This is a genomic window from Sporomusaceae bacterium (assembly GCA_031460455.1).
Classification (GTDB): domain Bacteria; phylum Bacillota; class Negativicutes; order Sporomusales; family UBA7701; genus Anaeroselena.
Genome location: JAVKTQ010000003.1, coordinates 57,672 through 115,342, shown reverse-complemented (window position 1 = coordinate 115,342; position 57,671 = coordinate 57,672). Strand labels below are relative to the sequence as shown.

Annotated in this window: 53 protein-coding genes (2 of these 53 cut by a window edge); 11 read left to right on the top strand and 42 right to left on the bottom strand. The window is 60.0% G+C overall.

Annotated elements, in window-relative coordinates; all coding sequences use genetic code 11:
* Positions 1-948, top strand: partial view of a DUF362 domain-containing protein gene (locus RIN56_07295; protein ID MDR7866612.1) — the 3' portion only. 129 nt of this gene lie to the left of the window's left edge; only the last 948 of its 1,077 coding nucleotides appear in the window; its start codon lies off the left edge, out of view; the stop codon is at positions 946-948.
* Between the two features lie 134 nt (positions 949-1,082).
* Positions 1,083-1,898, top strand: coding sequence for a methyl-accepting chemotaxis protein (locus RIN56_07290; protein ID MDR7866611.1), 816 nt, complete (start codon positions 1,083-1,085; stop codon positions 1,896-1,898).
* 98 nt (positions 1,899-1,996) lie between these two features.
* On the opposite strand, the gene RIN56_07285 is transcribed toward RIN56_07290, so the two are convergent.
* The 21 genes from RIN56_07285 to RIN56_07185 form a co-directional block, all read right to left on the bottom strand.
* Positions 1,997-2,812: a hypothetical protein gene (locus RIN56_07285; GenBank protein MDR7866610.1), complete on the bottom strand. Its 816-nt coding sequence runs from the start codon at positions 2,810-2,812 to the stop codon at positions 1,997-1,999.
* An 89-nt stretch (positions 2,813-2,901) separates the two neighbouring features.
* Positions 2,902-3,336: an MOSC domain-containing protein gene (locus RIN56_07280; protein MDR7866609.1), complete on the bottom strand. Its 435-nt coding sequence runs from the start codon at positions 3,334-3,336 to the stop codon at positions 2,902-2,904.
* 23 nt (positions 3,337-3,359) lie between these two features.
* Positions 3,360-3,839, bottom strand: coding sequence for a cyclic pyranopterin monophosphate synthase MoaC (gene moaC / locus RIN56_07275; protein MDR7866608.1), 480 nt, complete (start codon positions 3,837-3,839; stop codon positions 3,360-3,362).
* Positions 3,840-3,878: 39 nt separating this feature from the next.
* Positions 3,879-4,859 (bottom strand): GTP 3',8-cyclase MoaA, encoded by a 981-nt coding sequence (gene moaA / locus RIN56_07270; GenBank protein MDR7866607.1) that lies wholly within the window; start codon positions 4,857-4,859, stop codon positions 3,879-3,881.
* 58 nt (positions 4,860-4,917) lie between these two features.
* Complete coding sequence (locus tag RIN56_07265; GenBank protein ID MDR7866606.1) at positions 4,918-5,706, bottom strand: MBL fold metallo-hydrolase; 789 nt, start codon at positions 5,704-5,706, stop codon at positions 4,918-4,920.
* Positions 5,707-5,733: 27 nt separating this feature from the next.
* Entirely contained in the window at positions 5,734-6,204 is a 471-nt protein-coding gene (locus RIN56_07260) for a GNAT family N-acetyltransferase (protein MDR7866605.1), read from the bottom strand.
* 194 nt (positions 6,205-6,398) lie between these two features.
* Positions 6,399-7,358, bottom strand: a complete 960-nt coding sequence (locus RIN56_07255) for a DUF169 domain-containing protein (GenBank protein MDR7866604.1) — start codon at positions 7,356-7,358, stop codon at positions 6,399-6,401.
* A 21-nt stretch (positions 7,359-7,379) separates the two neighbouring features.
* Positions 7,380-8,477, bottom strand: coding sequence for a (Fe-S)-binding protein (locus RIN56_07250; GenBank protein MDR7866603.1), 1,098 nt, complete (start codon positions 8,475-8,477; stop codon positions 7,380-7,382).
* A 42-nt stretch (positions 8,478-8,519) separates the two neighbouring features.
* Positions 8,520-9,344, bottom strand: a complete 825-nt coding sequence (locus RIN56_07245; GenBank protein MDR7866602.1) for a DUF2064 domain-containing protein — start codon at positions 9,342-9,344, stop codon at positions 8,520-8,522.
* A 21-nt stretch (positions 9,345-9,365) separates the two neighbouring features.
* Entirely contained in the window at positions 9,366-10,004 is a 639-nt protein-coding gene (locus RIN56_07240) for a molybdenum cofactor guanylyltransferase (protein ID MDR7866601.1), read from the bottom strand.
* A 24-nt stretch (positions 10,005-10,028) separates the two neighbouring features.
* Complete coding sequence (locus RIN56_07235) at positions 10,029-11,264, bottom strand: molybdopterin molybdotransferase MoeA (GenBank protein MDR7866600.1); 1,236 nt, start codon at positions 11,262-11,264, stop codon at positions 10,029-10,031.
* A gap of 13 nt (positions 11,265-11,277) precedes the next feature.
* Positions 11,278-12,300 (bottom strand): molybdopterin-binding protein, encoded by a 1,023-nt coding sequence (locus RIN56_07230; GenBank protein ID MDR7866599.1) that lies wholly within the window; start codon positions 12,298-12,300, stop codon positions 11,278-11,280.
* A gap of 313 nt (positions 12,301-12,613) precedes the next feature.
* Entirely contained in the window at positions 12,614-13,192 is a 579-nt protein-coding gene (locus tag RIN56_07225; GenBank protein MDR7866598.1) for a flavin reductase family protein, read from the bottom strand.
* Positions 13,193-13,210: 18 nt separating this feature from the next.
* Positions 13,211-13,699 (bottom strand): N-acetyltransferase, encoded by a 489-nt coding sequence (locus RIN56_07220; protein MDR7866597.1) that lies wholly within the window; start codon positions 13,697-13,699, stop codon positions 13,211-13,213.
* 29 nt (positions 13,700-13,728) lie between these two features.
* Entirely contained in the window at positions 13,729-14,505 is a 777-nt protein-coding gene (locus RIN56_07215) for an ABC transporter ATP-binding protein (GenBank protein ID MDR7866596.1), read from the bottom strand.
* Positions 14,478-15,287 carry an ABC transporter permease gene (locus RIN56_07210; protein ID MDR7866595.1) on the bottom strand — a complete coding sequence of 270 codons (810 nt, stop codon included), beginning with the start codon at positions 15,285-15,287 and terminating at the stop codon, positions 14,478-14,480. Before RIN56_07210 ends, RIN56_07215 begins: the two co-directional genes overlap by 28 nt.
* A 19-nt stretch (positions 15,288-15,306) precedes the next feature.
* Positions 15,307-16,275, bottom strand: coding sequence for an aliphatic sulfonate ABC transporter substrate-binding protein (locus tag RIN56_07205; protein MDR7866594.1), 969 nt, complete (start codon positions 16,273-16,275; stop codon positions 15,307-15,309).
* Positions 16,266-17,219, bottom strand: coding sequence for an arsenosugar biosynthesis radical SAM protein ArsS (arsS, locus tag RIN56_07200; protein MDR7866593.1), 954 nt, complete (start codon positions 17,217-17,219; stop codon positions 16,266-16,268). Before arsS ends, RIN56_07205 begins: the two co-directional genes overlap by 10 nt.
* Positions 17,220-17,267: 48 nt before the next feature.
* A complete protein-coding gene (locus RIN56_07195; GenBank protein MDR7866592.1) occupies positions 17,268-18,266 on the bottom strand; it encodes a hypothetical protein in 999 nt (332 codons plus the stop codon).
* A gap of 21 nt (positions 18,267-18,287) precedes the next feature.
* Positions 18,288-19,121 carry a replication initiation protein gene (locus RIN56_07190; GenBank protein ID MDR7866591.1) on the bottom strand — a complete coding sequence of 278 codons (834 nt, stop codon included), beginning with the start codon at positions 19,119-19,121 and terminating at the stop codon, positions 18,288-18,290.
* Between the two features lie 114 nt (positions 19,122-19,235).
* Positions 19,236-19,943, bottom strand: coding sequence for a DUF1847 domain-containing protein (locus tag RIN56_07185; protein MDR7866590.1), 708 nt, complete (start codon positions 19,941-19,943; stop codon positions 19,236-19,238).
* Positions 19,944-20,143: 200 nt separating this feature from the next.
* Between RIN56_07185 and RIN56_07180 the strand changes: the two genes are divergently transcribed.
* The gene (locus tag RIN56_07180) at positions 20,144-21,097 is read left to right on the top strand and encodes a 1,4-dihydroxy-2-naphthoate polyprenyltransferase (protein ID MDR7866589.1); all 954 of its coding nucleotides are present in this window, start codon (positions 20,144-20,146) and stop codon (positions 21,095-21,097) included.
* Here RIN56_07180 and RIN56_07175 read toward each other — a convergent pair.
* Together RIN56_07175 and codA are read right to left on the bottom strand one after the other, a co-directional pair.
* Positions 21,068-22,498, bottom strand: a complete 1,431-nt coding sequence (locus RIN56_07175) for a cytosine permease (protein MDR7866588.1) — start codon at positions 22,496-22,498, stop codon at positions 21,068-21,070. The genes RIN56_07180 and RIN56_07175 overlap by 30 nt on opposite strands.
* Complete coding sequence (gene codA, locus RIN56_07170; GenBank protein MDR7866587.1) at positions 22,495-23,733, bottom strand: cytosine deaminase; 1,239 nt, start codon at positions 23,731-23,733, stop codon at positions 22,495-22,497. Before codA ends, RIN56_07175 begins: the two co-directional genes overlap by 4 nt.
* 289 nt (positions 23,734-24,022) lie before the next feature.
* Between codA and RIN56_07165 the strand changes: the two genes are divergently transcribed.
* Entirely contained in the window at positions 24,023-25,249 is a 1,227-nt protein-coding gene (locus tag RIN56_07165) for an OFA family MFS transporter (protein MDR7866586.1), read from the top strand.
* 130 nt (positions 25,250-25,379) lie between these two features.
* Complete coding sequence (locus RIN56_07160) at positions 25,380-26,282, top strand: GGDEF domain-containing protein (GenBank protein MDR7866585.1); 903 nt, start codon at positions 25,380-25,382, stop codon at positions 26,280-26,282.
* An 83-nt stretch (positions 26,283-26,365) separates the two neighbouring features.
* Here the strand turns inward: RIN56_07160 and RIN56_07155 are convergent, their stop codons facing one another.
* The 5 genes from RIN56_07155 to RIN56_07135 all read right to left on the bottom strand — a co-directional run bounded on the left by RIN56_07155 (position 26,366) and on the right by RIN56_07135 (position 35,272).
* Complete coding sequence (locus RIN56_07155; GenBank protein MDR7866584.1) at positions 26,366-28,897, bottom strand: PAS domain S-box protein; 2,532 nt, start codon at positions 28,895-28,897, stop codon at positions 26,366-26,368.
* 274 nt (positions 28,898-29,171) lie between these two features.
* Positions 29,172-31,034 carry a VWA domain-containing protein gene (locus RIN56_07150; protein ID MDR7866583.1) on the bottom strand — a complete coding sequence of 621 codons (1,863 nt, stop codon included), beginning with the start codon at positions 31,032-31,034 and terminating at the stop codon, positions 29,172-29,174.
* 178 nt (positions 31,035-31,212) lie between these two features.
* Complete coding sequence (locus RIN56_07145; protein MDR7866582.1) at positions 31,213-32,532, bottom strand: amino acid permease; 1,320 nt, start codon at positions 32,530-32,532, stop codon at positions 31,213-31,215.
* 166 nt (positions 32,533-32,698) lie between these two features.
* Positions 32,699-34,057: a pyridoxal-phosphate dependent enzyme gene (locus RIN56_07140; GenBank protein MDR7866581.1), complete on the bottom strand. Its 1,359-nt coding sequence runs from the start codon at positions 34,055-34,057 to the stop codon at positions 32,699-32,701.
* 42 nt (positions 34,058-34,099) lie between these two features.
* On the bottom strand, positions 34,100-35,272 hold the full coding sequence (locus RIN56_07135) for a YgeY family selenium metabolism-linked hydrolase (GenBank protein MDR7866580.1): 1,173 nt from the start codon (positions 35,270-35,272) through the stop codon (positions 34,100-34,102).
* 165 nt (positions 35,273-35,437) lie between these two features.
* Here RIN56_07135 and RIN56_07130 point away from each other — a divergent pair, with 165 nt between their 5' ends.
* From RIN56_07130 to RIN56_07110, 5 genes are all read left to right on the top strand, one after another.
* Positions 35,438-36,355: an AraC family transcriptional regulator gene (locus RIN56_07130; GenBank protein ID MDR7866579.1), complete on the top strand. Its 918-nt coding sequence runs from the start codon at positions 35,438-35,440 to the stop codon at positions 36,353-36,355.
* A 483-nt stretch (positions 36,356-36,838) separates the two neighbouring features.
* The gene (locus RIN56_07125) at positions 36,839-38,170 is read left to right on the top strand and encodes a cytochrome c biogenesis protein ResB (GenBank protein ID MDR7866578.1); all 1,332 of its coding nucleotides are present in this window, start codon (positions 36,839-36,841) and stop codon (positions 38,168-38,170) included.
* Positions 38,170-38,997: a c-type cytochrome biogenesis protein CcsB gene (ccsB, locus tag RIN56_07120; protein MDR7866577.1), complete on the top strand. Its 828-nt coding sequence runs from the start codon at positions 38,170-38,172 to the stop codon at positions 38,995-38,997. The genes RIN56_07125 and ccsB overlap by 1 nt, the downstream gene beginning before the upstream one ends.
* A 40-nt stretch (positions 38,998-39,037) precedes the next feature.
* Entirely contained in the window at positions 39,038-39,526 is a 489-nt protein-coding gene (locus RIN56_07115) for a NapC/NirT family cytochrome c (GenBank protein ID MDR7866576.1), read from the top strand.
* Entirely contained in the window at positions 39,519-40,805 is a 1,287-nt protein-coding gene (locus RIN56_07110; protein ID MDR7866575.1) for an ammonia-forming cytochrome c nitrite reductase subunit c552, read from the top strand. The genes RIN56_07115 and RIN56_07110 overlap by 8 nt, the downstream gene beginning before the upstream one ends.
* Before the next feature lie 24 nt (positions 40,806-40,829).
* Here RIN56_07110 and RIN56_07105 read toward each other — a convergent pair whose 3' ends face one another.
* A complete protein-coding gene (locus tag RIN56_07105; protein ID MDR7866574.1) occupies positions 40,830-40,958 on the bottom strand; it encodes a hypothetical protein in 129 nt (42 codons plus the stop codon).
* 109 nt (positions 40,959-41,067) lie between these two features.
* On the opposite strand from RIN56_07105, the gene RIN56_07100 reads away from it, so the two are divergent.
* Positions 41,068-41,424 carry a DUF5664 domain-containing protein gene (locus RIN56_07100; protein MDR7866573.1) on the top strand — a complete coding sequence of 119 codons (357 nt, stop codon included), beginning with the start codon at positions 41,068-41,070 and terminating at the stop codon, positions 41,422-41,424.
* Between the two features lie 118 nt (positions 41,425-41,542).
* On the opposite strand, the gene RIN56_07095 is transcribed toward RIN56_07100, so the two are convergent.
* The 13 genes from RIN56_07095 to recQ form a co-directional block, all read right to left on the bottom strand.
* Positions 41,543-42,211: a hypothetical protein gene (locus RIN56_07095; protein ID MDR7866572.1), complete on the bottom strand. Its 669-nt coding sequence runs from the start codon at positions 42,209-42,211 to the stop codon at positions 41,543-41,545.
* An 11-nt stretch (positions 42,212-42,222) separates the two neighbouring features.
* On the bottom strand, positions 42,223-43,476 hold the full coding sequence (gene arsM, locus RIN56_07090) for an arsenite methyltransferase (GenBank protein ID MDR7866571.1): 1,254 nt from the start codon (positions 43,474-43,476) through the stop codon (positions 42,223-42,225).
* A 51-nt stretch (positions 43,477-43,527) separates the two neighbouring features.
* Positions 43,528-44,475, bottom strand: coding sequence for a permease (locus RIN56_07085; protein MDR7866570.1), 948 nt, complete (start codon positions 44,473-44,475; stop codon positions 43,528-43,530).
* A gap of 5 nt (positions 44,476-44,480) precedes the next feature.
* The gene (locus RIN56_07080; GenBank protein ID MDR7866569.1) at positions 44,481-44,966 is read right to left on the bottom strand and encodes a MarR family transcriptional regulator; all 486 of its coding nucleotides are present in this window, start codon (positions 44,964-44,966) and stop codon (positions 44,481-44,483) included.
* A gap of 169 nt (positions 44,967-45,135) precedes the next feature.
* Complete coding sequence (locus RIN56_07075) at positions 45,136-46,596, bottom strand: 4-hydroxyphenylacetate 3-hydroxylase family protein (protein MDR7866568.1); 1,461 nt, start codon at positions 46,594-46,596, stop codon at positions 45,136-45,138.
* Positions 46,597-46,652: 56 nt separating this feature from the next.
* On the bottom strand, positions 46,653-50,150 hold the full coding sequence (nifJ, locus tag RIN56_07070; GenBank protein ID MDR7866567.1) for a pyruvate:ferredoxin (flavodoxin) oxidoreductase: 3,498 nt from the start codon (positions 50,148-50,150) through the stop codon (positions 46,653-46,655).
* 278 nt (positions 50,151-50,428) lie between these two features.
* Positions 50,429-51,706, bottom strand: a complete 1,278-nt coding sequence (locus RIN56_07065) for a TRAP transporter large permease subunit (protein MDR7866566.1) — start codon at positions 51,704-51,706, stop codon at positions 50,429-50,431.
* 16 nt (positions 51,707-51,722) lie between these two features.
* Positions 51,723-52,244: a TRAP transporter small permease gene (locus RIN56_07060; GenBank protein MDR7866565.1), complete on the bottom strand. Its 522-nt coding sequence runs from the start codon at positions 52,242-52,244 to the stop codon at positions 51,723-51,725.
* Positions 52,245-52,343: 99 nt separating this feature from the next.
* On the bottom strand, positions 52,344-53,372 hold the full coding sequence (locus RIN56_07055; GenBank protein MDR7866564.1) for a DctP family TRAP transporter solute-binding subunit: 1,029 nt from the start codon (positions 53,370-53,372) through the stop codon (positions 52,344-52,346).
* Positions 53,373-53,828: 456 nt separating this feature from the next.
* On the bottom strand, positions 53,829-54,605 hold the full coding sequence (locus RIN56_07050; GenBank protein MDR7866563.1) for an IclR family transcriptional regulator: 777 nt from the start codon (positions 54,603-54,605) through the stop codon (positions 53,829-53,831).
* A gap of 255 nt (positions 54,606-54,860) precedes the next feature.
* A complete protein-coding gene (locus tag RIN56_07045; GenBank protein MDR7866562.1) occupies positions 54,861-55,154 on the bottom strand; it encodes a hypothetical protein in 294 nt (97 codons plus the stop codon).
* 80 nt (positions 55,155-55,234) lie between these two features.
* Positions 55,235-55,645: a molybdenum cofactor biosynthesis protein MoaE gene (locus tag RIN56_07040; protein ID MDR7866561.1), complete on the bottom strand. Its 411-nt coding sequence runs from the start codon at positions 55,643-55,645 to the stop codon at positions 55,235-55,237.
* Positions 55,646-55,736: 91 nt separating this feature from the next.
* Positions 55,737-57,671: the 3' portion of a DNA helicase RecQ gene (gene recQ / locus RIN56_07035; GenBank protein ID MDR7866560.1), read on the bottom strand. 189 nt of this gene lie beyond the right edge of the window; only the last 1,935 of its 2,124 coding nucleotides appear in the window; its start codon lies beyond the right edge, outside the window — the gene reads right to left on this strand; the stop codon is at positions 55,737-55,739.

Genomic DNA, 57,671 nt, shown 5'->3' with positions numbered 1-57,671 from the left:
AAGCTGCACGTCGGCGAAGGCACCAACATCACCCGCATCAAGCCGGAACTAGTCCGCGAACTGGTAACCAAGGTAAAAGGGCAGGACGCCCAGCCCTTCCTCACCGAAACCTCCACCCTCTACAAAGGAGAACGGCACAACGCCGTCAGTCACCTCATGCAGGCCCACCGCCAGGGCTTCGGCATCGACAACGTCGGAGCGCCCTTCATCATGGCGGATGGGCTGGCCGGCAACACCGAATATGAGGTCGCCATACCGGGGGAAATCAATAAAACAGTCAAAGTCGCCAGGGAGATCATCGGCGCCGACGCGCTGCTCGTCGTCTCCCACGCCACCGGCTGCATCACCACCGGCCTGGCCGCCTGCATCAAAAACCTCGGCATGGGCCTCGCCAGCCGCATGGGGAAAATGCGGCAACACTCGGCCGTACTGCCGCAAGTCGACAGCGAAAAATGCACCAACTGCCACAAGTGCATGAAATGGTGCCCGGCAGACGCCATCAGCGAACAGAGCGGCAAAGCATTCATCGCTGCCGATAAATGCGTCGGCTGTGGCGAATGTCTCGCCGTCTGCCGCTTCGACGCCGTAAAATACGACTTCGGCGCCGACAAGGGTTTCCTTCAAAAAGCCATGGCCGAATATGCCTACGGGGCGGTAATCGGCAAACCCGGCAAATGCTTCTACTTCAACGTCCTCACCAACATGACCAAAGACTGCGACTGCCTCGTTAAAAGCCCGACGACCAAAATGGTAGCCGACGTCGGCATCCTGGCGTCCAGCGATCCGGTAGCAATCGATCAGGCCACCCAGGACCTCACCGCCGCGGCGTACGGCCATCCTCTGGGCCACCTTGCCTTCCCGGAACGCGACAGCACCATCCAGATCGAACACGCCGCCAAAATCGGCATGGGATCTACGCGGTACAAGCTGATCGAACTCAAAGCATGAGCACCGAATAAAACAAACCGCCCTGCCGTTAATCAATGGCAGGGCGGTACCATTGTCAGGAAAATTCTACATTAATTTACAAATATGATAAAATTTTCATGCATTCTAATATCCAAGGAGGTCATAAGGTCATAATGACGAAACTTGAAGCCGCCATCAAATCCGCGGAGATGTTCCGCGACCTCAACGCCTTCGACTGCTCCGCCATCGTGACCGACGCCCAGGGCATCATCCTCTACCACACTCAAGCCAAAACCTTCAAGGAAAACGTCGTCATTGGCCAGCCTGCGCCTGGCGGAGCCGCCAAAAAAGTCATCGAAACCCGCCAACCGGTTCGGGTTGATGTTCCCGAATCAGCCTATGGGGTGAAACTCAGGGCGATAATGCGGCCGATCTTCGAGGACGACGGCACATTCTCCGGCGTTATCGGCAACGCCATCAACATGCAGACCGTGTCAACCCTGCACGAAGCAGCCCAAAACATCGCCTCGATCTCAGAAGAAATGACCGCCACTTCGCAGGAACTGGCCGTCACAGCCACCCAACTGGCGGAAAGTCTCGTCAGCGTAAGAAGCGTCAGTGAGAACGTCCTCGGAGAAATCGAAAAAACCGGCAGCATCCTGCAATTCGTCAGCGACGTCGCCCAGAACTCCAATCTACTCGGGCTAAACGCCGCCATCGAAGCGGCGCGGGCGGGAGAACTGGGGCGGGGCTTCGCGGTCGTCGCCGACGAAATGCGCAAGATGGCCAGCAACAGTGGCGAATCGGTCAGGAACATCAAAACAATCCTCGACAGCATCCAGCGTCAGACCGAAACCGTAGTGGCGAATATCGCCGACGCCGCGCAGTTAGGCGAACGCCAGGCAGCGGCCACCGAGGAAATCTCCGCGACCATGCAGCAGCTGTCATCGACGGCCTCCGAAGTCGAACGTTTCGCGGCATCCATTTAAGGCCCCGCGCCGGACCGGCGCACCGCCTGTAGACCGAAAAGACCCGAATCCCTCCCGGGATTCGGGTCTTTCTCATGCGGACGATACACCGCCCCATCCTACGAGCAGCACACCTCGCTCTGCGCTTCGAGCCGTTCGAGTTCACAGCGCAGCCAGGCCACCCGGTCCTTGACCGTCTTCGTTTGGTCGACCAGAGCATATAAACTCGGCTGGCAGCCTTTCTTGGCCGGCGAAACCATCCTGATCGACGGACGGAACTGACATACACGGCTGATCCGGTCTTTCAGATACTGCCTTGCTTCGCCCTCCGAAGCGAACAGCGGCATGATCAGATCGCCGCTCGTCCAGCCTGTCCAGCGCCCCCGCTTGTATTTGGCCACGAAAAATTCCCGGTCGGCATCGGAAGCATACCCGTCCAGCTCGTAAACATTGCGGTCATCCCAGTACCCCAGAAACTGCATCATATCGCTGTAACTCACCTTAGGACGTTTAGAAGTCATGAACCCGTGATAATCGGCCAGCGCCCGCTGCGCTGGCGAGGCGTACATCAGCAGCGGCATGTCCTCCACAGCCTCATTGATCTGCTCCACCACCATACCCACCAAGCTGCCCGCATCCGGCTTGTTCTGGAAAGTGAAGGCCCACTGCTTCGAACGTTTAGCCTCGGCCTCGTCCTTGACGAAGCCCTTCTTGTTCAGTATCCCCTCGATAGTCTCCACTCTGTTATACACATCGCAGTCGATCACAATCGCGTTCCTGAGAGTTCCGCCGCCCTTCTCGACGCGCAGCGAAATCGTGTCCGGCTTATGAAGGCGCCCCTGATCGACAAAATTGCCGCGGGAGAAATAGATACTTTCGATTGTCAGCATATCTACCATGGCCGCTGTCGTATATTGGCGATAGTTAATAAGCATTATTACGCCTCCCATTGCCGTTCAGCTCCATCAATGGAGCATTTGCCTGTCATGCTCTGCCGGCTCTGCCTTTAATGCCCCCGCCGGAGCTAATTCAATACCTCGATAACGTCGCCCACATTAACCGTATCGCCGGACACCACCGTCGCGAAGATACCCTCCTTGGGCATCACGCAGTCGCCGGCCTGGTAATAAATCGCACAGCGCTGATGGCATTCCTTGCCTATCTGGCTCACTTCGAGGATAGAGTCGCCGATCTTCAGGCGCGTACCCACCGGCAGCTTTGGCAGTTCCAGCCCTTCTGTGGTAATATTCTCGGCAAAATCGCCCGGATTGACATCCAGCCCCACCTGCCGCATCTTATCGATACTTTCCAGTGCCAGCAGACTGACCTGCCGATGGGCAAACCCGGCGTGGGCATCCCCTTCAAGCCCCAGATCGACTAACAGGCGGGCACTGCCGACGTTCTTTTTGCGCATCCCCTTGTTGGGGCTGGTGCATACTGCGATAATCTTCCCCTGCATCTCGCTTATCTCCTTTGTTGCTATTACTCAGCCTTCCGACGGTACGTGCCGCTCTTGCCGCCCGACTTGACAGCCAGCCGCACATACTCGATAACCATCCCTTTATCCACTGCCTTGCACATGTCGTAAATCGTCAGGGCGGCGACGCTAACCGCCGTCAGCGCCTCCATCTCCACGCCGGTCTTGCCGGTCGTCTTGACGGTGGCGGCGATCCCGACCGAACTGCTCTCCTCATCCACGTTAAACTCTATGTTGATCCCGGTCAGCAGCAGCGGGTGGCACATCGGGATAAGCTGCCAGGTGGCCTTTGCGCCCATGATACCCGCTACCTGAGCTACGCCAAGAACATCACCCTTGCTCAGAAGACCTTGCTTAACCAACTGCAGCGTAGCAGGCAGCATCCTGATCCTGCCCTCGGCAATCGCCTCGCGTGCGCTGTCGTCCTTGCCCGAGACGTCCACCATCCGGGCCCTGCCAGCATCATTGAAATGAGTCAACTCCACGACAAGTCCACCTTTGCGTTCCAGATTCGCCTGAAAAACTCAGCCGCCGATCTGCGACATCGTCCGCTCGAAATCCGGGAAGCCGCTTGTCCTGCAGAGCGAATGGCCCTGCGGCTTCGCCGCCACGGCGGCGTGGAAAAGCTCTGCCAGTTCGCGATCATCGGCCCCGTTCCTGAGCGGGGTTTTTATATCAATCTCGTCGTTCGACAACAGGCACGGCCGCAGCTTGCCGTCGGCGGTCAACCGCAGGCGGTTGCAGGCGCTGCAAAAATGGTCCGATATCGGCGTTATGAACCCGAAGGCCCCCTGAGCCAGCGGAAACTGGTAGTACTTCGCCGGCCCGTTGCCCCGGACGGTGCCCGTCGGCTTTAGCCGCGCCCGTCCGGCCTCGTTAAGCATCTTCTTCACCGTGGCGATATCCGGCCCGCCCCCGAAACCCCGGCCCCCGATAGGCATATACTCTATAAACCGAACCGCGATCGGGTGGTTGTAAACAAGCTCGACAAAATAGGCCAAATCCTTTTCAGTCAAAGCTTCGGTCAGAACAACATTAAGCTTGACCGGCGACAGGCCGGCCGCCATTGCGCTCTCGATCCCCTTCATGGTGTCCTCCAGCCGTCCGCACGTTGTCAACCGTGCGAAGTTGGCCGGATTAATCGTATCGAGACTGATATTAACCCTGTTAAGGCCGGCGGCTTTCAGGTCCTGAGCCAGAGGCGGCAGCAAGCTGCCGTTGGTTGTCATCGATATATCCTTAATCCGCCCCATTGCCGTGATCGCGGCGATAAACTCCACGATCCCCTTTCTCACCAGCGGCTCGCCGCCGGTCAGGCGAATCTTATTCACGCCTTCCTGGTTGAACACCTTAATAAGCCTGAGCAGTTCCTCGTAGCTGAGGATATCATCGTGCTCCAGCCATTTTTTCCCCTGGGGCGGCATACAGTAGACACAACGGAAATTGCAGCGGTCGGTCACCGATATCCGCAGATAATTGATGTTGCGCTCATACCCGTCCAGCATGTCAAATCCCCCAAAACCCGGTTTTCCGGGCCATATTCCCCGCGATCGGCAATCCTGGTTACAGCTTGATCTCCATGCCGTCGTAAGCCACCGACACATCCTTGTGCGCGGCCACGGCCGCCTCCAGCTCCCTGCTGGTCACAGGCTGGCTGTAATGGACGGACAGGTGAGTAAGCACCGTGTGCCGGGCCTTCACCTCCCGGCCGAGATCGATCGCCTCTGCCACCGACATGTGGGTGTCAGGATACCAGTTCTCCCCATAGAAGGTCGCGTCGCAGACCAGCCACTCCACGCCTTCTACCGCAATAGCCGTAGTCTTCGGCAAACCGGCCGTATCCGGGAAATAGGCCACGCTTGACGAAAAAGAATTCACCAGGAAACCGGCGGTCTCCACTCCGTGGGCGGCGGGCAGCGGCGTGATAGCCAACTCCCCGAAACGATATTCCATCATAAAAGCCCAGGGAATAACGCGAAATACCTCCCGCAGATTCGGAAAAGCGGCGAGAAACTGCTCTCTGGCGCTGGGCGGCAGAAAAAGCGGTATCGGCTCCTTGCGGTTCAGCTTGACATAATACTCGAGTTCTCCCAGGCCGCCGAAGTGATCGTAATGCCAGTGGGTAAGCATCACATTATCGATACTGGTTACCCGTTCCCTGACGAGCTGAGCCCTGAGATCCGGGGGAGCGTCGATTAGCAGGTTGCTTCTCCCGGTGGTTATGAGCGCCCCGCTGCGCGTTCTCGATAGGGCCGGATTTTCCCGCGCCTCCCGGCACCCCGGGCAATCGCAGAAAAACGACGGCGCTCCGGGTCCCGCTCCACTTCCCATTATCTTAAAAGACGATGCCATCTGTTCATGCCTCCTCGATTGCTGCGGCTACGGTATATGCGCAAAAACCATTGCCACCGGAGCACACTGCTCACGATCGGGACAATCCTCGCACTGCCTGTCAAAAGGCGACGGCAGCTGCGAAACCTCGCACATCCGGTAATCGCACTGTTTATAAAAAGCTGCGGCCTCCCCTTTGGCCACCGTAGTGACCCGGAACGACCCGCCCGGAGGCTCGACCGCATCGCGGCAATACTCCCACGGGCGCTCGCACAGTTCCCGCAGCAGCCTGCGGCCCGTTCCCCGGCCGCGTTCCCTCTCAGCCACCGCAAACACCAGCAGGTGAAACAAATCCTCATCCGCCTGGTACAGCCGGCCGCCCGCCAAAATCTCGGCGCCTTCCCTGAGCACTACGTGCTCCTCGATCTCGCCGGCGAGATCCATGCCGGTCGCGGTCAGCATGCCGCGCAGTCCCTCCTCGTCGGCAGGCCCGGCGAAAGAAATTGTTCTATCCAGCATCAGCATCCCCCTCGCCGGCATCTTCGTCTGACATATATCGAAAGCAAGATTCATACCAACCCGCAGAAAAAACCTAACTTCCCGTAAATCGGGCAAATCAGCGCATCCGCGGCCGCCAGTCCGGCTTCCGCCCATCCAAAAGCGCGGCCCTTTTTCTCAAGATGGTTCATATTTTTGCATTTTGCGTCCGCCCGTCATCCTCGGCTGGCAGGCCTCAACTGGATAGCCTGTTGCGGACATTGCCCGACGCAGGTATAACAGGCGCAGCACTTCTCACCGGCAATCACCAAAGCTTTTTCGCCGTCGCCGGTTTTTTCAAGTCCGAGCACGTACTCCGGGCAAAAAGCCTCGCATATCCCGCAGCCGTTGCAGCGGTCCGCGTCGATGGCCACCTCTACCCGTTGCACATCTTCCCGGCCCGCATGGGCCGTGCTGTCGATCACCGGCGGCATATAAAGGCGACGCCGCGCTTCGGGGATGCTCTTGGCCGCCAGCTTCTCCAGCGAAGCGACGATCGTGGGCAACTGCCCGTAGGGAATCGAAAGATACACCTCAAAATCCTCGACATCGGATGAAGCCCTGGCCCCGTAACAGCCGAAAGAAATATTCATCTGCTGGCTCTTCATCACCTGAACGGTCAGATCGGCGCACGTCGAATTGTAGCCAGAAGTATGGAACACCTGCCGTTCGCCGCTGCCGTAGGTGGACGAGCAGCACAGCCACATCGCCTGCTCCGGCCACAGGGTCAGGATCACCACATCAGGCTCGAACGTCGCCTTCTCCAGCGGCGCGACCAGTGTCGCCGTATAGCTTCCCGGCTCGAACTCCGGCCGCGAGGCGATCATCTTCTGAGCGCATTCGATCGTGGGCAACTTCTTGAACAACAGGTACAGGTCGCCCGACCGCAGCTTGGGCGACATGGTTATAAGCCCCATAATGCCGGCCCCGTCGGGGCAGGCATGCTTCCGGGGCGGGAGATACAGGCAATTCCCCCGCCGGGCGGCGGTTATCGTCTGGCAGTGCCTGATCCGTTCCGCCGGCTCGGCTACCCCCTCCGGTATCTCCTCGCCAGGCCGCATCAGCCTCACGGCCACCGGAGACCACCTGAGGGTAAGCGCCTTACGCATAGCATCGGCAAGCATCTTATTCTGCACTGATTAAAACTCCTCTCCTGGTCAATCCGCCATGATTCGCGCCCAAAGCTCGGCCCCACCGGGGCCTTCCAGCATCGCGGCCATCCGTCTCTTGGTGGCGGTAAAATCGTCGCGCCGCCCCAGCAGCAGGCTCAGCGCATGGTCCGCCCGCAGCCCTCCGGCGGCGGCGAACTTTGCCGTGCAACTTGCGCAGTAGCTGACAAGAATATCGGCTCCTGTTGCCCGCACCTCCGCCACACGCCGTTTTATCAACTCATCCGTGAATTCGGGACGGAATGTCGAGATCATGCCCCCGCTGCCGCAGCAGATGGTATTCTCCTTGCCGTGGACCATCTCCACGGTCGAAAAGCCGCCTTTCACCAGCGCCTCGCGCACCTGACGGCCGAAAATGCCCTCGAACCTGTCGGGGCAAGAATCGTGAACAGTGCAAATCTTGCCGGCCTCCGCGGCGGGCTGGGGCAGTTCGAGCGCCTCGTAAACCGTCCTGATGGCAATCCCGGTCTCCGATAGCATGGACCGCAGCGCGTAATAACAGCCCGAGCAAGCGACGATCAGCTCCCGTACCTTATGCTCCCTGAACTTCGCCACCAGCTTGCCGGCCGCGTCGTCCGCCCTTTGCCTCAGGCCCAGGTCAGCCAACGGTCTGCCGCAGCATTCGGTGAACATCCCGCCGCAGCCGCAGCCGTCCCTCAGCCGGGAGAACACCTCCCTCGTTAGCTCGGGAGCGTAAGTCATCAGCGTGCACCCCGGAAAAAAGCAGCTCGCAGCCTCGCCCCTCACCGCGATATCGTCGAAATCGACGCCGGCGAATTCGCGGTAAACGTTCATGAGATTATTCGGGCGATCGGGGAAAAGGTAGCGGTACTCGTCCACCGCGAACTCGCCCGTCGCCACCGCCGCGCGCCGCCCCGCGGCGAACAGCTCCTTGGGACTAAGCTCCTCCGGGCAGACAGCCTCGCAGCAGCCGCACAGCGCGCAGCTGAAAGCCTCGTACGCCGTCGCCCCCCGCGCCGCCGCCTTCCCGGGCGACTCTTCCAGCTCGGCGAGCAGCGGGCAACATCCGCTGCACAAACCGCACTCGATGCACCTCTCCGCCAACTCTTTGACCTTGTTCTCCATCCTGTTTCCGCCCTTCCCGGCTGCCGCGCGCGGCCGCCCTTATCAGTGTTGGGGCGACGGCGGCGAAGTGGCCTCCAGGCCTATCTCGTTCAGTACCCTGATCGTGTTCACGGGCAGCATGACCGTTTCGTCGTACCGGGCCGCCAGTTCGAGGCTCCGCACCACCGGAATCATGCCCGCCAGGTCGACCGGGATGTCGACATCAGGCACCATCTCCACATAGCCGAACGGGATTCCCCTGTCGCGGGCCTTGCCGAGCGCCACATCCAGCGCCGTTATCCCGTCCAGGTTGTAAAACACCTTGTCAAACTCGAACGGGGTATTGTAGGTATAACCGATGATCGAAAAACCGCCTTCCTGACAAGCGCCCTCGACAAGCGAAGCGCCCACCTGCTCGCCCTTGAACCTGGCCGCCGCCATTCCGGCCTCGCTCAGCGCCAGCCGCGTCATCTTCGCGACCGCATCGCGGACGATGACGGGCTGCAGGGTTGGGAGATCGCCGCCGATGATCAGCATACCGTCGGCCAGCCGGTCATTGTTGCCGTTTTTCAGCACATAATCGGCGGCATACTGCATGCACTCGTCAAAAGAGCCGCCCTTATCGCAGAACACCTCCACGATCTTTTTACGATCGGAAACGCCGGCCAGGAAGCGCTCGAGATACTCCCGGTCGCCGCCCTGGTTGTAGCAAATCCGCACGTCGCCGCAGTCGGCGGCGATGCAGGCGTTGATAGCATCGAGCACACAGCCTTCGTAAAGGTCTTTCGCTTCCTCAGGCGTAAGAATCCCGCCCCGGTCGGTCGTGAGCCGCGTTTTGGTCACGCCGGCCTTCGGCACCTTGGTGAAAAGAATAATCGTGTTTCTCATTACTGTTACCTCCTGGTCAAGTTAATTCTGCGACAAAATCTGCGTAAACGCCCCGGATACTTCCGGGGCGCCCCCCGGATCCTTCTCTCCCCGCAGCAGGACAAGGTCCTGCGGGGCGTTGAGATTGAAAAACATATTGGCAGGCAATCCCGCAGCGTCGAGTTCCTCCCCGGTCACCGCGAGCACCTTTACCGCCGGATAAAAGCGGAACACCTTCCTTACACCGTCCCGCAAGCACTGCTCGATCGGTCCGGCGCAGGCCCGGGAATACACCGCGCACAGCGGCTCCCAATCCTCGCCCGTCCGCGGCACCACCGCGTCGTGGCCATCCTTGCGGCTCAGCAGGTAGGCCGCCAGCCTTGCCGTGAAATACGGCATATCGGCGGCAACCGCGAACACATCATCGTACCGTGCCGCCAGCAGGCCGGCATACAGGCCGCCGAGCGGCCCCATGTCGGGAAAAATATCGGGCACCTCCCGGACGTCCGGCAGACCGTACTTGGCCGTGGCGTTACTGGCGATGATAATATCGTCCGTCACTTCGCGGAGCTCTTTCACCGTCCGCTCGATAAGCGTCTCATTCTCGACCACCAGCAGCGTCTTGTCCCGACCCATCCGCGAACTCCGTCCGCCGGCGAGGATTATGCCGCTAACCGCCATCGCAATCACCTCCCCAGCCGGTGCCTACAGCCCAAAGACATCGCCGACAATCAGCACCGAAACATCCTGTCCGGCATGCATCCGGCCGCTGCCGGCCGGCACATCGATATACGCGTTGCAGTTGACCAGCGACTTCAATACGCCGTTCGACTGCTCGCCGGTCAGTGCCACATAGTTCGTCCCCTCCGTCACGTGGAAACGGCCGCGCAGAAAGCGCCGTTGGGGACTCGGCTTGGTGAAGTCTTCGTCCAGCACCGCCCCCAGCCTGGCGGGCAGATGGCTGGTCAGCCCCATCTTCTTCTTGATCAGCGGCACGACTATCAGCTCGAACGTTATCAGCGCCGCGGCCGGGTTGCCGGACAGGCAGATAATGAACTTGTTGTTGTACTCGGCGGCTACTGCCGGCGAGCCGGGCTTCATGTCCACCCCGCGGTAAATCATGTTGACGCCTAGCCGGGCGAGCGCGTCGGGCACCACATCATAGTCGCCCACCGAGACCCCGCCGGTCGTAAGCACAATATCGGCATCCGCCAGCCCCAGTGAGATAATATCGGCAATCGAATCCAGTTCGTCGGGCACGTTGCCGAGAGCGGTGATCTGCGCCCCCAGTTTCAGACAGGCCGCCACCAGACTTGGCAGGTTGCTGTTGTAAATCTTTCCCGGCCGCAGCGGCTGGGAAGAATCCACCAGCTCGTCGCCCGTGCTGATGACCGCGATTTTTACCTTGTTATACACCGTCACCTCGGCGAATCCGAGGGCGGCGATCAGACCCACCAGAGCGGGCGAAACCTGTGTGCCGGGCGTGGCGATCACCTCGCCCGCCTTAACGTCCTCCCCGGCCCGGACGATGTTGCTGCCCGGCTTGAGCGGGTAGAAAAGCTTGCAAATATTCGCCGCCCGCGTAACATCTTCAAATTTTATCACCGCGTCGGCCCCCGCCGGGATCGGCGTCCCCGTCATCACCTTGATGGCCGTTTTCGCCGTCACCTTCCGCCTGGCCGTGTGGCCGGCCGCCACTTCCTCGATCACCTCGAGAACGACCGGTTCGGCTTCAGAAGCCTTGGCGATATCCTGCGCCCTCACCGCGTAACCGTCGAGCGGCGACCTATCGAACGGCGGCAAATTGATCGGCGCCTTGATTTCGCGGCTCAAAACCCGGCCGACGGCATCGAACAACGGGATCTGGCACTCCTTCACCGGACACGCCATCGTCAGCAGCAAACCCTGAGCTTCTTCCAGTGCCACGTTCCTTTTCATCATATCTACGTCCCCTCTATGCGCCTGTGCCAAACGAACATTGCGGGTAGCGGCAGACCTCGCACTCCAGGCACAGCCCGCCCATCCCCAGCTTGGCGATCATCGCCCGGGTGACTGTCTCGCCGGCAAGAACCTGCGTCAGCACCAGATCGAAAACCGTCGTCTTGTGATACATCACGCAGCCCGGCAATCCCAAAATCGGCACCTGGCCCATATAGGCGACCATCAACATCGCTCCCGGCAGCACGGGGGCCCCATATGTCACGATATCCGCGCCCGCCGCCCTGATGGCGGTCGGCGTCACATCGTCGGGGTCGACCGACATCCCCCCGGTCGTCAGGATCATCTCGGCGCCGCCCGCCAGCAGCTTCTTTATCGCCGCGGAAATCCGCTCCACATCGTCAGGCACGATGATATGCTCGATCACCCGGCAGCCGAACGCTTCGACCTTCTCCCTGACCACCGGCCCGAACTTATCCTCGATCCGCCCGTGGTAAACCTCGCTGCCGGTGGTGATAACCCCCACCTTATAAGAGTGGAACGGCTTTATCGCGATAACGCCGCCAGCCGGCGCTATCGCCTCCGCCTGCGCCAGCTTCTCCTCCGCAATAACCAGCGGGATAACCCTTACCCCGGCCACAGCCATGCCCTTCTTCACCGGCCTGGCGTTGCTGATCGTCGCTGCCGCGATCTCCTCCAGCATATTGATCTGCAGCAGGCGGTTCTCGTCAATGACACACAGCCCGTCGGTTTCGGCGACAAGCTTCACCTTGCCCTCGCTAGGCTCGGTAAGGGAAAGCCCCTGCCCCTGCAGCGTCCTGGCTATCCTCAGCCCAGCGTCGTTCTCGTGTACGAACCCCTTCCTGAGCTCCCAGACATACAAGTGCTCCTTGCCCAGCTTCAGCAGCTCGGGAACATCCTGCGCAGAAACGATATGGCCTTTCTTGAACGCCGGCCCCTTGGCCTCGCCGGGCACGATCCTGGTTATATCGTGGCAAAGAACGCTACCTACCGCATCTTCAACTTTAATCATCTGCATCTGCACCATCTCCTTCAAAGGCTCGTTATCATGCGGTTTCCTGCCGGTTGCCGGGCGGCGGCAAAATGACCCGCGCCCCGCCATCCGGGTTATACATATATAAGCACTTGCAATAACCGTGCCATCGCCGGCAACCTTGCCAAAGGTGCGCCGCCCCAATAGCGTCCGCACCAAAAAAACGGAGGAAACCGCGCGTTTTTTCATTTTGACACACGCTTTCCCAAAAAAGAACTCCAATCCCTTCCAGCGACCGATATGCCGCGAACAAGCAAAAAGGCCGCCCCGGTCAATCGGGCCAGCCTCACATCCTCGTCTATGTCTTCGCGGCAATACCGCGCCCCAGCGAATACGTCCCCCCCAGCACGTTGCCGACGCCGTAGTAATTCCTGTCAGTCGGGCTGCACACCAGCGGTTTTACCTTCGCCAGGTCCGGCAGACCGTTCTCGCCGAGTACCGCCGCATCGGCCTTCGCATCGGCGATCCTGCCGACGAAAAGGGTGTGGCTGCCCAGCTCGACAGCCTCCACCACCGTGCACTCCAGCACCAGGGGAAACTCCGCGACATAAGGAGCGTCCACCAGCTCACTGCCGACCGCCGTCAGCCCCGTCACCGCAAACTTATCCACGTCCCGCCCGGAAACCAGACCGCAGTAATCCGCCTCCGCCGCGTAACGCTCCGACGGGATGTTGACCGTGAAAGCGCCGCGCGCGGCGATACTGACATGCGTCAACCGCGACTTGCGCACCGCCACCGCCACGCAGGGCGGCTCAGAGCAACACACCCCGCACCAGGCCGCGGTCATCAGACAGGGCGAGCCGTCCTCGCCATAACTGCCGATCACCCACACCGGCAACGGCATCGCCGGCGCCAGCGCCCCCAGAGACTTCTTCATCGCCTCACCGCCTTCCCCTTAGCCCAGCCACTGGTACATCACAAAAACGTCCACGAATCCCTGCTCCTGATGCGCAAAAGCCTTGGGCAGCCTGCCGGCGACCGTGAAACCGCACTTTCGCCACAGCTCCACCGCCACCGTGTTCGTGGATACGACGAAATTAAACTGCATCGCTTTGAACCCCAGCGCCCGAGCCTCCTTCAGCGAGTGTTCGCACATCGCTCGGCCGATTCCCCGGCCGCGGGCCGCCGAACTGACGGCGTAGCCCGCATTGCCGACATGCGCGCCAAGACCGGGCTGATTGGGTTTTAGAAAATATGTCCCCGCCACCAGCCCGTCCGCCACAGCGACATATGTAGCGAGCGGCAGCTCCATCCAGATGCGGAAGCCTTCCTGCTCAGAGGTATCGGGCGAAAAAGAATACGTATCCCCCCGCGCAAAAACCTCCTTGAGGATCGGCCAGATTTCGCCGAAGTCCGCGGCCTCCGCCCGTCTTATCGCCATCATAAAAACCAGCCCCTTTCCTGCGCCGCGCTCTACCCCAACTCTTCGTGAAATTCCCGGCCGATCGCCTGCCGGAGTTGCTGGAAAGCGGCGTCGGAGCGGCTCCGCGGCCGCGGCAGGTCGACGGCAAACTCTTTCCTCACCGTTCCCGGCCGTTCCGACATCACCACCACCCGGTCGCCGAGGTACACGGCCTCCTCAATATCATGAGTCACCATAATCATCGTCGTCCTGTTGTCGCGCCAGATCTCCAGCAACTCGTGCTGCATCCTCAGGCGCGTCAGCGCGTCCAGCGCACCGAACGGCTCGTCCAGCAGCAGGATTTCCGGCCGGTTGACCAGCGCCCTGGCGATCGCCGCCCGCTGCGCCATCCCGCCCGACAGCTCCCCGGGGTAAGCCTGCGCAAACCCGACCAGCCCCACCTTCTCGAGGTGGGCGGTGACAATTGCCGCTTTCTCCTCCCGGCTGCCCTTCTGCAGCGCGAAAGCCACATTCTCCGCCACCGTCAGCCACGGCAGCAGCCGCGGTTCCTGGAACACGATCCCCCGGTCGAGGCCGGCGCCGGCGACCCGCCGCCCGCGTACCGCGACCGTTCCCCCGTAATCTGCGTCAAGTCCGGCGATTATCCGCAGCAGCGTACTCTTCCCGCAGCCGCTCGCGCCGACGATGCTGACGAACTCGTGGCCGCCCACGCGGAGGTCGATGCCCTCAAGCGCGGCCACGTCGCCGCCGCGTGTCTTATATATCTTCCCCAGGCCGGCGACGACCAGCAGGTCGTCATCTATTCCCCGGTAAAGGAGGTTCTCCATCTGACAATCCTCTCTTCCAGCGCGCGCAGCACGCCGTCCATCGCCTTGCCCACCACGCCGATCGCCAGCATCCCCACCAGCACCCGGTCGGTCTGCGCCAGCGCCCGCGCGTCGGTGAGCATGTAGCCAACGCCGGTCATCCCGGCCGACAGCTCCGCGGCCACCACACACATCCAGGCGTAGCCCAGTCCGATGCGCAGCCCGGCGGCAATGAACGGCAGCGCCCCCGGAATAACGACCTTGGCGATAAACTTGCCCTTCGGCACCTCCAACGCCCTGGCCAGCTCCAAAAACTTATGATCCGTCTGACGGACACCGTCAAGCACATTGACGAAGATCGGGAAAAAGGCGCCCAGCGTGATAATGAAAACCTTCGACCCCTCTTCGATGCCGAACCAGAGGATCGCCAGCGGCAGCCAGGCAATCGGCGGGATGGGGCGGATAAGCTGGATGACGCCGTCGGCAAGTTCGAACAGCAGCGGAAAAATGCCCAGCGCCAGGCCCAGGCCCACCCCCAGTACGGCGGCCAGCGCGAAGCCTTCGAGCACCCGAACGATGCTCGCCCCCAGATGGACGGCCAGTTCGCCGCTGCCAGCCATCGCCAGCAAAGCCTCGAGTACCTGCCCCGGTGGGGGCAGCAAAATCGGTTTGACCAGACCGGCGGTGGTAACCGCCTGCCATATCGCCAGCAAGACGGCCGGAGCCGCCAGCTTCTTCCACCCCGGCAGGCCGGCCGCCAAATTGTCCCTATACGTTGCCGCGATCTTAAGCGCCATCTCCATCGTTGTTATCTCTCCCGCATCACTTCCGGCGGACGAAAGCCTCGACATCCACCGGATTTTTCAGCAAACCGCCTTTGCGCATAAACGCTTCGGTATCCTTCATATCGGCCACGAACCGATCGGTGATCTTATCGTCGTAATTGAACTTGCCGACAACCTTCGCCAGCAGCGTCTCCGGCATCCTTATATCCTCAAGCAGCAGCTTCTTGCCTTCCTCGGGATGCTGCCTCAGGTACTCGCTGCCCCGCCGGAACGCCTTCAGCACCGCGTCGACCGCCGCCGGATGCTTATCAAGCATCTCGCCGCTCGCCATCAGCACGGCATATGCCTCGTAGATTCCCGTCCCGTCGGCCAGCACCCTGATTTCGCCGGCCTCGCCCAGGCGAGTCAGCAACGGGTCCCACATCACGCCGGCGTCCACGTCGCCGCGCACCAGCGCTGTCGCCAGATCGTCCATCGACATATGGATAAACTGGATATCGTTCATAGCCAGTCCGTTCTTTTCCAGCAGCAGGTGCAGCAGCTTCTGCCCGTACGCCGCCTTGGTCGTCGCCACCTTCTTGCCTTTCAGGGCGGCTATGCCGGTAACAGGGGAATCCCTCTTGACCACCAGCGCCAGCGTCTTGGGTCCCGACGAAGCGACCGCCGCGATCCGATAGTCGGTGCCGGCGGCCCGGCCAATGAAGGCCGGGAAATCGCCCATGACCCCGAAATCGAGATGGCCGGCCGCGAAAGCCTCGCTCACCATCGGCCCCAGGGCGAACGGCTGCCACTTCAGTTTATAGCCCGCTTTGTTCAGTTCCTCGTCGAGTAAGCCCTTCTTCTTCGCCACCCACATATGGGCGTAATGCGGCAGGGGCACGATCCCGATGCGGATCTCCTTACCGGCCGGCTCCGCGCCCGGAGTCTGAGTCGAGCTCTTGCCGCCGCAGCCGCTGATCGCCAGCGCGGCCAACAGCAGGGCTACGATTGCCGACCTCATCCGCATTTGCCAAAACTCCCCTGGCAGCTGCTGCCGCCGCCGGCGGTGCAGGCGAAACAGTGGTCGCCCGCCTGGATGGGCAGCCCCACCAGCTCGCTGGCGCTCACTTCGCCGATCTTGCCCGCCGTCGCCGGGACGCCGAGCGCCTGGTTGAAGTCGCAGTCGAACAGCCTTCCCTGCCAGTCCACGCTTATCTGGCTGCGGCACATCACCTGCGCCAGATTGCGCGCGTGCGAGCTATCGTCAAGCAGCTTGAGATAGCCCGCCAACTGGCCTTGGCCCTCCAAATCGCTGCGAAAACGGCCGATCGGCATATTCGCGATCGTAAACAGGCTATCGAACTTTATCCCGAAAGTTTCGCCCAGATTCTTCTTATAATCGGCCTCCAGCCCGGCCTGCGGTCCCGGCAGGAACGCGCCGCCGGGATTGTACACCAGATGCAGCTTATGCCGCCCAGTGCCGAAACCGAGCGCATTCAGCCGCCGCAGCACCCTGACGTTCTTCTCATACACGCCCTCGCCCCGCTGGGCGGCCACATTATCCTCCAGATAACAGGGCATTGACGACACGATCTCCACTCCCTGACCGGCAAAAAACTCCGGCAGGTGCGTCTTCCCCGCCTCTTCCAGAATCGCCAGATTAGAGCGCACGATAATGCGCTTCACGTTCTTAAGGCGGCGCAACTCACCGATGAAATACGCCAAATTCTCATTCGCCTCCGGCGCCCCGCCGGTGATATCCACATCGATCTCCCCGGCACCCCTGACGAACCGCAGGCAATCGTCCACGACCTCCCGGCTCATCGTCTCCCGGCGGTCCGGCCCCGCCTCCAGGTGGCAGTGGTGGCACCGCAGATTGCACACATACCCCATATTGACCTGCAAAACTTTAAGGCTATCCCTGACCAGCGGCTGTCTTGCTTCATCGACAAATTCCTGAAAACTGCGCATCGTCGCTCCACTCCTTCAGCATCTTTATCCGCATCGGCCGCCTGGCCGCTACCTTCCCCCGAACATCGCCGACGGGCCTTCGAGCGTCTCCCAGCCGGCTTCCTCCTGCAGCGCCCGCGCCTGCTCCACCGTCCAGCCCCGTACCGTGGCCTCGCTTGTGTCGCGCGGATTGGCCCCCCGTTCCGCCCAGAACAGGTTGGCCCCGGCCATGGCGCCCATACCGTTGGGCTCGTGGGTGCCGAACCCGATGGTCTCGTAGCCGCTTGCCAGCCTGACTGCCGCCAGGATATGCGCCATCCGGCCGTAACTCACCGACCCGTGGTCGGTGAGCGGCAGGCCGGGGATGTTGATCCGCCGGCAGGCGGCGCTGTTCACCGGCTTCAGCTCCCTGGTCGTCACCGTCGTCGCCACCAGCTCCTCGACCGTGTGCTCCGGTCCCACCGGCCCCACGCTCGTCCCCAGCAGCAGCCCCGCCTTTTGCGCGGCCTGGATGGTGCGGACCCTCATCCGCGGTTCGATCGCCGTCACCTTGCCCTCGCCGAGGCGCACGCAGTGGTATATGCCGGCGAACCCGGCCTTCTTCAGCGCCCTGGCCCCCTCCTCGTCGAAATCGTCCACATTGGCAATTAGCGGCATCTCCGGCTTCAGGGCGGCGCGCACATCCCTGGCGATCCTGAGGTAATCCGGCAGGGCGACGGCGGCGGTCGCCATCAGGTAAACAGCGTTGGCCCCGGCCGCCTCCAGCCCCAGGCAGGTCTCGACAATCTCCGCCACGGGGTGGACCTTGGGAGCGGGAAAAACACTATGCTTCGCGGCAAACGAGCAATACTCGCAGTTCTTCGGGCACGGGCCGACGTCGATGCCGACCTGGCCGTGCACCTCCGCCTTACCCTTGGCCGACGCCTCGCTCATCTTCCGCGAAGCATACTGCATCAGAAAAGCCTCTTCCGACAGCCAATCGACGCCGAGCAGCTTCCTGATCTCCGCCGGGGTGATCTCGCCGCCGTCGAGGGCTTTATAAACTATCCTTGTAACAATTTTATCCATAATCATCGTTCTCCCGTCTTGTCAGTCGCCCTGCACCGGCCGCTCCTCCGGAGGCGCGAACCTGAACTGGGGCTCCTTCTCCCGCAGCTCGCGGGCCTCATTCCCGGTCATCGCCTCGAACCACACCCCTTCCACCCTGCGGCCGGAAAAGGTCGGTCCGAAGCGGACGGCGATCTCCTCATCCCAATCGTAGATCTCCTGCAACGACGGCTCCAGGACGCGGAGCCTCAACTGCCCGTACGAATAACGGGTATGCTCCAGCGCCAGCAGCCTCATCAGCTCGGGAATGCTGTACTCCACCACCCCGGCCGACTTCCCGGCCCAGATAATCTCGAACACCGCCCTGGTATGTTTGCCCTTGTACTGGATACCCTTCACCAACTGGTATTCGGTATCGCCGGGCGCGATGGCGGCGATCAGCGCCAGTACCGGCGCGGCAAACTGAAAAACAATTTCCCCGCCGCCGAAACCGATCGACTGGAACCATTGCGTCCTGGTCAGCGTTCCCGCCTGCCCGTCGTGCAGCCACACGCCCTTCTTTACCAGCTTCTCAACCTCGCCAGTCAGAAAAGCATAAGGATCGTCGCTCCCGCCCCCGCAAAGCGTCAGGAAATCGCCTGTTTTCATCGCGTAAGCAGTCCGCGTCGCGTCAGGCTTGCCACTGGCGTGGATAAGCGCAATCGCCGCGGTCAGTATCTTCTGCTGAAGCTCGGAAAGAGGATCGCGGCGACCGGTCAGGCCCGCCGCTCTGAGCAGCTGATTGGGCCTCACTTCCTGTCCTCCCGGACGGAGAACGGCGTCGGCAAGCTTCTCGGCCGCCAGCTCCGTCTGTTGCCTCCTGAGACTTATCTCCATCTCCTCACCTCACACCCATTATATAGCAGCAAAGCCGACGATTGCAACTCGAAATTGATTTGCAATCGTCGGCCCAATCACCCGTGGCTCTATTTTGCACTTGGGGTTTTTCCGCTACTCCTTCTTCCCGTCGGCTATCGTCAGCTTCTTCAGCCGGTAAGCCTTGAACCGCTGGTAATAGGAATCGTGGGTATAGATAGCCGCCAGCGGGTTATGTCCCAGCACCCGGTCCTTCACCGCCAGCACGCTCACCATCGCCTTCGAATACTTGATGAACAGCGAATCGTGACCAACGCACAGCCCCAGCAGGATATTAAAATCGGTGCCGGCCGCGTTGAGCACCTCCGCCTGAGCGATCGGGTTGCACATCGTCTCGTACTCGCCGATCATCACCTGCTCCGACGGCTTGATATCGATCTTCCCCTTATTCACGCCGCCGACCTTGCAAATCACCGACACGACCTCCAGGCCGTGTGTCTCGAAAATCTTGCTGACCACCGCCGCTTCCTGGTGCAGTCCGGCGCAGAACGCCAGCCCCAGACGCTTGTAACCCATCTTGTGGGAAAACTCGATTATCTCCTGAATCCTCGGCTTCACCGGGTAAAGATAAGGGGGGTTGGCATCCCGGTCGATATAACACTCCGCTTCCTGCACACTAGCCTGGCGGGCAAACTCGCGGATATCGGACTTATCGTACTCCGCCGCCGCCTTGGCGAGCGCCTCCCCGTACAAAACGGTGGAACAAAACACGGGGCTGTGGCCGCCGGGTTTGCGGCACACCTTGTTAGGCACCTTGCAGGCCGCACACTTTCCTTTGCTCATAATCGTTACCTCCTCACGGATTCTCCGCTTTAATATTGCATCGAATAATAATTTCCCCGGCGCCTGCGCATAATCCTCCATCCCCCGCCCCGATCGGGGAGTGTATGCATGTCCCTTTGCAGGCAGCGCCTTTCCCTGTATAATAAATAGCGAACCTGCGGCACCGGCCGCCGTTCGGAAACCACGGAAGGTGTGCGGCGATGGAACCAAAAACGACAACAAGCCGCGGCGCGGCAGGCGCGCCGCTCAATACCGGCAACAACTGGGGCATCTGGCTCAGACTTACCCGCCCCCACACCCTCACCGCGTCCTTCGTCCCCGTGGCCATCGGCAGCGCCTTTGCGCTCCCCCACGGGCAAAGCCGGTTTTCCCTCTTCCTTGCCATGCTGCTGGCGAGCATGCTTCTCCAGGCCGCCACCAACATGTACAACGAATACTACGACTACCGGCGCGGCCTGGATAACGCCACATCGGTCGGCATAAGCGGCACGCTCGTCCGCGAAGGCGTCGCACCGGACACCGTCCTGACGCTGGCCCGGCTGACGGTAGCGACCGCCTTCCTCCTCGGCCTGTATCTCTGCCAGCAGACGAGCTGGTGGCTCCTACCGGTCGGCCTGGCCGGCGCGGCGGTAGGCTACTTCTACTCCGGCGGACCTTACCCGCTGTCCGCCACCCCTTTCGGCGAAATCTTCTCCGGCGGCACCATGGGGATTGTCATCATCGTCGTCGCCTTCTTTATCCAGACAGGCTTCATCTCCGCCGCCGCCGTCCTCGTGTCCGTCCCCATCGCCATCCTGATCGGCGCCATCCTGCTGTCCAACAACATCCGCGACCTCGACGGCGACAAACTCCACGGCCGGCGCACGCTGGCCATCCTCATCGGCCGCGGACCAGCCACCGCCCTACTGGCGGCCATGTTCACCCTCGCCGACCTCTGGGCCGTCGTCCTCTGGCTCGCCGGCATCGTCGGCCCCTGGGCGCTGCTCGCGCTCGCCAGCCTGCCGAAACAGCTTCAGGCCGCGAGAGGCTTCGCCCGCGGCGGCGTCACCCCCGCGGAGCTCATGCCCGCCATGGTCGCCACCGCCCAGACCAACACCCTGTTCGGCCTCCTGTTCGCCGCCGGGCTACTCGTCCAACACCTGCTCGCCCGGTAACGCCGTGCTCTTCCAGTCGCCGGCGGCGAAATAATACATTATCCCGGTTAGCGCCATTGCCGGGTAAGTCGCGCCAATTGTCGCCATGCACAGCGGCGCCTCCCGCAGCAGCAGGAAGGCGACCACCCCCGCCGCCCACACCGCGGCCGCCCGCGTGTTGACGCCGCCGCCGTACCAGTACCGTCCGTTCTTGTCGTCGATGGCCGCGACATCGTACCGCCTGCGGTTCACCAGGTAATAGTCCGTAATCACGATCGCGAACACCGGCCCGAACACCATGCCGATATATTCGAGGAACAGGATGAACGCGTGCAGGAAGCCGCCCGTGAAAAGCGGCACGGCGGTTACCGCCGCCGCGGCCAGCGTCACCGCCCACAGGGCCGGGATGGCCTTCACCCGCGCCGTCATATTCGTAAGGGAAATCCCGGCCGCCATCAGATTTATCGCGTTGGCCGTTGTGCTGGTAATGATGATAACCAGGAACGCCACCAGCCCCAGCCCCAGTTTGCTCACCACCGTGCTGGGGTCGGCGTTGTTCGGGTCGTAGCTCCCCGTCGCGAGTGCCGCCCCGATCGTTACCACCGTGCCGGTCAGCGCGAACCAAAACAACCCGACATTCGCTCCCAGCATCGGCACCCAGGTCGCCGATGTTTTTGTTTTGCAATAACGGGTGAACTCAGCGATCGCCGGCACCCAGCCCAGGCTGAACGCCGCCATTATGTCCACGGCCGCCCCGAAAGGCAGCTCCTTGCCGGCCGGCGGCCGCCAGGCGACGATCTGGCTGAGCGACACCTGCTGAAAAACCACGACCGTCTCCCACGCCGCCAGCAGCACCACCAGCGCCACGCCGACCCGCTCCACGATCTTCACCGAATTGTGGCCGGCGGCGATCGAAACGAGGTGCAGCACGCTCATGAGCGCGATTCCCGCCAGCATCGTCGTTTCGCCCCCCGGCTCGCCGAGCGCCGACCAGCCCCACAGCTCCTTCAGCACGAAACTCACCGAAACCGCCGCGATATACGTGTTGACCGCCGTCCAGCCGATGAACTGCGTCGTATTCAGCAGCGACGGCAGCATACTGCCCCTGATGCCGAACGCGAACCGCGTAATCGCCATCGTCGACACCCCGGCCCGGAAGCCGATCAGCCCCACCAGCGCCATCACGGCATAGGCGACGGGATTCGCCAGCGCCGTCACATACAGGGCCGGCATAAAACAGGCGGCGGCAACCACCCCGCCCACATACCACGTACCGTTGTTCGCGTTCGCCCCGACCCACGTGGCAAACATATCCCCCGCGCCGATATTGCGGTCCGCCGCCGGCACAGGCTCGACCGCGGCATACTCCTTTGCCGGCGAAGCGCCGATTGCTTTGTCGGCTTCGCCTTCGCGGCCGGTCATCCGATTATCTCCATCTCCGTCTCGGCCGGCCGCCGTTTCACGATAACCCGGCCGCCGCGGATGGAATAGAGCACACAGGCCAGGCTGCGGATCGCCGCAAATTCATCCGCGGCGTCGAGAATAAGCAGATTCGCCGGCTTGCCGGGCTCGATGCCGTAAACGCCGTCCACGCCGAGCACCCGCGCGCCGTTGTCGGTCACCAGATCGAGCGAGCGGACGATCTCCCCGTAGCCCATCATCTGGCAGACATGCAGGCACATATCCAGCTCCCTGAGCGGGTTGCCGGTCCCCAGGGGATACCACGGGTCCATGATCGAATCCTGGGCGACGGCCACATTGATGCCGCTCGCCGCCAGCTCCCTCACCCGCGTTATGCCGCGGCGCTTCGGGAAGGTATCGAACCGTCCCTGCAAGTGGATGTTCTCCGTCGGGCAGGCGACGATGCTGACGCCGGAAAGCTTGAGCAGCCGGAACAACTTGTGCGCGTAAGCGTTATCGTAGGAATGCATCGCCGTCGTGTGGCTGGCGGTCACCCGCGCCCCCATGCCCAGACGATGGGCCTCGGCCGCCACCGTCTCCAGGAAGCGCGAGGCCGGGTCGTCGGTCTCGTCGCAATGGATATCGACCAGCCGGCCGTGCTCGGCGGCGAGGGCCAGCGCGAACTTCACCGACTCCACCCCGTACTCGCGGGTAAACTCATAGTGGGGAATGGCGCCGACGGCGTCCGCCCCCAGCCGCACCGCCTCGGCCAGCAGCTCGCGCCCCTGCGGGAATGACAGTATCCCCTCCTGGGGAAAAGCGACCAACTGCAGCTCGACGAGCCCCCTGACCTCCTCTTTTACCTCCAGCAAAGCCTTGAGGGCCGTCAGCGCCGGGTCGGTCGTATCAACATGGCTGCGGACGAACTGCACCCCATGGGAAACCTGCAGCCCGATAGCCTTTTTCGCCCTCGTCTTCACATCCTCGACCGTAACCGCCTTCTTGCGCTCCGCCCACAGCTCGATTCCCTCGAACAGCGTGCCGCTCTCGTTCCAGCGCGGCTCGCCGGCGGTGAACACGCAATCGAGGTGGATATGAGGCTCCACATACGGCGGGATTGCCAGCCTGCCGGCCGCGTCGATCACCTCTTCTCCGTCGCCGTCCACCTGCGGCGCCACCGCCACGAACATCCCGTCCCGGATGAGGAGCTGCCACAACCCCTCTTTACCCCTCAGCCTGGCATTCTTTACAAGCATAATACCCTCCCGAACACAATTCTGCCTGCCACCCGTTCCGCAGCTTACAGCCCAATAGTGACTAATTACGACATATACGACATATTGGAAATCATCTCCTTCCCGCCGCTCGCACCCGTTCTTCCATGCCGCCCACCCGGCCGGGAACCCATAAGCCGGCAAAAAAATCTTGACGCGACCGCTGAAACCGATAAATAATAAGGTCGAAATGACGCAAACATTCGGCCAAGCGCTCACAATCGCCGGCAAGCCGGCGAAAGAGCAACGACAGCCGGAAAGCAGGACACCCATGCCGCAGAAAACCGACAACTTCCGGCCGTGGCTGGTGCTCGCGGCAGCCACCGGAATCAACCTCATGCTGGGGATCCAGTATTCCTGGAGCGTCATCAAAAAAGCGCTTGTCACCGACTGGCACTGGACGCACGTAGAAGCCTCCCTGCCTTACACCTTCTACACTGCGATCTTCGCCCTCTCCTCAGTCATCGGCGGCAATCTGCAGGATAAATACGGCCCGCGCCGGATAGCCTCCGTCGCCGGCCTGCTGCTGGGCGGTGGGCTCATGGCCTGCAGCCTTTCCACCGACCCGTTGGCTGTAATGATATCCTACGGCATCGCCGGCGCCGGCTCGGGGCTGTCGCTGGCGACGTCGGTGCCGACCTGCGTCAAATGCTGTCCCCCCGGCAAACGGGGCCTCATCACCGGCATCGTCATGGGCGGCGCCGGCATAGCCCCAGCCTACTTTTCGCCGCTGGCCACCTGGCTGCTTGGCCGTTACGGCATCTCCCACACCTTCTTCCTTCTCGGCGCCGGCATCTTCACCGTCATAATAATCATGGCCCAATTTCTCAAGGTCCCCGCCGCCGAAACTCGGCCCCCCCGGACGGCGGAGACCTCCCGTGCGGCGGCATCGCGTCGCCAGACGGAAATCGCCTGGCGGGAGATGCTGAAGCTACCGGTATTCTACAAGCTATGGCTGGCGTATTTCTTCATGAGTTCCGGAGGATTGATGGTCATCGGCCATATCGCCACCATCGCCACCGCCCAGGCCAACTGGGAAAACGGCTTCTACCTCGTCATGCTGCTGGCGGTCTTCAACACCGGCGGCCGGATAACGGGCGGGCACCTGTCCGACAGGTTCGGCCGGCTGCCGACCCTGCGGGCGGTATTTCTGATCGTGGCCGTCAACCTTTTGCTGTTCTCGACCTACACCACCCCGCTGCTGCTGTCCGCCGGCGCCGCGCTCACCGGGATATGCTACGGAGCAGGCGCCTCCCTCGTCGCGCTCATCACCGCCGAATACTTCGGGCTGAAGAACCTCGGCGCCAACTACGGCATAATACTCACCTCCTGGGGCGCCGCCGGGGTGCTGGGCCCCATTCTGGGCGGCCGGGCAGCCGACCTGACAGGTCAATACACCGTCGCCTACCTTGTCTCGGCAGCGCTGCTCCTCCTCGCCTTCCTGCTTGCATTCACGATTAAACCGCCCTCATCCTCCCAAACCCCGGCCAGATTCTAGCTTCGCCCCCCGGCATACAACATAAATCCAACTAAGTGTAGAAGAAAAAATCATTTCCGCGTTATATAATCAGAAAGGCCTTATCATTTTGCTGACATAGCGGACAAACATCGTCGGAGGATGACACACCGTGGACCTTAACAAAAGCAGGGAAGTACTGGACCAGATGTTCGAAGGCGTCTACATCGTCGACAAAGACAGGACCATCCTCTACTGGAATGCCTCAGCCGAAGCGCTGACAGGCTACCCCGCCGCCCAGGTAACCGGCAGACGGTGCGACGACAATCTCCTGCTGCACGTCGACGACAAAGGCAAAATCCTCTGCAACAACAGCTGTCCGTTGACCTTCGCGCTGCAGGAAGGCAAGGTTAAAGAGGCGGCCGTCTACCTGCGCCACGCGCAGGGGCATCGGGTGCCGGTCACCGTCCGCGCCATCCCGCTCAGGGACGAAACCGGCCTTGTCAACTCCACCATGGAAGTGTTCACCCGCAGCGGCAGCGTCACCAGCACCGAACAACTCAAAGACCTGGCCCAGAAAGCCTTCGTCGATTCCCTCACCGGCATCCCCAACAGGCAGTACATCGAAAGCAAGCTGGAAAACCTGCTCGCCGGCGAAGTTTCCGGCGAAAACTCCACCCTCGGCCTCATGTTCCTGGAACTGGCCAACCTGAAGGAAATAAACGACGATTATGGAATGATAACCGCCAACACCGCAATAAAGGTTGCTGCCCGGACAATCGTCGAAAACCTCCCCCCAGGGGATCTGGCGGCCCGCTGGTACGGCGGCCGTTTCCTCATCGTCTCCCGCATGGACACGAAATCCGTCCTGCTCAACTGGGCCAACAAAATCAAGGTCCTCATCCAACAGTCGGTCATCGAAAAGAATGATAATATCCCCCTTAAGGTATGCGTCGGCGGCGTGTTCGCAAAAAAGGGCGACAACGCCAACCTCGTCTACCAGGTGCTGGAAGCTACCCTGAAAAGCAGCGTCACAGCCACCGCCAACATCAACATAAAAGCCGAAGCCTTCTGAACAGTCGCCCCACAACGGCAAAAACCCGCGCTTACCGCGCGGGCTTTATTTATATAACCTGTTTCATCTAAACTTTTGACGCCTCACCGCTGCTTGACGGGCAGCTTGACGGTAAAAGTTGCCCCCGAGCTGCCGTCGCTTGCGACCGAAATATCGCCGTGATGCTTGTTGACGATGATATCGTAGGAAATGCTGAGACCGAGGCCGGTGCCCTGACCGACCGGCTTGGTCGTGAAGAACGGGTTGAAAATGTCTGAGCGGATCTCTTCGGGTATGCCCGGTCCGTTGTCCTCGATATCGCAATACACATACTCGTCGTCGCGGTAAGTGCGGATCTTTATCAGCCCATCCGCGACCGCCTGCTTGCTTTTTACCGCCTGGGCGGCGTTCAGGAGGATGTTGAGCAGCACCTGGTTCACCCGGCCGCCCACCGCCTCGACTGGCGGTATCTCGCCGTAATCCTCCTCCACCGCCGCCACGTATTTTATCTCGTTGCGGGCCACAATCAGCGTGCTCCTGATGCCGGCGTTCAAGTCGTAGTCCTCGAAATATTCCTGGTGATCGACGCGGGAAAACAGCAGCAGCGCCTTGACGATGTTCGCCACCCGGTCGATTCCGTCGCCGGTCTCGGCGAACAGCGGCGTCAGATCATCCAGGATATAGTCAAGCCTGGCCTTCTTCTCCAGCGCTGCGATATCGTTCGCCAGGCTCCGTACACGTCCGGCGTCCCCCGTCAGCGCGCTCCGGCCGATTTCCCGGTAGGCGTCGATTACTTCAGTGATCCGCCCAAGATACTTCTGCAACGTATCGAAATTGCTCACCACGAAGCTGAGCGGATTGTTGATCTCATGAGCGACGCCGGCGGCCAGATGGCCGATACCGGCCATCTTTTCCTGCTGGATGAGGTGGGCCTGCGTCTGCTTCAGCCGCTGCAGCGCCTCCCGCAGTTCGGCGTTCCTCTCCTCCAGCGCCTGTTCCGTTTTCTTCTGCTCGGTAATATCCTGATTGGCCCCATACCACAAAATAGGCCTGCCCGCGGCATCCTTGACGATATTTATCCTCACGACGATCATCCGCACCGCGCCGTCGCGGCGGATGATGCGGTGTTCCAACTGAGTGGAATAGCAGCCGGGACTTTCTAAGGCTCTTTGCACTTCACTTTCTACCAGCCAGGCATCCTCCGGATGGACGAATTCCCTGGCATAATCCTCCGGGGTCATAAACCGGCCTTCCCGGGCCGTATCCGTGCCGTAGATGGCGTAAAACTCGTCGTTGAACTCAAAACTCTGCTTATCCATGCGGAAATGCCACGGCCCGAGGTGCGCCAGCTCCGCCGCCAGCGACAGCGTCTCCCTGCTCACGCGCAGGGCCTCCTCCATCGCCTTCTTCTCGGTAATGTCATGCTGGATGCACAGATAATAGGCTACCTTGCCCTCGGCATTCATGACCGCCGATATCGACGCCAGCACCCAGAAAAGCTCGCCGTTCTTTTTCCTGTTGCAAAACTCCCCGCGCCACTCCTGCCCTGCCTCGACGGTCGCCCACACCTCGTTGTAGTAAGTGTCCGGGTGGACGCCCGATTTCAGGCAGTCGCGCGGCGACATGCCAATGACCTCCTCGGCCGCATAGCCCGTCACCTGGGCGAACTTGGCGTTGACGTAAGTAATCCTGCCGCCCGTATCGGCGATCAGCACGATGCCGGGACTCTGGTCGACCGCCTGGGACAGCGTGCGGATCTTCTCCTCCGCCAACACCCGCTCGGAAATATTTTCCGAAACCTCCACAACCGCCACGACCGTCCCGTCCTCGTCCTTGATGGGCGACGCTATCAGCCTGATGTATTTCTCGCCGCCCTCACGCGGCACCGTGTAGACGCTCTCGTGAGCCTCGCCGTCCAAAAAGGTTTGCTTCACCGGGCAGGTTGGGCAGACATTCGCTTTTACGTGACTGAAAGGCACATAACATTGCGGTGTCCGGGAAAAATCCACGTCCGGGAATAGCTGCCGAAGATACTTATTAGCCGCCAGAATCCTCATCGCGGGATCGATGACGACCATACCGAAACTAACACTGTCCATGACAGTCTTCATCATGACCTGCGACTTCTTCAGCGCCTCTTCGGCCCGCCGGCGTTCGCCGATCTCCTGCTGAGCCGCAGCATACAGGCGGGCGTTTTCCAGCGCCAGCGACGCCAGATCCGCGAAATTGGCCAGCAAATCGAGCCCGTAATTGTTGAACGCCGCCTTTTCCGCGGAAAGAAAGCTGATAACGCCGATCACCTTCCCCGCCGACTTAAGCGGAATCCCCATGATCGCCTCGATCCAATCGAAGCGGGGGTCGGTGCTGCGCTGCGCCCACTGACGGTAGTTATTCACCACCAGCGGCTCGCCGGTCGCCAATATCTGGGCGCTCATACCGACGCGCGCGGGAAAAGTCTGGCCGTCGAACCCCGCGCACGCGCCGGTGCCGGCTTTCACCGCAAGCTCCTCCCCGTCGTCGCTCAGCAGCAGCACGAAGGCATTATCCGTGCCGGCCAGCGCTGCCGCCCGCGTTGCGATCTGTTCAAGCGTCCCGTCGATATCCCGTTCCGGAGCGATCATCCCTCGTCCCGCCATAGAGAAGCCTCCATTTCTCCGCCGCTTACGAATCGCCGGTCACGCGCGAGCCGGCGCAAATAAGGCCGTTGTCCGGTTACACCTCTTCCGTATTGCCGCTTCCTCATCCCGTCGCAGCCCCGGCGAACAAAGAACACCCAGGCATGCCCTAACGCACTGTCCCGGGTGTCCGAGTCGCAGAAGCTCTTTATACGACTTGTCCATGGTAAGCGCGTTCTATACACGTGCTTGATTCCATATCATCAGTCTTCGACGGCTTCCGCGAAAATCCTCGTTACTCTTTATCGGCCAGCAGCCGTGTTATCTCCACCATCCTGACGAACTCGCCCCGGTAGCCCTCCGCGTCGCGGCCCCTGGCGCCCCCCGCCAGCTCTAGCACCTGGCCGTACGACGCCTGGCCCTTGTACTCCGAGTCGCGCAGCAGCAGCGCATACTCGGCGACCGCCGCCGCAAAGCGGAAGTTCTCCGACGGGGTTTCGACCCTCCGCTCCGGGCCGACCCGCTCGGTCAACAAAATGCTGCCCAGCCCGGCCGGTTTCTTATAACGCACCTTCACCTGCAGCAGATCGTCGCTCGCCACCGCCACCGGCTTCTGGTACACGAGCGGATCGACCGCCCCCGCTCCTTCAGCCGCGCCGGCGGGTATCACCTCGTAAAACGCCGTCACCGCGTGGCCCGCCCCCATATCGCCGGCGTCCTTGCCGTCATCGTTGAAATCGCGGTCGGCCAGCCTGCGGTTCTCATAGCCGATCAGCCGGTAAGCCTTGACCTTGGCCGGATTGAACTCCACCTGCAGTTTGACGTCCTGCGCGATGGTATACAGCGTGCCGGCCATCTGCCCCACCATCACCTTCCTGGCCTCCTGGGCGCTGTCGATATAGGCGTACATGCCGTTGCCCCTGTCTGCCAGCATCTCCATCCGGTTATCCTTGAGATTGCCCATGCCGAAACCGAGGATGCTGAGAAAAATACCCTCGCCCCGCTTTGCCTCGATCAGCCGCGTCAGCTCGCCCTCGCTCGTCGGCCCGACGTTGAAGTCGCCGTCGGTCGCAAGGATCACCCGATTATTGCCTCCCTCGCGGAAATTCTCCCCGGCGAGCTTGTAGGCAAGGCCGATGCCGGCGCCGCCGGCCGTCGAGCCGCCCGCCTGCAGGTTGTCGATAGCGGCGGCAATCTTCCCCTTCTCGCTGCCGGCGGTCGGCGCCAGCGCCACCCCCGCCCGGCCGGCGTACACGACGATTGCCACCGTATCCTCGGCGCGCAGTTGCTTCACCAGCACCTTAAACGCCGTCTTCAGCAGCGGCAGCTTGTTCGCGCTCGCCATCGACCCCGAAACATCGATCAGAAAAACCAGGGTTGCCGGCGGCAGCTCCTCCGCCGGGACATTTTTCCCCTGCAGACCGATCATCACCAGCTCGTGCCCCGGCTGCCACGGGCAGGCCGCCACCTCCGCCGTCACCGAGAAGGGGTGCTCCCCGGCCGGCTGGCGGTAGTCGTACGTAAAGTAATTCACCAGCTCCTCTGTCCTCACCGCATCCGGCGGAGGCAACCGCCCGGAGTTCAGGAACCGGCGGACGTTGCTGTACGCCGCGGTGTCGACATCGATAGAAAACGTCGACAGCGGCGACGTCGCGGTATCCTGATAGTTGCCGTCGTAAATCCTTTTATACTCCTCGCCGCCGTATGGGCCCGGCGGATAATAGCCGCCCCCGGGCGACGGGGCCGCGCCGCTCAGCGCCACGCTCTTCTCCAAAACATTCCGCCCGCCGAGCGGCATCGCCGCCGCCCACTGCTCTTCATACTCCGCGGCCTTCAGTACGATCACCGCCGTCCCGCCGTCATTCAGGCGATAAGCCAGCCGGTAGCGCGCGCCCAGGTCAGCCAGCACCTCCGCCAGCGTCCGCCCCGCCGTCGCGGCGATATCGACCCTCAGCCCCGCCACCTCCGGCGCGGCCGCGATCGGCACACCGCTCCGCTCGCTCAGCAGCGACAGCAGCTCCGCCAGCGTCACCCCCTGGACGCCGCCGACATCCACTGTCACCGCCGCCGGGTCCACCCTGTTCCCCATGCTCGCCGGCGCCGCCCAACTTGCGGTAAGCATACAGGCCATCATCAGTATGGCAACAATCCTTCTCATAATCATCGTCCCTCCCGCATCTTATCTCCCCGGCCGCGCCCTCCGCGGCGGGAGCCCTGTTATTTACCTTTCTATGGCAATAAACGCGGCTAACGGAAAAAAGTAACGGCGCGGGAAAAATCTTCCCAAAAATTTAAAGCCGCCATAGATTTCTATGGCGGCTTCGGGTCGTCTCTTGTTAAGATTCGGTGGCCACCTGCCGGCGCAGTGCCCTAACCCGGTAAACCACGATGGGGATTATCAGCATCGGCACCCCCAGGTAAAGCGAGGTTCTAAGCTCCTCGGTGAAAATCACGAAAATCAGGCAAGCCACCTGCGCCCAGATGCCGAAATAAGTCACATACGGGAATAACGGCGCCTTGTACCTGAGCGCCCTTACCTCTTCCGGGCTCAGCCGCCGCCGGAAATTAAGCTGGCTCCAGCAGATCGAAATCCACGCGATCGCGCCCGTGAAGCCGGACAGCGCCAGCAGGTAAGTGTAAATACTCTTATCCTGGTCGAGCGTATACAGCACAACGCCCAGCCAGCACACCACGATCGACAGCGCCGTCGCATTCTGCGGCACACCCTGCCTGTTCAGCGTCGCCAGCCACCTGGGGGCCATACCCTCCCGCGCCAGCGCGTACATCGCCCGCGTGCAGCCGTACAGGCCCGAGTTGGAGCACGATATCGCCGCCGTCAGCACGACAAAGGAGAACACCGCCCCCGCCCATTCCAGGCCGTACGCGCCGAGCGCCGCCGCGAATACGCTCTCCTCCAGGCTGGCCTTGTCCCACGGAAAAATAGTCACAAGCAGCAGCATCGGAATTATGTAAAGCGCGATAATGCGGACAGTCACCTGCATTACGGTCGCCGGGATGGTCTTCGCCGGATCCTCGCTTTCCCCCGCCGCCAGCCCGATGATCTCCGACCCCTGAAAGTTCACCAGGATGATGACCATCGTCAGCAGCACCGCCCAGTAGCCTTCCGGGGCGAATCCGCCGCCCGACAGCAGGACGCTCGTGCCGAGGAAATCGCCGCCGCCGATGGCGCCGAAAAAGATCAGCACCGCCAGGACGCTGAACATCCCCAGCGCGACGATTTTGAACAGCGCCAGCCAGAACTCCGTTTCGCCGAACAGATGGACGTGGAACAGGTTGATCGCCGTAATCGCCAGGCCAAACAGCACCGCCCACCACATCGAGCTCACCGCCGGGAAGAATTCGTTCATGATAATCCCGGCCGCGATCATCTCCGACGGCACATAGGCCACCCACGACAGCCAGTAGCTCCAGCCCACGCCGCACGCCCACGCCGGCGAAATCATATCCCGGCTGTAGCTAATGAACGACCCGGTAACCGGCCGGGCGACAGCCAGCTCGCCTAAGCACACCATCACGGCGAACACGATCAGGCCGCCGAGCAGGTACGCCAGCACCGACGCCGGGCCCGCCTTGCCGATAATATAACCGCTGCCCAGAAAGTAGCCGCTGCCGATTATCCCGCCCAGCGCGATCATCTGCAGATGCCGGCACTTCAGCCCCCTGCAAAGCTCCTGTTCCGCCGTCCTCTCTTTCAAGCCCGTTCCCCCATTATCGTATTAAAATCCTCTGTAAATGATTATAAAGCACAGCAAAACAAAAAACCACCATATATGCAATATGGTGGCTTGAGCCGCGTCCAGCCTAGCCGCGCAGCGCGCGAATCTCGTTATTGTAGTGGCCGACCTTCCCGTACTGTTCCTCCCAGAAAGCCTGGTCGCGCATCCCGTCCAGGAACGCCTTGCTGTAGCCGAACTTCAGCCAGTCGTTCTCCTTCTGGACGAAAAGCCGTTCCTTCGCGCCCGTCTTGCGGCAATCGAACACCTGCCCGTCCGACGCCCCCAGGAAAATATCGGCCGCCCAGCGGTCGAGGACGAACGGTGCAGTTTCCAGATAGCGGCCGTTCAGTTCGTCCAGCACCGACCGGTAACGGTCGAACCCGTCGGTCGCCACTGTCACCACATTGTCCCCCGGGCCGAGGCGCAAAAACTTCGCCAGCTTGATCGCCCCCAGCACATTGCAGATCCCCGAAGGCCCGAAGCAGTCGCGGAGGCCCAGGGCAAAGTCCCGGTCCACCCCCAGCTTCACCAGCGTCGCGGCGCCGTCGCGGAAAATCTTCAGCCCCTGCACCGTCTCCTCGTCTTTTATCAATATCACGAAATCGGTTGTCAGCACATTATGAATCAGCGTGCACATCTTGTCGCCGATGCCCTCGATACGGTGCTGTCCCCGGCCGCCGTCGGCCAGCGTCGAGCATTCGTACGGTTCGAGGGCGGCGATCTTCGCTTCCGGGAAGATGGCCTTGATCTGGTCCCCGGCGGCGATCGTCCCGGCCGACCCCGGAGCGGAGGTGAAGCCGGCGATCCGCCCGTTGCCGATTCCCCGCACCGCCTCCACGGCGCTGTTGCCGGTGACGTGGCGGTGGAAGCGGTAGTTGGGGAACAGTTCGAACTGGGCCAGCGCCTTGTACTTAGGATTCTTCATCATCTCATGGGTCCGCTCCAGCGTCAGAATGACATCCGATTCCGACCCCGGCGTCAGTTCCAGTTCCCCGCCGTATTTTTCGATGCGCTCATACCGTTCCCTGCTCATGTTGTCCGGCATGATCACAATGGCGCGGAAACCGAGCAGCTTGGAGATATATGCGGTGCCGATGCCGAAATTGCCGGTCGAGGGACCGAGGATGGTATGCTCGCCGGGGATTATCTCCCCGTCCACCAGCCCCTCAATCAGCGTGCTGTAGGCAGGCCCAACCTTGTGGGAACCGGAAGGAAAACCGCAGCCCAGCAGCACGACGATATTGGCGTCGACGCCCGTCAGCTCGGGCGGCAGAACCAGCCTGCGCACCCCGTTCGCCGCATCCTTCCATGTTATATTGAAAAGATTTACCGGGTCGAGTTCGTCGGCCTGCGCGGCGGCGAGCGCCCTGGCCCGCAGGGTGCCGTCCAGGACGCCGGGGTCAAGCATCTCGTCGTATGTCGGCCCGAAAGGAATTTTGCCCATAACCATACCTCCCGTCGATTTTTTCTTAGTCCCAAAGGCGTCCTACAGTTTCAGCGGCAACAGGGAAAAGAACCGGCACGCCAGGATTATGTCCTCAAGAGGACAATATTCGTTGGCCATATGCGCCGTTTTCTCAACCCCCGCGCCAAACCCGATCGTCGGTATCCCCAGCTTGGCGGACGCGACCCCGTTCGTCGAGAAATCCCACTTATACGGCTGCGGCTCCGCGCCGAACACCTCCCGATACACCGCAAAACAGCCCTGTGCCAGGGGATGCTCCGCCCCGAGCTCCCAGCCCGGCAGATAAGAGTGCAGCACGATCTCCTCCCCGGTGTAGCTTTGCCCGACCGCGTCGTAGATCTCCCAATCGGCGTCGGCGTCGCCGATCAGCCCGGTCATCTCCGCGCCGACCGCCTCCTCGGTCTCGTGCGGGCAGATGCGGCGATCGATATACAGCGTACAGCTTCCCGGTACGGCATTGAGCGAGGCAGACACGCTTTCGATCCTCGTCAGGGCTATTGAGGGGCGCTCCGGCGTCATGGCCATGTACTTCTTGCCCAGCTCCTCGATGCGCCCGATGATCCCGGCCGCCTTATAGACAGCGTTGTCGCCCTTTTCCGGGGCCGCCCCGTGGGCGGAAACCCCTCTGACATTGATTTTATAGATTGCCCGTCCCAGATGCCCCATGGCGATGTTCAGATGACTCGGCTCGCAGATAACCACATAATCGGGCTTCAGCCCGTTGTCCACGATGGCGCGGTAAAGCCCCGCGCCGTCGAAGTCCTCCTCCATGACCGAGCAGCAGATATAAATCGTCTTGTCCGCCGCCAGGCCGAGCTTCTTCATGATATGCCCGGCGTAGACGGTAGCCGCGAGCGACCCCTTCATATCTGACGAACCCCGGCCGTACAGCCGGCCGTCCGCGATGTCGCCGCTGTACGGCCCGTGCGCCCACTCGCCGGCGTCGTTGACCGCCACATGATCCATATGGGAATCGTACAGCAGCTTCACCGGCCCGTTGCCGATCACACCGATGATGTTGCCGACCTTATCGACAATAATATCGTCGTAATCCAGCTTCGCCATCTCCTGTCTTATCCGTTCGACGAGGTTGGCCTCCCGCCCTGTCCTGCTCTTGATGCGGACAAGCTCGCTCGCAAAAGAAATCAGCTGGCCCTCTAAAGCGTTTACGGTTTCCTGCACCTGCCGGTTCACAACATCATCCCTCTCATCCCCATATTTTTCCGCCTCGCCCCTGACGGGCGCATCGCCTGGCGGCCTTGAATAAATCCCTGTTTAATATATAATTATATTGATATTTATTTATATTTCTATAACGATCTTGACTGATAATATCGTTATATTGCGCCAGGAGACAAAATGCAGATAACCGACATCCGCATCGACAAGAACAATCGCGAGACCACCCTGCACGGCAGCTACGACTTCCCCGTGGCCGTATACCTCGACCGGCTCGACAAGAACGTCCTCGGGTTCGTCAACTGGCACTGGCACGACGAGATCCAGCTCTCGCTCGTCACCAAAGGCCAGGTCGAGTTCCTGGTCAATCAAAACACCCATATTCTTAATGCAGGCCAAGGCATTTTCATCAACAGCGGTTGCCTGCACATGGCGCGCGCGGCCGCCGAACCCGACAGCACCTACATCTGCATAAACGTCGACACCAGGCTGTTGTCGTTCTTTCCAGGCAGCGCCATCGAGCAGAAATACATCAAGCCCTTCCTGAAACTCCGCGGGTTCTCGGCCGTTGTTCTCGACTCCGTAACAGACTGGCAGCGGCCGATACTGGCCGGAATCGATGAAATATACCATCTCCATACCGGCCGGGCCTTCGGCTACGAACTCGACATCGTCCTGGCGCTGGCGTCCGTCTGGCGACAACTGATCGCCCGGCAGAGCGAGACGGCGCCGGAAACGGACGCGGGCGAATACGCCGACCAGCAGCGGATAAAAACGATAATCGCCTATATCAACGAGCATTTCATGGACAAAATCACCCTCGGGGAAATCGCGGCCGCCGTCAATATCAGCCCAGGAGAATGCTGCCGTTTTTTCCGGCGGGCCGTCAAATGCACCGTCTTCGAATATGTCATGAACTACCGCATCAACAGAAGCATCGCGCTGCTCAGGGAAACCGACCTCACCGTTAGCCAAATAGCCGACGCCACAGGCTTCGGCAGCGCGAGCTACTATATCGAATGCTTTAAAAAGCAGGTATCCCGCACCCCCAGGGAATACCGCAATACCGCCGTTCGCCGCCAGAGCGCAGGCAAGTAAAAGAGTGCCCGGACATCGTCCGGGCACTCTTTTATACAGTCTCATGTCCTCTCTGAATGCGTTTTGCCCCGCCGCCATCGCTTCCGGAGACGGCTAAACCGGCCACGCCCGGCGGGAGCGGGTAATAAGACCACAGACAATAGCGTCCTTTCAGATTACCGCCGCAGCGGCACAATCTGTCGCCAGCCAGTCGGGAACAATATTCGGCCAGTTCGGCTGCTTCCCGCTTCCCTGCACCGCAGCCTCTCCCATCCTCTCCCATGACGCCACCCCCGCGATACGACGGCATCCGCCATCGCCCGCATCATATTTTCTGTTTTCATTCTATAGCACCCGCCCCAAAAGCGCAGTGACGCTAATCACAGCCAACCTGTCATCGCCGGCGCCGCGAATACCCGGCGGGCGACTGCCGGCAGGGATAATTCGCCGGACGTCGAAGCAATTAATTAGAATATTCCCAACAATGCCGCATTAGGAGACCGCATGAGCAACTTCCCCTTGAGCCGCGCCGTCCAAGCCTTCGCCACCATGAAAACGGGGCTTGCCCTGCTGGCGGTCATCATCGTCCTAGCCGTAGCCGGCACCCTCATCCCCCAGGAGCGCGACATCCACGCCGCCGGTCCCGTCCTAAGCTTCCTCTACCACACCGTCGGGCTGGGCGACCTTTACCACAGCTGGTGGTTCAGCTCCCTGCTGCTGCTGCTCTGCCTCAACATCGCCGTCTGTTCGGCCGTCCGCCTGCCCGCCCTGTGGCGCGCTACCTTCGCCCCCCCGGCCTGGCCGGACGCCATCGCCTGGCAGCGCGAATGCCCACTCGCCGCGCCGCCCGCCGAAGCCGCCGCGCTACTGAAAAAGAGCCTCACCCGGGAAGGGTTCCGCGTCCGGGACCTTGGCCAGGGCCGCATATACGCCCGCAAAGGCCGCGTGGCCCCCTGGGGCACCTTCCTCGTCCACGCCTCGATACTGCTCATCGCCCTCGGCGGCCTCTACGGCAGCCTGGCCGGCTTCCGGTACGCCGTCACCCTCGCGCCGGGCGAAGCGGTCACCATCGGCGGCGGCAGCCAGCCCGGCGTCGGCCAGCCCTTCGAAATACGGCTGCGCAGCTTCACCACCGAACTCTACCCCGACGGGCGGGTATCCGACTGGATAAGCAGCCTGTCGGTCGTCAGGGACGGAACGGAGCTTGCCAACCAGGACGTAAAGGTCAACCACCCCCTGTCCTTCCAGGGCATCTCCTTCTACCAGGCCTCTTACGCCACCCTCTATGATGCGGAGCGGCGCATAGAGGGTAAGCTTGCCGGGACGGTCCGCATCGGCGAAAAAATGCCGATCATCCTCGACGAACAACAGGGCGTCGCCGTGATCCCGCTGAAATACCTGCCCGACTTCGACCCCCGGCAGCCGCATGTCAGCAAATCGGCCAAACCGCTCAACCCTCACATAGTATGCGCCCTCTACAGCGGCGGCCGCCCTCTGGGCATGAACGCCTTCCCGCTCGGCAAACCGATCACCTTCCCCGGCTCGCAGACCGAGCTGATTTTCCGCGCCGTCACCCAGGCCTCGGGAATGGACGTTAAATACGATCCCGGCCTGCCGCTGGTTTTTGCGGGCTTCGCCGTCATGAGCGCGGCCTTCTTCCTCAGCCTCTACCCGCGCCGCCGCGTTGTGTTCGCCGCAATAACCCCCGCCGGCGATCAGTCGGCCATAGCCATCGCCGTCTTCGGAAAATCGCCGCTTTTGGCCGAAGAACTCACGCGGCTGTGCGGCGCCCTCACGTCCGCTGAAAATAAACAAGACCCCAAGGAGGCCAGGTAGTGCCCAACTACGAAATACCGGTCATCGTCGCGGCATTTTTTCTCTACTTTCTCGCCGCCATCTGTTACATAAGCCGCCTCGTATTCCTGCGCCCCTCCCTGGCGCGCCTCGCCCGTCTGGCCGCGGCCGCCGGCCTCGCCGCCAACATAGCCGCGGCGATACTCAGAACGCTCGCCTCCGGCAATGCCCCTTTCGCCAACATGTACGAATTCGGCATCGTCTTGGTGGCCGTCACCGTCGCCGCCTATCTCTGGGTCGACCTTAGGCATGGCCAGGCGGCCCTGGGCGCTTTCGCCCTCCCGGTGGCCTTCCTGTTCACCGGCGTGTTCGTCCTCTTCTACCAGGACGCCAAGCCGCTCATGCCCGCCCTCAAGAGCAACTGGCTGCTGGCCCACGTCGCCACGGCCGTCATCGCCTACGGGGCCCTGACCTTCTCCTTTGCCGTCGCCCTGCTCTACCGCTGGCGATCCCGCCTGCAAACCGGCGGCGGCGATCCCGCCCTCCTCGCCCTCGTACCCGGACTGCCCGCCCTGGAAGAAATGCTTACCAGGGCTATCCTCCTGGCCATGCCCTTTCTCACCCTGCTCATCATCACCGGCGCAGTATGGGCTGAGTACGCCTGGGGTTCCTACTGGCGGTGGGACCCGAAAGAAACCTGGTCGCTCATCACCTGGCTGGTCTACGCCGTCTACCTTCACGGCCGCGCCGTATACGCCTGGCAGGGCAAAACCGCGGCCAACTGGGCCATCGCCGGCTTCCTCGTCGTGGTCTTCACCTTCATCGGTGTAAATATACTGTTACCGGGACTCCATAGCTACGCTCTATAAATCACGCCGCACTATTTATAACGAGAGGGGGAAGGAAGTCTTGCAGCCTTTACCGGCGCCAGACAGGAAAGCGCTGAAGTACGGCATCGCGGGAGCCGTGGCCATGCTGGCCGTAGCCCTGATGATGAGCGCCAGCCTCGCTTACGTCGACCAACCCCAGTTCTGCGGCAGCTGCCACTCCATGCGCGAAGTGTACGGCACCTTCGCCGCGTCCACCCACAAACAGTTCGTCTGCGGCGACTGCCACCTGCCCCAGCAGAACTTCGCCGTCAAACTGTCGGCCAAAACCCGGAGCGGCATCAGCCACGTCTATCACGAAACCCTCCAGGATTATCCCCAGCCGCTGACCGTCTCGGCGGAGGGCAAGACCATCCTCGCCGACAACTGCCGACGCTGCCATGCCAGCACGATCGAGAACACCCCCATGGCGGCGGCCGGCAACAGCTGCACAGCCTGCCACCGCTCCCTCGTGCACGACGAACTCAACCTCGGCAAAAAACTAGGGAAGGGGGGCCTCACCCTTGAATAACGGTCAGAAAATCCTCGTCGCGACAGCCATCCTGCTGTTATGCTTCTTCGGCGTCGTCATCGTCCGCGTCTGGGGCGTCCAGCCGGCGGCCACCATAAAAACCGCCGCCATCGCAAAAGGGGAATACGACCCGGCCGTCTGGGGAAAATCCTACCCGCTGGAGTACGCCAGCTACCAGAAAAACAAGGAAATGAAGCCCTCCCCCACCGGCTACGGCGGCAGCGTCCTTGTCCAGAAATGGGATATGCAGCCTGAGCTGAAAATCAACTTTGCCGGCTACGGCTTCAGCATCGACTACAAGGAAGACCGCGGCCACGTATACGCCCTCATCGACCAGCAGGAATCCAAACGGGTCAACGCCCAGACGGTGGGCACCTGCATAACCTGCAAGACCCCTTACATCGAAAAACTGTTCGCCGAACAGGGGTGGAACTACACCCGCACGCCCCTGCTGCCCCTCATCGAACAGGCCAAACACCCGGTCAGCTGCGCCAGCTGCCACGACCCGGAAAACATGAACCTCAGGGTCGTCAACCCCGCCTTCAAGGAAGCCATGGCCCGCCTGGGCACAGACCTGACAAAAGCCACGCGCGAAGAAATGCGCTCCTATGTATGCGGCCAGTGCCACGCCGAATACTACTTCGAGCCCGGCACCAACCGCCTCGTCTTCCCGTGGGACAAAGGCTTCACCCCGCAGGCCATGTACGAATACTACGCCACCAAACCCAACGGGTTCGAGAAAGACTGGGTCCACGCCGTCTCCGGCGCCCCCATCCTCAAAGGTCAGCATCCTGATTTCGAGGAATGGAAAAACGGCGCCCACGGCAAATCCGGCGTCTCCTGCGCCGACTGCCACATGCCGTACGTCCTCCAGGGGGGCCAGAAATACACCTCCCACCATATGACCAGCCCGCTGCACTATATCAAGGAATCCTGCCTAACCTGCCATCGCGGCCAGAGCGAGGCCTGGGCGCTCGACCAGGTCAAGACCAGACAGGACGCCGTCTTCCAGATGCAGCACGCCGCCGGTCAGAAAATCGCCCAGGCCCATGAAATCATCAGGAAAGCCGCCGACACACAGGGCGCCGACCCCGCCCTGCTCGCCCAGGCCCGCGAACACGTCCGCAAAGCCCAGTGGTACTGGGACTACGTAGCAGCCGCCAACTCCATGGGCTTCCACAACTCCGTCCAGGAGCTTCAGACCCTCGGCCAGGCCTCGGACCTGGCCTGGCAGGCCATCCAGGCCGCCAACCAGGCGGCGGGCCGAAACCTGCTATAAATGCCAAAAACGGGACGCCGGGCATCATCCCGGCGTCCCGGCCTGAAAAAACACCGCCCCTTGGCGCTGGCCTTCAGACTGACGGCCAGCTTTTTTTATCCTCACCCCTTTAAAGCGCCAACCCGGTGCCGTTCCCTTTATTTTCAAATCCATTTCATAATCCGCCTCGCCCCGCCCACTTTAATGTCTGTTCAAGGAGGAAAACGGCCTGAATTGCAGAATATGTGATGAACATCAGGAATACTTCAGTGGACGGTGGAAAATGGACATCAAAGACAGCGGCAACAGGACAAAGTTCGACACTGGGGCTGTAAGAGATTACCACGAAGGGAAAGGGCGATACGACTTGATTCCCTGGGACGCGATCCACGAACTGGCGATTCACTGCGAACAAGGCGCAAAAAAATACGGCGAGCGAAACTGCGAGAAAGGCATTCCCATGCACTCGCTGATCGACAGCGCCATCAGGCATCTATCCTGCTACATGCGGGGAATGAAAGACGAGCCGCATCTGAGAGCGGCGCTCTGGAACGTCGCCTTCGCCATCTGGATGGAGAAAAACCGTCCTGATATGCAGGACATCCCTGTCCGCATGTCACCGCCCGACAACAACGACTGATTCAGCCGCCAACATCACGTGCGGCTCTCCGCCTCCGCCGACCGCCATACCACCCGCAAATAATCCCTAGACAAAAACCCACTTGCTTGCCTCGCGGCAGAAGTGGGTTCTTATCTTGCTAACCGTTTTCGGGGCAGACGGCCCGGCACTGCCAGCATTTGACAAGGTTGTGGCCGCGGGGAGATTTAACCGCCAGGTTAGTCCGGCATTTTATCTGCTCCACCGAACGGCTTCCGTCCAGAGCCCCCACCGGGCACGCCTCCAGACAAAGTCTGCATCCGTCCGGACACAAGGCCGCGGCCGCAGGCGGCGACGCGAAAGTCATATCCGTCAGAATCGATACCAACTCCACCCTGTTGCCGTATTTCGGCGTAATCAGCAAGGCATTCTTGCCGATGACCCCCAGACCGGCAAGCTGCGCGGCGTGCCGGTGAGATAAAATTCCCATGCCGTGTTTGCGGTCTTCCTCCCAGTGGAAATACGGATCGTCGGCCGGTACCGGCACCGCCGTGTAGCCCTGTTCCTCGATGAAGACGGCCACGGCGCGGGCCAGCTCGTCGAGCTGCTTGACATTGCTGGTGTGGTGGGCCGTGTAGACCACCTGGTTGCCCGAAGCCACCGCCCCTTTCGGCAGCGCCCTGGCCAGCACGACGACCCCCTTAGCTTGTGGCATTATATCCTGCGGCTTAAAACCTTCCGGCGCCGCGGCAAAATCGGCCGCCGCGGCAAACCCCACCAGGTTTGCCCCGCGTGCCAGCGCATAATCACGGATCTTCTCCGCCAACATCTTTACCCCTCCTATAATGCCAGTTTCATCGCGACACACGACGAACAGCACGTGCTGACCGCGGGATTATCCAGAAACGCCTGCGGAACCTCCGCCCGCTCGACAACCGCAAAGCCGCGCCCGGCGAAGTAACCGGCCGCCGTGTTGGTGAACAAGTAGGCCGCCGCGCTGCCGGTCGCCTCCGCCCGCGCGAGAGCCGCGTCCATCAGCGCCCCGGCTATGCCCGCCTTGCGCGCAGCGGGCGCAACCGCCAGCGACCGCACCAGGACGGCGCCGGGCGCGTACTCGCTGCCGACGACGCCTGCCACGCCGCCCCGGTCGGCCACCAGGAACCGCTCCCGGCCGGCGGCGATCGCCACCGCCGTCAGGCCGGAGGACGCCAGCAATTCCTCAATTACCGGCACATCTTCCGGCCGTGCCGGACGGATCGTATAATCCTTGCCTGCCGCAAGGCGGTTGGCCGGCTTCTTCGCCCGGATGAAAGCGCTGACCAAACTGCCGTTATAATCTTCAAGCTCCGCGGCCGACGCCCCTGGCACAAGTTTGCCGGCTGCCGGGCTCGTCAGATCGTAAACCCTCGTAACCACAACCTCGACATCGCCGAAGCCAGCCTCCTTCAGCTTGCCGGTATACTCGTCATCGGTCAGCGCTCCGGCGATACATCCCGACCAGGCCAACAGATTTTTGCGGACCCCCTCCGGCAGCGGCCTTGTCGTGACAATATCGGATACGGCTACCCGGCCGCCCGGCCTCAGGACGCGGAATATTTCGCGGAAAACCCTGTCCTTATCGGCCGACAGGTTGATGACGCAATTGGAAATAACCACATCCACCGCGGCCTCCGGCAGGGGAATATCCTCTATATGCCCTTTCAAAAACTCCGCGTTGGTTAGTCCTGACTTAGCCTTGTTGGCATTGGCCTCCGCCAGCATCTCATCCGTCATGTCCAGCCCGTACGCCTTGCCGGCCGGCCCCACCCGCTTGGCAGACAGCAGCACGTCAAGTCCGGCGCCGCTGCCGAGATCGAGGACGGTCTCGCCCGCATAAAGGCTACCCAGAGCCGTGGGGTTGCCGCAGCCCAGCGAGGTGGCGAGCAGGTTTTCCGGCAGGCCCTCGATATCTGTTGCCTGATAAAGGTTGCCCGTTATCGCCCGGGTGGCGTCCCTGCTGTCGCCGCAGCAACCCGCAGAGCCGCAGCAACCGGATTTTGACGTAATAGCCTCAGCGTATTTCTTGCGGACCTGTTCGCGAATATCCTCGCTCATGATTTACCTCCCGACAGCCAGCCTGCGATCTTCATATTTCTTTCCTCCCTGTCATACGACCATATTGAAAAGATAGCCGGTAAAAATGATGGCGACGGCGAGAATGCCGGCGAAGATGCCGATAAGCTTCGGTTTGAGCACCCGGCGGAGGATTATCATCTCAGGAAAGCTTATCGCACTGACCGCCATCATGAACGCCAGCGACGTGCCCAGCGGCAGGCCCTTCTCGATCAGAGCGTAAATAATCGGCACCATGCCCGAAGCACTGTTGTAGAGCGGCACGCCGAGCAACACCACGAGCGGAACTGCCAGCGGATTGCCGCGGCCGGCGTATTCAACCAGAAATTCGTCCGGAACGTAGCCATGGATAAAACCGCCGATCGCCAGGGCTACGACGATATACGGGCCGATCTTTTTCAACAGATCGAGCGTGAAATCTTTGGCCGCCTGGCAGCGTTCGGCGAACGTCGGCTCATACACCTCGATCTCGCCGCTCTTGATCTGGTAGACATACTCCTCGACCTGATTCTCCAAGCCGAGCTTGCCGATGACATAGCCGGCGATAATGGCGATAACCACCCCCGTCGCGGTATACAGCAGCGCCACCTTCCAGCCGAACAGCCCCAGCAGCATCACCAGGGCGATTTCGTTGACCATCGGCGACGAAATCAGGAAAGAGAAGGTCACGCCCAGCGGCACGCCTGCCTCGATGAAGCCGATGAACAGCGGCACCGCCGAGCACGAGCAGAACGGCGTCATAATGCCGACCAGCGCCGCCAGGATGTTGCCGACGAATGTATGCCGGCGGCTGAGGAATTTTTTCGTTTTTTCCGGCGGGAAGTAGGAGCGGATAATTGAGATGATATATATCGCCACCGCCAGCAACACGAAAATCTTCGGCGTATCGTAGACGAAGAAATGCAGCGCGGCCGTAAACGGATTTCCCGGCGCCAGCCCCAGCCACTGGTAGACGACCAGGTCGGCAAAATATTCGAACATGGCCGTTACCTCTTTTCGACGCCGCAGCCGCCGCTAACCAGGCTGAGGTCGCAGCAATCCGGGCTCTTTATCGCTTCCGCCAACAGCGCCAGGCTGTCGAGAACCTGTTCGCGTTTTTCGGCGGGGAGCAGGTCTACTATGTCGGCAAAGTAAGTTTCCATACGCTTTTCCAGGCCGGCGAACACCTTGACGCCGTTACCGCTCAGCGCCAGCGCCACATAGCGTCTGTCCTCAGGATCGATTTCCCGCACCACCAGCCCCATGCCGACGAGGTTATCCACCGACCTGCTCACCGTGCTCTTATCGAGCCGCAGCAGTTCCGCCAATTCGTTTACCGACATCCTTTCCGCCCGGCCGAGTTCCACGATCACGTGGCACTGCGCCATGGTTATCCCGCAGCAGGACGCCTCGCCGCGCTCCAGGATGCCGAGCCGCCTGACAATCATCCTCATCGTTTCCCGCAGCCTTTTGGCCTGTTTTTCGTCTGTCAAATTATAGCACCTCCTGTTCATCAGTATACACAGCATAGATGCATATTGCAACTGTTTCTTTATAAAACACTTGTAATCTGCATCTGTAAGACAAAAAGAAAACGGGCGACGTTACCGCCTGCCCGTTTGCGTTATACGATGCGCAGTTATGAAAATTTTCCCGCCACGGTCAGGAGGCGTCAGGAGCAATCCCGGCGATCGACTTGGCCAGATCCTTTTTCTGCTCAATATTTCCCTGGCGGGCGATCACGATGCGCTGCGCCTGAGGCGAGCCCGCGCCATGCATCGATTCGGTCCGGTAGCCGACGGCGGCTGTGCCCAACGTAAGATTTTCGATCAGCCGCAAAACGCGCATCCGGTGTTCGGTGGGCACACCAGGCTTGGAGGAAAAGTATTTTTCCACTACCTTGCCGATTTCCGGGTGGCGCAAATCTTTCTCCGAAGGCATTGTCACCATCAGGCCGCCGGCGATGTCCTCGGCCAGCCGGGCGATCTCGTACGGGTAGCGGGTAACATTCTGCTTGCAGACATTGGCCAGCAGAAGATCGATCAGGTACGTCCCCGAGGCGGTCGGATAGCCGTTGGCCGAGCAAGCGATACCGCAGGCATACAATGTTTCGTTGAGATGGGTCATCTCGATAAGCTTATCCTTGACATGGGAAGCCTTATCAGCCCCGTTGTATTCGGCGGCCAGCGCAGTCGCGCCGATGAGGACATCGCCGACGCCCACCTTGCAGCCGCCGTAACTCTGACGATGATAGCCGGCGAAGCGCTCCACCAACAGGCCGCTAAACTCTGTTTCGCCGCACATGAAGACATTTTCCCAGGGGATAAAGACATTGTCGAAAACCATCAGCGCTTCATGGCCGCCGAACCGGCTGTTGCCGACATCGATATCGCCGCCTTCGAGCTTGCGGGTGTCGCACGACTGACGCCCGTAGATGTAGAAAATGCCCTCGGCGTCGGCCGGAGCGGCGAAAGAAACGGCATAAGCGCCGTCCTCTTTACCCATCGCGATTGTAGGCATGACGAGAATCCAGTGAGAGTTGACCGCGCCGGTCTGGTGCGCCTTGGCCCCCCGGACGACAATGCCGTCCTGGCGTTTCTCCACAACATGGACAAAAAGGTCGGGGTCGGCCTGCTTGTGGGGCGGCAGGCTGCGGTCGCCTTTCGGGTCAGTCATGGCGCCGTCGACCGTCCAGTCCTCTTCCTGCATCCTGAGCAGGAAATTATTGAACCGGTCGTGATAATTGGTACCCAGTTTACCGTCCATCTCAAAGGTCACGCTGTCGACGGCGTTAATGGCGTCCATCCCCACGCAGCGTTGGAAGCAGGCCGCCGTTTTCTGGCCCAGCAGCCGCTGCATCTTTACTTTCTTCACCAAGTCTTCCGCGCTCTGGTGCAAATGGCAAAACCGGTTGATTTTCTTGCCGGTGAGGTGGGAGGTTGTCGTCATAAGCTCTTCGTACTCGGGTTGATTAGCCAGATCGTAAGTCATCTTCACCGCATTCATCGACGGCCTGATAACAGGATGATCCACCGGGTTTTCCACCAATTCGCCTTGCAGATATATCTTGAATCTGAGTTTGCGTAAACTATCCTCATATTCCTGTCCGGTTTTTATTGCCACAGCTATTCCTCCTTTACCTGGTGGCGGCCCCTGAAGCGGGGCCGCCCCTTCTTCATTTAATAAGCCGCTAATCGCTTGTAAGTCTCCAGCCTCTCCCTGGCGTCGCGCTCAGCCTTATCAAAAAGGGCCTGCGCCGTCTCGGGGAACTGTCTGGCCAGCGCCGTGTAACGGACTTCGCTCATGAGGAAGTCCCGGAAACTGGCGGTGGGTTCCTTCGAATCCAAAAGGAAGGGGTTGCCGCCCTTCTCCTTAAGTTGCGGATTGTAACGGTACAGCGCCCAGTATCCGGCTTCCACCGCCCGTTTGGCCTGCGCCTGGGTTTTGCCCATCCCGGCCATTATGCCGTGATTGAGGCAAGGGGCGTAGGCGATGATGAGCGAAGGACCGGGATACGCCTCGGCTTCGGCGATAGCCTTTAGGGTTTGGTTTTTATCGGCCCCCATGGCGACCTGAGCGACATATACATACCCGTACGACATCGCCATAAGCCCCAGGTCTTTCTTGCGGGTTTTCTTGCCGCTGGCGGCGAACTGGGCGACAGCGGCCGCCGGCGTCGCTTTGGACGACTGGCCGCCGGTGTTGGAGTAGACCTCGGTATCGAAGACAAGAACATTTACGTCTTCTCCCGAAGCCAGCACATGGTCGAGACCGCCGTAGCCGATGTCGTACGCCCAGCCGTCGCCGCCGAAGATCCACTGCGACCGCTTGACGAAAAAATCGCGTTGGTTGTAAATCGCATTCAGCAACGGGGCGTCGCCCTTCTCCGCCGCGAGCGCGCTCGCCAGGCGATCGGACCGCTCCCTCGTGCCCGGCCCTTCGTCGATGCGGGCCAGCCAATCCTCCATCGCCATCTTGAGGTCTGCGGCAACACCGCCGGCCAGCGCTTCTTCCACCAAGCCGGCAATAGTTCTCCTGACCTGCTGACCGCCCATATGCATACCGAAACCGTACTCGGCGTTATCCTCGAACAGGGAAAATCCCCAGGCCGGACCGAAGCCGCGCCGGTCGGTGGTATAAGAGGTCGATGGAGCGGTCGCGCCCCAGACGGTGGAACAGCCGGCCGCGTTCGAGATAAGCATGCGGTCGCCGAAAAGCTGGGTTATAAGTTTGGCGTAGGGCGTCTCGCCGCACCCGGCGCAGGCGCCCGAGAATTCCTGCAACGGCAGTGAAAACTGGCTGCCTTTGACGGTGAACTTCTGGCCCGCCGGAACAGACTGGGGCGAGAGGGTCTGGGCGAAAGCCCACCACTCCTCGCAGGCCGGCCGTTGGTCGGCCAGCGGCTTCATCGCCAGCGCCTTCTCCTTCGCCGGGCAGACATCGACGCAATTGCCGCAGCCGCTGCAGTCCATCGCCGATACTGCCAGATGGAACATCAGTCCCGGATAACCGGTGGCCGGCTTGGCGGCGAACCCGGCCGGCGCGTTCTTCAGGTCTTCGGGAGTCAGCAGCATTGGCCGGATGACCGCGTGCGGACAAACAAACGAGCATTGGTTGCACTGAATGCATTTATCGGCTTGCCATACAGGCGTCTCGAAGGCCACGCCCCTCTTCTCCCACGCCGTCAGCCCCGACGGAAACGTTCCGTCCTCCCGGCCGTTGAAGATGCTCACCGGAAGCTTGTCGCCCTCCTGGCGGTTCATCGGTATCATGACCTCTTTCACAAATTGGGGCAACGGCTTTTCGTCCGCGCGCGGCGCGTCAACGGCGTCTTTCCACCCGGCCGGCACGTCGATGCGGACAAGTTCGCGGATGCCGCGCTCCACGGCGGCAAAGTTCATATCAATGGTAGCCTGCCCCTGTCGGCCGTAAGAGTCGACGATCGCTTCCTTGAGGTAACGCACGGCGTCCGCCACCGGGATAATCCCCGCAAGCTGGAAGAAAGCCGCCTGCATAATCATATTTATCCGGCCGCCGAGTCCCAGCTCCTGGGCGATGCCCAAAGCATTGATCGTATAAAACTGGACGTTGTTGGCCGCCAGGTACCGTTTCATCGCCGCCGGCAGGTTCTTTTCCAACTCCTCCGGCCGCCACAGGCAATTCAGCAGGAACTTCCCGCCCGGTTTCAGTCCGTCCAGAATGTCGTACAAGTCGACATACGCCTGATTGTGGCAAGCGATAAAATCGGCGTTGGTTATCAGATAGGAGGACTGGATCGGCTGCCGGCCGAAGCGCAGGTGCGACACGGTCACGCCGCCCGACTTTTTCGCGTCATACGCGAAATAGGCCTGCGCGTACAGATCGGTGTGATCGCCGATTATCTTGATCGCGCTTTTGTTGGCGCCCACCGTGCCATCCGCGCCCATCCCCCAGAACTTGCAGCAGGTCGTGCCGGCCGGCGTGGTATCGATCGCCAGCGGGTACTCCGGCAGAGAGGAAAAAGTCACATCGTCGTTTATACTCACCGTAAAGGCGGTACGGGGCTTATCCGCCTTCAGATTCTCATAGACGGCGGCGATATGGGCCGGGGTAAAATCCTTCGAGCCCAGGCCATAGCGCCCGCCGATGATAACCGGCGCGTCGGCGCAGCCGAAGAACGCATTTCTCACATCCAGGTACAACGGATCGCCGGCCGCCCCCGGCTCTTTTGTCCGGTCAAGGACGGCGACGGCGCGGGCGGAAGGCGGCACGGCCCGCAGGAAATGCTCGACCGAAAATGGTCTATAGAGATGGACGTCGACCAACCCGACCTTCTCGCCGCGCGCGTTCAGATAATCGACTGTTTCCCTGATAGCGTCGCAGCCCGACCCCATGGCGACGATAACCCGCTCCGCCTCGGGATCGCCGTAGTAATTGAACAATCGGTAATCGCGGCCGGTGATTTTGTTGATTTCCCCCATGTAATATTCGACAATGCCGGGAAGCGCATCATAAAACTTGTTGACCGCCTCGCGGGTCTGGAAATAAATATCCGGATTCTGTGTAGTGCCGCGGATCACCGGGTGGTCAGGGTTAAGAGCGCGACGGCGAAACTCGTCCACCGCCTCCATATCCAGCAGTTTGGCCAGCTCTTCATATTCAAGGGCATCGATTTTCTGCACCTCGTGCGATGTACGGAAACCGTCGAAAAAGTGGAGGAACGGCACCCGTCCCCGGATGGCCGCCAAATGGGCGACCGCCGCCAAATCCATCGCCTGCTGAACACTGCTGGACGCCAGCAACCCAAAACCTGTCTGGCGGGTGGCCATTACATCCTGATGGTCGCCGAAAATGCTGAGCGCGTTGGCGGCCAAAGCCCGGGCGCTTACGTGGAAGACGGCGGGCAGCAGTTCGCCGGCGATCTTGTACATATTCGGTATCATCAGCAGCAAACCCTGAGACGCCGTATAAGTGGTGGTCAGCGCCCCGGCCTGCAAACAGCCGTGCAGCGTCCCGGCCGCGCCACCCTCAGACTGCATCTCGATTACCTTGACCGGTTGGCCGAAAATATTCTTCCGGCCCTGGGCAGACCACTCGTCAACCAATTCCGCCATCTGCGACGAGGGAGTGATGGGATAAATGGCCGCCACTTCGGTGAACGCGTACGACACATACGCCGCTGCGGTATTTCCGTCCATAGTTTTCTTATTGCGGGTAGACACAGCTCATACTCCTCTCTTACATTGAAAACTGTAAAATGTTATCTCTTGGGAAACGGCCGGTATGTTCCTGAGAGCAGCGGCCGTATATTTTACCTTTATCGATTCCCGCGGGGTTCGCCAATCTAAAAAAAATAGTAGCGCTCCTCCCACAGACGTGCCATCGAGGAGGCAACAGCACCAGGAACGCCACTACTTGGCGCTGGGAAGACCCGTACCGGCGCCCGCTATTCTTCTGACGTTCAAAGAAAGATCGCTTATGTCAGAAGCTTCACCAGCCACAGCGACAGGGATGGCAAATAGGTGAAAAGGAGTAAATCAACGATAAGTATGACCAAAAACGGGAAGGAAGCCTTGATAATCTGCTTGAAGGAAACGTCTTTCTGGAGGCTGCCGGCGACGAACAGATTGACCCCCAACGGCGGCGTCAGGAGGCCGATCGTCATGTTTACAACCATAATAACCCCAAAGTGAATAAGGTCGACTTTCATTAGCATCACCAGCGGAAGGAAGATCGGGCCCAGAATAATGATGGCCGCATTGAGCTCCATGAAGCAGCCGGTAATGAGCAGGATAAAGTTGACCAATAGCAGCAGCATGTTGGCATCATCGGCAATCGCCGAGATAGCTGTCGCCACTTTTACGGGAATCTGCTCGGTGGTCATTATCCAGCCCATGGCGGTGGCGGTGGCGATAATAAGCATTACCATGGCGGAAGTCACGCCCGCCTCGGAGAAGCTGGTGACCATTTCTTTCAGATTCAGTTCCCGGTAAATAAAGAAACCGATTATGAGACTGTATACGCAAGCCACGGCGGCAGCCTCGGTCGGCGTGAACACGCCGCCGTATATGCCGCCCAGAATGATTAGCGGCATGGCCAGACCCCAGATCGAATCCTTGAACGACGCCCAGAAAGCTGCGAGAGTCGGCCTTACCGTCCCTTTATAGCCTCTTTTCTTGGCGATGAAATAACAGACAGCCATCAGCGACAGTCCCATAACGACGCCCGGCACCACTCCGGCCATGAATAGTTTGCCGATGGAAGCGTTCATGCTGATACCGTAAGTTACAAACGGAATGCTGGGGGGAATGATAACGCCTATCGTTCCAGCCGCCGCCATCAGGCCGACGGCGAAAGCCTTGTCGTAGCCGGCCTCGATCATCGCCGGCACCATGATAGCGCCGATAGCGACGACCGTCGCCGGCGCTGAGCCGGAGATAGCGGCAAAAAACATGCAGGCCAGCACAGCGACCAGAGCCAGGCCGCCGGAAACCGAACCCACCATGTTAGTGGCCAAACCGATCAGCCGTTTGGATATACCGCCCCGCTCCATCAGCCGTCCGGCAATCATGAAAAGCGGAATAGCCAACAGCGAAAAAGAATCCAGACCGGTAAACATCCTCTGCGCCACAATAAAGACAGGCACCTTCTGTGTTATCGCCAGCGCCGCCAACGAGGCCATCCCCATGCCGATGCCCAACGGCACGTTCAGAACAACAAGTACTCCGAATACAATGATCAGAATATCGCCCATCTGCCGTCTCGCCTCCTTATATAGCGTTATCCACCCGGGTCTGGTCGTCGTCAGAGTCCGATATGCTGCCGATCTGCTCAACCAGCTTCAGCAGATAACGTATGCTCATCAACAGACAACCCACCGGGACGGCGGCGTAGGCGACGACTATAGGTATGCGCATGGCGGGAGAAAGCTGTCCGGTGGCCATCAGCCGCTGAGTGTAGTCGCCGCCGACATAGGTGAGCGCGACGCAAAACACCAAACAGCACAGACTTGTGATGATACCGGCATACCTCTGAGCCCTTTTCGGCAAAGCCACGACAAATGCTTCCACACCGATATGGGCGCCCTTCTTCACACCAAGGCTGGCGCCGATAAAAACCGCCCATATGGAGAGGTATCGCGAAGCCTCCTCGGACCAAGAAGACGAGTCATTTATTACGAAGCGGGTGATTACCCCCCAGAAGGTTATCGCCGTCATAGCGATCAATAATGCGGCGATAAGATGGTCCTCGATATAAGTCATTATTTCATCGACTTTCCTGAGAAAAGCCATTTTCATCCTCCCACGAATAAAGGGGCAGCCCCCCAGATCGGCAAACGGCACTTCTCGTCTGGCTGCCCCCTCTATCTTAGTCCGGGTTATCTCACGTTCCTATTTCTTGCTTTCGGCCTCCTGCACCGCTTTCAGAACCTTATTGAGCAGTTGCTCGCCGACATCCTTCTTGCCAATCGTGTCGTAAACGGGTTTCGTGGCTTCCCGGAAAGCCTTAAGCTGGTCTGGCGTAAGTTCAGTTATTTGCATGCCGCCGGCCTTCAGCTTATCCATACCTTCTTTGATTTGCTTGTTGTTTTCTTCTCTTTCCACTTTTCGCCAAATAACTGCGCCCTCGTTGATAACCTTCTTGATGTCGTCGCTCAGGCCGCTGTAAAACTTGTCGTTCATCAGCAGCAGGTACGGATTATATACATGACCGTCGAGGGTCAGGTATTTCTGGGTCTCGTAAAAACGCATGGAAACGATCAGGGAAATGGGGTTTTCCTGCCCGTCGATAGTTTTCTGCTGCAAGGCGCTGTACACTTCGTTGAACGCCATCGGGGTCGGGCTGCCGCCCAGAGCTTTGACGATCGCCATATGAGCCGGGTTTTCCATTGTCCGGATTTTCAGGCCCTGCATATCGGCCGGTTTGGTGACGGTCCTTACGCTGTTGGTGAAATGCCGGAAACCGTTCTCGCCCCAGACCAGACCCCTGACGCCGGTCTTGGCTCTCATCAGTTCGAGGATTTCTTGGCCGACAGGGCCGTCGAGCACTTCATAGGCTGCCTTCTGGGTGCCAAACAGGTACGGCAGGTCAAAAACCATCATCTGGGGGAATATCCCTGGCAGCGGACCGGAACTGAGAGCCGCCATTTGAATCGTCCCCATCTGCAGGCCTTCCAGTTGCTCGCGTTCCCCGCCGAGCTGACTGTTGGGATATGTAGTCACTTTGACTTTTCCGTTGGTTTTCTCTTCAACATGTTTCTTGAACGCCTGACACGCCATCTCCAGCCTGTCGTTGACGGCAGGCGAACTGTGGGCCAATTTGATTTCGATCACTTTGGCGTCTTGGGCGGCCGATGGTTTCTTTTCCCCGCCGCCACAACCGGTTATAAGGGCGAGAGACAGCAGAATAACAAAGAACATACCATATCTTTTCGTTATTTTCACCATTAATAAGCCCCTCCTTTGTTTTGTGTACTCGCTGTTTTCAATCAAACCAGCAACTCGAAGCGATCATTCCCCTCCCGATTCAAACTATAAGAAACACCCCTCCCATCCCGGTCAGCCTCCCGCCCTAAACCATAACCGGCTTATAAGAACTTTTTGCGTAAACTAAAGCGGCGATTCCTATCATCGAAGGCGACATTGGCATATATTTTAAATGCACTGCTAAATATTCTGCTCATTTCGGAAAACTCCTTCACAATTATCAGATTGCGTTCACGACAATTTCGGAATACATTCCGCAATTGCCGCGGTAGATGCCAGGTCAGCAACAGCCCCCCCCCCCCCGCAGCCGCCACATGAAAAAGCCGGATCGAAACGATCCGGCAAATCGGGTCTGTTATATTTCAATATACTCTTCAGGAAATTATGGGATCATGCGAAAATCCTTCTGAAATCCTCGCCGATTTTCTGGGCCGCGTCAATTACGGCGGGGATAATTCGCTCTATCACATCCGGCGTCATTCTTACTTTCGGAGCTGTCACGCTTATAGACGCAACAACCTTGTTACCGACGCCGAACACCGGCCCCCCTACGCAGCAAAGACCGAGATAAAACTCCTCGTCGTCCACCGAATATTTATTTTCTTTGATCTCTTTAATTTTTTCCAGTACCTTCGGTATGTCCACTGTTGTAAATGGCGTGAGAGGTTCCAGCACATTGGGCAGGATCGTCTTAATAGCCTCGTCGGAAAGGTCGCACAACAGACTGCGTCCCAGCGAAGTGCAGTGAAGAGGATAGCTGTCATCCAACGTAAAATTCGGCCGCAGCAGGTGCTTCGACTCCACCAACTCAATATACGAGCACATATCATTGTCGCGCACCGCCAAATTGACGCCTTCGCCGAACTCCTCGTTGATGGCCACCATATGTTTTCTGGCCTGCTCCTTCCACCGCAGGAAATTGCCGCATTTGCCGAAAACCTGCAGCACTTTGGGAGACAACCTGTATTTGCGATTCTCCGGGTTTTGATATATATGCCCCATCAATTCAAGGGTATTAACAATCCTTTGCACGCTGCTCTCCGGCAGACCCACAATCTGCCCAAGCTCCGTTACGCCGAATGCGTCGCTGTCCTTGAAACACTCAAGCACATGCAATCCTTTTACCAAGGCCTGAATCTGATATTTTGCCTCTTCGTTTTTTCTCACGCCAGCTTGCCTCCGCATTCAAAGTACGCCACGAGTGCTAAAAAATCTCCTATGCCTGCACAACAATATAACCACTGCCGGCAAATCAGATAATTGCCTGGTTATCCAGTTCACTATATCTCATTATAACAGAAAATTATATATTGTCATCAGCGCTCGTTATGTTTGTTCATTCCACATTTAAAAATATTTTTTTGTTTTTTTGGAATGCGCTCATTTCATTTCTCTCGGCTAATTCGCAACTGATTATTATCTTCACTGGTCTTTCCCCAACCGTAAATATCGGCTCTGATAACCGCCGATCTTGCGGCCGTCAAACAGAAACCTGATAACAGTCAGCGCTTCGGAAGGGCTCATATTATCTTCATAACCCAGCTCTTTAAACTCAGCCGAAATACTAGCCTGCGTTTCCCGGGAAACCGCTGTCAGCCCCCGAATCTCGGTAACAACGGCTTTGATCTCGCTGTTATCCATCAACCCAATGACGCTCTGGCCTTTCTCCACACCGATAATCATAAGAAAAATGGCCACCTTCTTTAGTGGCGTCAAAACAAGTTCCCCCCAGTAATTACCCGCGTAATCTCATATGTAAAAATCAGGCCGGCATGGCATCCTCCTGCGGATATCCATTACTGCTTCTGCTCGATTTCCGTAACACACTCTGTCTTGATCTTCTGCACCAGGAATTGCAGCGCATCGACAACATGCGGCCTTATATCGCCGGCGATCAGCACATACATGATGTCATCTCCCAGGTCAAGCTGGCCTTCATTCAGCCACACCTTAATATAGAAAATACCCGCCAGCTTATAGGTTTCAGCAATCGCGGCATCGACCTTGGCGGCATCGTACGCGAACTCCATTCCCTTCACCATCGAGCCGTCATTAATCCCCTGGCGAACCTGGGCCTTGGGCGTCTGGCGGACAACGCCATTATGGACCAAAATCATTCCTGCCTGCAAAGCCGCCGGATGAGCCTTTGCTTCTTTGAGCCATTCATCGATAGATGGTGATACTTTTTTCGTTTTCCCGCTTGTCATAAAATAAGCACGCCCCTCATCATTTTAGTAGATTACTTCCAATCCGCCTTATTCTCATTATACGCCCGGCGCCCCCGCAAATCACGCCGTTTTATTTCCCCCCGGACGGTAGCAGACCTTTTCTGTGTTTACATATTGTCGCCTTGATGGCGGCGTAGTCGACCTCCTCAGGCAACGCCTCTTTGAGCGGCTTAAGCTTGGCAACTCCCAATTCGTCAATCTTGGCGACAATCAATTCCTCATACCGGGCCGGGATCAACGCCGACCAGTCTATCGCATAACCTTCCAAGCTGCACCGCATCAGGTGGTCCTGCACGGTCAGCAGCTTCAACTTGCGCTGGGCGGCAATCGCCGCAAGCGACTGTCCCGCCTGGTACAAACCCAGCGTGACGACATGACTGGGAGCCTCGCCATCCTTATCGCCAGTACCTGCCGCTTTTGTCGGTGCGGGGCAGAGCGACGGATTGTGCTCGGCGCAATATTGCCTGATGACCTGTAAGAATTCTTCGCCATAGCGTTCCAGTTTGCTTTCGCCAACCCCCTTGACCAAACGCAGGGCCTGGCGGTCAGTCGGGCAATACTCGCACATCTCCCGCAGCGTACTATCGGCGAATACCACATAAGGCGGCACCCCCAGCCTGTCGGCGATCGCCTTGCGCAATACCCGCAGCAATTCAAACAAAGAATTGTCCTTCGCTGTTGCCCGCTGCCTTTTAGCCGCCTTCTGCCATACCCTTGCCCCGTCTCTCAATACCGCTGCGCCTTCACCGGTCATTTTCACCACCGGATACTCACTTTCCGTCAGGCAGAGATAGCCGGTGGCAATCAGCCGGTTGATCAAATCTTTTACTTCCTGCAGGCTGTACTCTTTAAGCAGGCCATAGACAGACAGCGTCTCGGCGCCCAACTCGCGGACTTTTCTGTTCTTGGCGCCTTTCAGCACATCGGCGACCAGGTTGATGCCATAACGTTCCTTCAGGCGCACAACGCACGAAAGCACCTTCTGCGCCTCGACGGTTATATCGACAAGATCCTTGCCGTCGTTGCAGTTGCTGCAATTGCCGCATTCATCGGCAGCCGCCCGTTCGCCGAAATACTCCAGAATGTACCGCCTGAGACAGGCGGGTGTATGGCAATAGTCCACAATAAATTTCAGCTTGCCGAATTCGCCGGCTTTTCGCTCGCTGTCGGCCACCGACTGCTCGATCAGAAACTTTTGCAGCTGGATATCCTGCGCGCCGAACAGCAAGATGCACTCGCCCGGTTCACCGTCCCGGCCGGCCCTCCCGGCCTCCTGATAGTATGATTCCATATTCTTAGGCATATTGAAATGGATGACATAGCGCACATCGGGCTTATCGATGCCCATACCGAACGCATTTGTGGCCACCATCACGCTTATATCGTCGCGGATAAAAGCCTCCTGGCTTTTCCGCCGCTCGTCGTCGCCCAGTCCGGCGTGATATTTTCCCGCCGGCCAGCCGGCTTTGCGTAAAACGGCATAAAGATTGTCGACCTCTTTGCGGGTTGCGGCGTAAATTATCCCTGACTTACCCTTATTGGCGGCAACATATTTCAGCACAAAATCTTTCTTGTTCTCGCCGCGGCTGACGGCGAACGAAAGATTGGCGCGGTCGACGCCGGTATAGTAAGTAGCCGGCTTATGCAGCCCCAGCAGCTCGATGATATCTTGCTTGACACTGTCAGTGGCGGTTGCGGTGAAGGCGCCGATGACGGGGCGGCTGGCCAACCGGCCGATAAACGGCCCGATGGCCCGGTAACTGGGGCGAAAATCATGCCCCCACTGCGAAATACAGTGAGCTTCGTCGATAGCCAGCAGCGATATCGCCAGCGCCTGGATAGCCGACTGAAAGTACTCCGATTCCAGACGTTCCGGGGCAACGTATAGCAGCTTGTACCGGTTCATTCGCGTGTTATAGAGGCGTTCATTCACCTGGGCGCCGGTCAACGAACTATTGATATAAGCGGCCGGAATGCCCACCTCATGAAGAGCGTCGATCTGGTC

Bases quoted from the DNA above. Each gene is read 5' to 3' on its own strand.
- RIN56_07285 (MDR7866610.1), bottom strand. From the start codon at position 2,812: ATGCTTATTAACTATCGCCAATATACGACAGCGGCCATGGTAGATATG.
- RIN56_07145 (MDR7866582.1), bottom strand. From the start codon at position 32,532: ATGATCGCGCTGGGCGGGATAATCGGCAGCGGCTACTTTCTGGGCAGC.
- codA (MDR7866587.1), bottom strand. From the start codon at position 23,733: ATGCTTGTAAAGAATGCCAGGCTGAGGGGTAAAGAGGGGTTGTGGCAG.
- RIN56_07150 (MDR7866583.1), bottom strand. From the start codon at position 31,034: ATGAGAAGGATTGTTGCCATACTGATGATGGCCTGTATGCTTACCGCA.
- RIN56_07040 (MDR7866561.1), bottom strand. From the start codon at position 55,645: ATGACAAGCGGGAAAACGAAAAAAGTATCACCATCTATCGATGAATGG.
- RIN56_07240 (MDR7866601.1), bottom strand. From the start codon at position 10,004: ATGGCGGTTAGCGGCATAATCCTCGCCGGCGGACGGAGTTCGCGGATG.
- RIN56_07185 (MDR7866590.1), bottom strand. From the start codon at position 19,943: ATGAGCAAAGGAAAGTGTGCGGCCTGCAAGGTGCCTAACAAGGTGTGC.
- nifJ (MDR7866567.1), bottom strand. From the start codon at position 50,150: ATGGACGGAAATACCGCAGCGGCGTATGTGTCGTACGCGTTCACCGAA.
- RIN56_07250 (MDR7866603.1), bottom strand. From the start codon at position 8,477: ATGGAGAACAAGGTCAAAGAGTTGGCGGAGAGGTGCATCGAGTGCGGT.
- RIN56_07235 (MDR7866600.1), bottom strand. From the start codon at position 11,264: ATGATGAAAAGGAACGTGGCACTGGAAGAAGCTCAGGGTTTGCTGCTG.
- RIN56_07055 (MDR7866564.1), bottom strand. From the start codon at position 53,372: ATGTTCTTTGTTATTCTGCTGTCTCTCGCCCTTATAACCGGTTGTGGC.
- RIN56_07280 (MDR7866609.1), bottom strand. From the start codon at position 3,336: ATGCAGGGGAAGATTATCGCAGTATGCACCAGCCCCAACAAGGGGATG.
- RIN56_07100 (MDR7866573.1), top strand. From the start codon at position 41,068: ATGGACATCAAAGACAGCGGCAACAGGACAAAGTTCGACACTGGGGCT.
- RIN56_07290 (MDR7866611.1), top strand. From the start codon at position 1,083: ATGACGAAACTTGAAGCCGCCATCAAATCCGCGGAGATGTTCCGCGAC.
- RIN56_07130 (MDR7866579.1), top strand. From the start codon at position 35,438: ATGCAGATAACCGACATCCGCATCGACAAGAACAATCGCGAGACCACC.
- RIN56_07265 (MDR7866606.1), bottom strand. From the start codon at position 5,706: ATGGCATCGTCTTTTAAGATAATGGGAAGTGGAGCGGGACCCGGAGCG.
- RIN56_07125 (MDR7866578.1), top strand. From the start codon at position 36,839: ATGAGCAACTTCCCCTTGAGCCGCGCCGTCCAAGCCTTCGCCACCATG.
- moaA (MDR7866607.1), bottom strand. From the start codon at position 4,859: ATGCTGGACGGGTATGAGCGCAACATCAATTATCTGCGGATATCGGTG.
- RIN56_07105 (MDR7866574.1), bottom strand. From the start codon at position 40,958: ATGGATTTGAAAATAAAGGGAACGGCACCGGGTTGGCGCTTTAAAGGG.
- RIN56_07225 (MDR7866598.1), bottom strand. From the start codon at position 13,192: ATGAAGAAGTCTCTGGGGGCGCTGGCGCCGGCGATGCCGTTGCCGGTG.
- RIN56_07220 (MDR7866597.1), bottom strand. From the start codon at position 13,699: ATGATGGCGATAAGACGGGCGGAGGCCGCGGACTTCGGCGAAATCTGG.
- RIN56_07180 (MDR7866589.1), top strand. From the start codon at position 20,144: ATGGAACCAAAAACGACAACAAGCCGCGGCGCGGCAGGCGCGCCGCTC.
- RIN56_07085 (MDR7866570.1), bottom strand. From the start codon at position 44,475: ATGTTCGAATATTTTGCCGACCTGGTCGTCTACCAGTGGCTGGGGCTG.
- RIN56_07230 (MDR7866599.1), bottom strand. From the start codon at position 12,300: ATGCAGATGATTAAAGTTGAAGATGCGGTAGGTAGCGTTCTTTGCCAC.
- RIN56_07210 (MDR7866595.1), bottom strand. From the start codon at position 15,287: ATGGAGATGGCGCTTAAGATCGCGGCAACGTATAGGGACAATTTGGCG.
- RIN56_07095 (MDR7866572.1), bottom strand. From the start codon at position 42,211: ATGTTGGCGGAGAAGATCCGTGATTATGCGCTGGCACGCGGGGCAAAC.
- RIN56_07155 (MDR7866584.1), bottom strand. From the start codon at position 28,897: ATGGCGGGACGAGGGATGATCGCTCCGGAACGGGATATCGACGGGACG.
- RIN56_07065 (MDR7866566.1), bottom strand. From the start codon at position 51,706: ATGGGCGATATTCTGATCATTGTATTCGGAGTACTTGTTGTTCTGAAC.
- RIN56_07175 (MDR7866588.1), bottom strand. From the start codon at position 22,498: ATGACCGGCCGCGAAGGCGAAGCCGACAAAGCAATCGGCGCTTCGCCG.
- RIN56_07195 (MDR7866592.1), bottom strand. From the start codon at position 18,266: ATGGATAAAATTGTTACAAGGATAGTTTATAAAGCCCTCGACGGCGGC.
- RIN56_07260 (MDR7866605.1), bottom strand. From the start codon at position 6,204: ATGCTGGATAGAACAATTTCTTTCGCCGGGCCTGCCGACGAGGAGGGA.
- RIN56_07215 (MDR7866596.1), bottom strand. From the start codon at position 14,505: ATGGAGAACCTCCTTTACCGGGGAATAGATGACGACCTGCTGGTCGTC.
- RIN56_07060 (MDR7866565.1), bottom strand. From the start codon at position 52,244: ATGGCTTTTCTCAGGAAAGTCGATGAAATAATGACTTATATCGAGGAC.
- RIN56_07140 (MDR7866581.1), bottom strand. From the start codon at position 34,057: ATGGGCAAAATTCCTTTCGGGCCGACATACGACGAGATGCTTGACCCC.
- RIN56_07245 (MDR7866602.1), bottom strand. From the start codon at position 9,344: ATGAGAAACACGATTATTCTTTTCACCAAGGTGCCGAAGGCCGGCGTG.
- arsS (MDR7866593.1), bottom strand. From the start codon at position 17,219: ATGCGCAGTTTTCAGGAATTTGTCGATGAAGCAAGACAGCCGCTGGTC.
- RIN56_07190 (MDR7866591.1), bottom strand. From the start codon at position 19,121: ATGGAGATAAGTCTCAGGAGGCAACAGACGGAGCTGGCGGCCGAGAAG.
- arsM (MDR7866571.1), bottom strand. From the start codon at position 43,476: ATGAGCGAGGATATTCGCGAACAGGTCCGCAAGAAATACGCTGAGGCT.
- RIN56_07165 (MDR7866586.1), top strand. From the start codon at position 24,023: ATGCCGCAGAAAACCGACAACTTCCGGCCGTGGCTGGTGCTCGCGGCA.
- RIN56_07205 (MDR7866594.1), bottom strand. From the start codon at position 16,275: ATGCGGATGAGGTCGGCAATCGTAGCCCTGCTGTTGGCCGCGCTGGCG.